This window comes from Roseivirga echinicomitans (assembly GCF_001592935.1).
Classification (GTDB): domain Bacteria; phylum Bacteroidota; class Bacteroidia; order Cytophagales; family Cyclobacteriaceae; genus Roseivirga; species Roseivirga echinicomitans.
This window is the reverse complement of the sequence record NZ_LRDB01000051.1, coordinates 57,672-115,342: the sequence shown is the minus strand read 5'-3', so window position 1 is coordinate 115,342 and position 57,671 is coordinate 57,672. Positions and strand designations below refer to the sequence as shown.

Genomic DNA, 57,671 nt, shown 5'->3' with positions numbered 1-57,671 from the left:
GATGAATTGGCCTTGGTACTCATTGGTGGCGTTCAGTATTATACTGGTCAGTTATTCGACATGAAAGCGATTACTGAAGCGGGGCAAAAAGTGGGGGCTAAAGTTGGCTTTGACTTGGCGCATGCCTTCGGGAATGTGCCTTTGCAATTGCACGACTGGAATGTAGATTTTGCTACATGGTGCTCTTACAAATACTTAAACTCTGGCCCAGGAAACGTTTCAGGAATTTTTGTTCACGAACGATACGCTAACGACAGTTCGCTCGACCGATTTGCGGGCTGGTGGGGTCACGATGAAAAAGAAAGATTTAAAATGAAGAAGGGTTTCCAGCCTATGCCCGGTGCAGACGGCTGGCAACTGAGCAATGTGAACGTGATTTCTACCGCGTCTCATTTGGCCGCCCTAGAATTGTTTGATGAAGTAGGCATTGAAAAACTGAGAAAGAAAAGCCTAAAACTCACGGGCTATCTTGAGTTTTTGATCAAAGACATTGGTGGTGATTCTGGTATTTTCGAAATCATCACGCCTTCAGATCCCGAGCAACGCGGATGTCAGCTCTCCATTTTCTTCCATAAAGATGGCCGAAGGCTTTTTGATGCACTGGCCGCTGCTGGAGTGATTGCAGATTGGCGCGAACCCAATGTTATTCGCATTGCGCCAGTTCCACTTTACAACCGTTTCGAAGACGTGTATCAGTTTGCTCATCTACTTAAGAAAAACCTCTAAATGATGTAATCATGGATAGCCAGAATCAAAAAGTATCAATTTTGGGAGCGGGCCTTGTTGGCTCATTACTTTCAATTTTCTTAGCGAAGAAAGGCTATTCTGTTACCATTTTTGAACGAAGGGGCGACATGCGCAAAGCGGGTGCCTTAGGCGGACGCTCTATCAACCTCGCCTTAAGCAGACGTGGATTGAAAGCTTTGGAGGCCGTTGGGCTCAAAGAAAAAGTACAGGAAAGCTGCATTCCGATGCCCGGCAGAATGATTCATGATTTGGAAGGAAATCTAAGCTTTCAACCTTACGGTAAAGAAGGTCAATTTATTAATTCAGTTTCAAGAGGTGGTTTGAATGAGTTATTGATGAGCGAAGCTGAAGCGCATGGCGTTGACATTCGTTTCGATCATAAGTGTGAAGAAGTAGATTTTGATACCGCCACCGCTTATTTTGAAAATGGCGAAAAGGTAAGTGCCGACTTTCTTTTTGGGGCAGACGGTGCATTTTCCGCTTTACGTTCGGCCATGCAAAAAACCGATAGGTTTAATTACGCGCAAGAATACATTTCGGCTGGTTACAAAGAACTGACCATGCCTCCCACCGCCAATGGCGATTTTGCTTTAGACCCCAACGCACTTCACATTTGGCCCAGAGGCGAATATATGCTCATTGCCTTGCCCAATTTAGACAAGAGTTTTACCTGTACCCTATTCTTCCCTTTTGAAGGAAAAATATCCTTTGAAGCGATTAAAACAGAAGAGGATGTTCAGCAATTCTTCGAAAGCAAATTCAAAGATGCGCTACCCTTTCTTCCTGAATTGAAAACCGAATTTTTCGAAAACCCTACTTCGAGCCTCATTACCGTGAGGTGCAAACCTTGGGTAAAAGGAAATACAGCTTTGATTGGTGATGCCGCCCATGCGCTAGTGCCATTTTATGGCCAAGGCATGAATGCGGGTTTTGAAGATTGCTTTGTTTTTAATGAATTGCTAGAGAAGCACGGAGCAATCAATCCTGCCCTACTGGCGGAATATGAGGCCTTGCGAATTCCTGATGGAAACGCCATTGCCGATTTGGCCCTCTATAACTTTATAGAAATGCGCGACAAAGTAGCCGACCCAATGTTTGTGCTGCAAAAGAAAATTGAAAAGCGGCTGAACGAACTTTTTCCAGAAAAATGGATACCGCTCTACACCATGGTTACCTTTAGCGATTTCCGCTATTCCGAAGCCCATGCGCTAGGCAAAAAACAACAGGCCATTATGGATCAGGTTTTAGCCCAACCAAATATTGAAGAGGTTTGGGAAGGGTTGGATTTTGAGGAGATTGTGGGGAGGTTGAAATAAGAACTCAATGCTCTCAACTCTCATGCCTTGCAATTGCATAGAGTTTTTGATCAATATGTTCTTTCATATTCTTTGGGAAAGTCCTTTCTACATTCCCAATACATTCAACGTAATGATCTTCAATGTATAGAATATAGATTTCATTCACATCAGCAAATGGTTCAGTAACACTCACTACTTCCCCTTCTTTTCCGAGCAAAAATTCATGACTAAAGTTGAAAGAAAATTGTCCATCTTCAACGTTATAGAAGTAGTCCTTTGGGCTCTCCAACTCTTGATTAAGATCTTTTAATATTCCGTTATCCATGCGCGTTGCTTGGTTTGTTATAAAGTTCTTGAATGTACTAGTTTTTTCATTGTACATCAAACCAGAATAGTAGCTGCTTTTAACAATTACAAAACTAAATTCCTCATCACTAATAACCACTAACTCCCTCTATACTCCCTCGGGGTTTTGCCTGTTACTTCTTTAAATTTTCGGTTAAAGTTGGAGAGGTTACTAAAGCCTGATTCGTAGCAGACTTGGGAAACCGTATTGTCTTTATTGAGCAGGAGTTTGCAGGCTTGTCCAATCCGGTAGTCGTTTAGAAAGTCAATATAGGTTTTGCGGGTATGTTGCTTGAAATAGCGACAGAAAGAGGCTTTGTTCATATTGGCTACTTCGGCCACTTCTTCTAAAGTAATGCGTCTGCCAAAGTTTTCTAGGGTGAAGCGGAAGATATCATCCAGTCGCCTTCCCTCTGCTTCTTTCACGGATTTTTGGGGCAACTCATTGAGGTACGCGATGCTCTCTTCGTTCCCAAACAAATGGAGCAGTTCAAAAAATGCATTCAACCGCTTTAATCCATTGCTTTTAAATACCTTTTCAAAAGCGTTTATCATTTGAGTCGAAAAATCATCCTTCACCCGAATGCCCCTTTCCGCATTCTGAATAAACTGGAGCAGTTCTCTGATTTCAGGAAACAGCTTTGAAGTTTCTCTCAAATGTTCGGCACGAAAAAAAATCGACTTCGACAAGGCTCGCATTTCCTCTTGATAGTACTTTTTGTCGCAGCGAAAAACGTGAGGAACATTGGAGCCCATTACAAAGATTTGTCCCGATTTAAAGCTCCCCAAATGATCGCCATGAATCAGCGTTCCTTCGCCAGAAATCACCCATGTAATTTGAATTTCAGAATGCTGATGCAGCATGTCATAGAAATACTTTTCGTCATCAATTTGTAAGTAAAGCGATGAAGCTTCAGTTTTAGGAATTTTAAAAGGAAGTACTTTCACCTGTATTATTTAAGCCTAAAAATAAACCTAAGTTAACCAAGTAGCAAATATCATATTAGTATTGGTGAATTTTCGCAAAGTTGTACAGCATGGACTCCACTACCTTAGCCAAAAAAAACAATACGATGAAAGTAGCATGGCAAGGCGTTTACCCAGCGGTAACCACAAAGTTTACAAATGACGATAAACTTGATTTAAAAATGTTTGAAACCAACATCCAAGCGCAATTGGCCGCTGGTGTTGACGGCATTATTTTAGGTGGCACTTTAGGTGAGTCTAGTGCACTATTGGAAGATGAGAAAGATACTTTAGTAAGCGCCACAGTTGACATGGTAGCAGGCAAAGTTCCAGTGATCATGAACATTGCGGAACAAACCACGAAAGCCGCCATTATTGCTGCGGAAAAAGCCAAAAAGAACGGAGCCAGTGGTTTAATGATGCTGCCTCCGATGCGCTACAAAGCGGATGATCACGAAACGGTTACTTATTATAAAGCGGTGGCGAACTCTACCGACTTGCCCATCATGGTGTATAACAACCCCATAGATTATAAAATCGAGGTGACTTTGGATATGTTCGAGCAACTGGCCGAGTGCGAAAACATCCAGTCGGTAAAAGAGTCTACCCGCGATATTTCAAACATCACCCGAATGATCAATCGTTTTGGCGATCGTTTCAAAATTCTTTCTGGCGTGGACACCCTCGCCTTAGAAAGTTTATTTATGGGCGCCAATGGCTGGGTAGCTGGTTTGGTTTGCGCTTTCCCAAAAGAAACTGTAGCCATTTACAGACTTCAGAAAGCTGGAAGACATGAAGAAGCTTTGAAAATCTACCGTTGGTTCTTGCCGCTATTGGAGCTTGATATTAATGCTAAGCTGGTTCAAAACATTAAACTGGCTGAAGTGGCCACTGGTATCGGTACCGAAAATGTTCGTGCACCTAGACTTGCGCTTTCAGGCGCAGAAAGAAATCACGTACTTCAGATTATCGAAACAGGAATTAAAAACCGTCCTGAATTGCCAGACTATTTGAATTTGTAAATTGAACCCAATCTCTCGCGCAGCAAAAAACACAACATGATTAAAGGAACAAACTTTATAGGATCAACCCCTTCGAAAGAAGGCACAGCACAACTCTTTGCAAACAACCCTGCCAATGGCGAGGCTTTCCCTGAATCGTTTTCGGTAGCGACAACCTCCGAGATTGATGACGCGGTAGCCAAGGCAACGCAGGCTTTTCAAGTTTACAAAAGCATAGCACCAGCAAAAAAAGCGGACTTCTTAGAGGCGATAGCGGATGAAATCATGGCTTTGGGCGATGCCTTGGTAGCGCGCGCTTGTGGAGAATCGGGTTTGCCTGAGGGTAGAATTCAAGGAGAAAGAGGTCGTACCTGTAATCAATTGAAAATGTTCGCCAATTTGGTGCGCGAAGGCTCATGGGTAAATGCCACCATCGATACCGCAATTCCAGACAGAGCGCCAGCGCCCAAACCTGATTTGCGCAAAATGGAAGTGGCCATTGGCCCTGTCGCCATTTTTGGTGCGAGTAATTTTCCATTGGCCTTTTCAACGGCTGGTGGCGATACCGCTTCTGCTTTGGCCGCTGGAAACCCAGTGATTGTAAAAGCACACGAATCACATTTAGGCACCAATGAAATGGTATCTCAGGCGATTCTGAAAGCAGCACAAAAAACGGGAATGCCTGAAGGCGTTTTCTCCATGGTAAATGGCGGAATTCCTGTGGGTCAGCATTTGGTAAAGCATCCGCAAATCAAGGCGGTAGGTTTTACGGGTTCGTTTAGAGGAGGAAAAGCCCTTTTCGATTTGGCCAACCAAAGAGACGAACCTATTCCAGTTTATGCTGAAATGGGAAGCATCAACCCAACATTTATATTCCCTAACAAACTAAAAGAAAGCCCAGCCGATTTAGGAAAAGCAGTAGCAGGCTCAGTCAGTATGGGTGTAGGTCAGTTTTGTACCAACCCAGGTTTATTGGTGGGAATTCAATCGCCAGAATTAGAAGCTTTTTCATCCGCACTTTCACAAGCATTGGCCGACACTGCGCCTTCTACAATGCTGAATAAAGGTATTGCTGAAAGCTATTATGCCAACAGAAAAGCGTTATTAGAAGAAAAAGGCGTAACCTTAAGCGGAAACGCTACATCCATGGGAGACAACCGTGGGCAAGGGTTAACTGCGACCGTTCCTGCTTCTGAGTTTCTAAAAAACACAAAACTTCACGAAGAGATTTTTGGGCCATTCACCTTATTGGTGGTCTGTGAAAATGGAAGCGAAATGAAGCAAGTAGCTCAATCACTCCAAGGGCAATTGACAGGCACTTTATTGGCCACTGAAAGCGACATGATTCAAAATACCGAGACAGTAGACGCACTCTCTCAAAAGGTGGGTAGAATCCTCTTTAACGGAATGCCAACGGGGGTCGAAGTTTGCCCTGCCATGCATCATGGAGGCCCATTCCCTGCCAGCACCAATGGGAAATATACTTCTGTAGGCACAGACGCCATTTACCGTTTCACCCGATCAATCTGCTATCAAAACTGGCCAGATCAAATGCTTCCTACGGAACTGAAAGCTGAGAATCCGATGGGGGTTTGGAGAAAGGTGAATGGTGAACTGAGTAAATAATTAAAGCATTAGAAATAGTCAAAGTAGTATCAAAAGCCAGAAAAAACACCAACCGTTAAAACATTGAATCCTTAACTCACTCACCAATTAATTCATTGTAACATGAACCCATTATTTCATTATTCCCTTCATTCCTTATTTCATTAAACTAAAATGAACAAGCGTTTTTTCTGCATCGATGCCCATACTTGCGGCAATCCAGTAAGACTGGTAGCTGGGGGGGGCCCTATTCTAGAAGGTGTCAATATGAGTGAAAAGCGACAGCATTTTCTCAGAGAATTCGACTGGATTCGAAAGGGCTTAATGTTCGAACCACGCGGGCACGATATGATGTCGGGAAGTATTCTTTATCCGCCATCGGATCCTGCAAACGACATAGGAGTATTGTTCATCGAAACCAGTGGTTGCTTGCCCATGTGCGGTCATGGCACTATTGGTACAGTGACGATTATGATTGAAGAGGGTTTGGTTCAACCTAAAATACCAGGGCAATTGAGATTAGAAACACCAGCGGGTTTGGTGAAAATTGAATATCAGCAAGAAGGGAAAAGAGTGACTTCGGTAAAGCTAACCAACGTGCCCGCTTATTTGGCAAAGGAGAATATCGAAGTTGAATGCCCTGATTTAGGAATACTTAAAGTAGATGTGGCCTATGGCGGAAATTATTATGCCATTGTCGACCCTCAGGAAAATTATAGAGACATGGCTGATTACACCGCCATGCAACTGATTGGTTGGAGTTTGAAGATTAGAGAACGCATCAATGCCGAGCATAGCTTCAGTCACCCTGAAAACGATACCATCGGTGGCTTAAGTCATGTGCTATGGACGGGAGCACCGCTTCAACCTAATTCTACGGCAAGAAATGCAGTATTTTATGGTGACAAGGCCATAGACCGATCTCCCTGTGGCACAGGCACTTCGGCACGCATGGCGCAATGGACCGCTAAAGGAAAACTTCAAAAAGGTGATCAATTCGTTCACGAAAGTATTATTGGCAGTCAGTTTACTGGAAAAGTCGAAGATGTAGTTAAATTAGGCGCGTATTCTGGCATCATACCAAGCATTGAAGGCTGGGCCAGAATTACAGGGTACAATACAATAATAATTGATGACGATGATCCATACGCCTATGGTTTTCAGGTGATTTAGACAATGGAAACGAAAAAAGTAATTGTGATTGGTGCTGGCATTGTAGGCCTAAGTACTGCCTATTTCCTTCGTAAACAAGGGGTGGAAGTGACCGTAATCGACAATACCGATGGCAGTAGTAACTGCTCAACAGGAAATGCTGGATACGTTGCGCCTAGCCACCTCATTCCGCTAGCTTCACCCGGCATTATCAGTCAAGGTATAAAATGGATGTTTAACCCTGAAAGTCCATTTTATATTAAGCCCCGTCTTAACCGCGACCTCATTAAATGGGGATTGCTGTTTAAAAAATCGGCTACAGCCATTAAATCGAAAGGTGCTGCTCAAGTGCTTTATGACCTTACTGTACAAAGCCAAAACCTCTATGAAAAAATCATGGGGGAAGAGGGTATTGAAGCTGGTTATAAAAAGTCTGGGCTTTTGATGATTTGCAAAACCGAAAGTGCCCTTCACCACGAAATTGAATTGGTTGAATTGGCCAAATCCTTTGGTTTAGAAGCCGAAGTTTTGAGTCGTACTGAAACCGAGACCATGGAACCAAGCGTGCAGTACAATATGGTCGGTTCGGTTTATTTTGGTTGCGATGCATGGATGACCCCCAACGTTTTCATGGGTGAATTCAAACAGAAGCTAGAGCAAATTGGGGTTAAGTTTCAGTACAATACACAGCTTGATAGAATTATTCACAAAGCAGGAAAGATCGATAAAATCATCACTTCGAATGGAGAATTATCTGCCGATGAATACGTGTTGTCCGCAGGTTCATGGTCTCCTACCCTAATGAAGCAACTAAAGGTGGATATTCCGTTACAGGCAGGAAAAGGATATAGTTTCACACTCCCAACACCCGTTGTCATGCCAAAACTCCCTTCAATTTTGACTGAAGGAAGAGTGGCGACCACTCCTATGATGCATGGACTTAGAATAGCGGGCACCATGGAAATTGCAGGCACAGGGTTGAATATTAATGAGCGAAGGGTTCAAGGTATTATTAAGTCCGTGAAAGAATTTATGCCCCAGTTTGAAGAGCAAGATTTCTCTCAAATTGAAACTTGGGCTGGTTTGCGTCCATGCACACCAGATGGCCTGCCCTACATTGGTCGGACAAAGAAATACAAAAACCTCCTTGTGGGAACTGGACACGCCATGCTCGGTTTTACTTTGGGGCCAATTACAGGGCATATGCTTTCGGAAGAGATCTTGGGTAGGAAACCATCAATTGTATCTCCTCTGCTAGATGTTGAGCGATTTGCTTAAAATACAAATCATTGTGGGCAATATCCCTTATTACAGAATTGCGTGGAAAAACGACACAAACCTAAGCCGCAAAGCGATATATAATTTGGAATTGTAAACAAAAGTGCACTTTTTCGCTTCGTAGTTATTTTTTACTAGAGTAGAGTACCCTCCCCTAACACGATTTAGTTACATTTCAATTTGGAAGTAAATTTAATTCTATGGGAAAAACCGTAGCAATCATAGGCGCTGGCGTAGCTGGTTTAGCCTGTTCCATTCGCTTAGCGGAGAAGGGACATATCGTATCTGTTTTTGAGGCAAACGCTCACCCTGGAGGAAAGCTAACTGAAATTCAATTGGGGAATTATCGCTTTGATGCTGGGCCTTCATTGTTCACATTACCAGAAGAAATTGAAGCACTTTTTGAGCTGCATGGCTTGGATACTAAAGCATACTTTGATTACAAAAAGCTTGATACTACCTGTAAATATTTCTACCCAGATGGTACCGAGATAAATGCTGTGGCGGACATTGAGACATTAAAAGAAGAGATCCATCAAAAAACTGGAGAGCCAAAGGAAAACATTGAGAAAGCACTTAATAAAAGTGCTTTGCTCTATACATCTCTCTCTCCTTTGTTTATGCATAAATCACTGCACAAATTAAGCACATGGGTAAGTAAGCATGCGTTCCGGTCCTATGGGAAGCTATCTAAATTCAATTTTAATAGCACCATGCATCAGGTAAATAAGGCAAGATTTAAAAGTGAAAAAGTGGTGCAGCTCTTTAATCGTTACGCCACTTATAATGGCTCAGACCCTTACCAAGCACCTGGCACAATGAACATCATTCCGCATTTGGAATTCGGGATAGGTGCTTATTTCCCAACTCAAGGAATGCATGACATCACCCAAAGCCTTTATGCTTTGGCAAAAAAAGTGGGAGTTAAATTCCTTTTCAATACACCGGTCAGTAAGATCACTTTACACAAGGGGCAAGCCAAAGGGGTGATTACCAAATTTGGGTTCCACAAAATGGATAGGGTAGTAAGCAATATGGATATTGTAAACACCTATGAAAAGCTATTGAAAGGCGAACGAAAGCCTACAAAACTCATTAAGCAGCCCAAGTCTAGCTCTGCGCTTATTTTTTATTGGGGAATCAAGAAGAACTTTAAACAACTCGATCTTCATAACATTTTCTTCTCAAATGATTATGAAAAAGAATTCCAACACATATTCAAAAAAGGAAGTGTTTACGAAGACCCTACAGTGTATGTAAATATCACTTCGACCCAAAAGCCAGATGATGCCCCAGAAGGCTGTCAAAATTGGTTCACCATGATTAATGTACCTAATAATCAAGGGCAAGATTGGGAAGAGATAATTAAAGAAGCTAGAAAGAATATCTTAGTCAAACTCTCTGAACAATTGGGTGAAGATATTGAGCCTTTGATTGAAGTTGAAGACATTTTAGACCCAATAAAAATTGAGGCCCGTACCTCATCTACGCAAGGCGCGCTCTATGGAAACAGCTCAAATAATAAGTATGCTGCATTTTTGAGGCATCCTAATTTTTCAAAACGGATTAAAGGATTGTATTTCTGCGGTGGAAGCGTTCACCCAGGCGGTGGAATCCCATTGTGCTTATTGTCCGCCAAAATTGTGGCCGATAACTTTGAGTAATTAACGTGCCGTAACCAAAGTAGAGTCCGACTGTTCTTCCAGGTTCTTTGCAAACAAGGTTTTGTATTGATCATACCTTTCCAAAATCTTCTTCACGTAATTCACTGGCTCATCTCCCCTACAATACCCAAACCTAACAACTGGGTCGGTATAGAATTTCTCGGTGGATTTAGCTATCAAGTATTCTGCAACATTATCATCCCAAACCTGAGGATCCTTTCCGTATTTCTTTGTCAGTTTTACGGCATCCATTACATGACCTTGGCCCACATTGTAGGAACCCAACACAAACTTTAGTCGTTCCTTGGGATCGATTACTTTATCCGCCCAGTAGTCTTCCAGCCATTCTAAAAACTCAGTCCCTGCCTCTATGCTTTCCTCAGGGTTAAAAGGATCTTGGACATTAAACTGCTCAATCGATATGTCTGTCAGTTGCAATAGCCCTTTTGCTCCCGCCCATGATTCCACTTCCGGATCAAACTTTGATTCTTGATAGGCCAAAGAAGCCAACATCACCCAGTCCACGGAAAGGTTTTCAGCAGCCGATTTAAACAAATCATCATAAGGCGAAATCATGGTTCCACCCACAGAACTAAAGTCACTTTGTGCCCTTAAGTTTTGCGTTTTTCTATACTTGAAGTAGCGATCATAAATCATATTGAAATCCGGAGTTGCCTTCACTTCATCCAGCCAATAGTTGATTGTATCTTTCAAAACTGGTGCATTTTTTCGCACTGCCCAAGCTATCTTCTGAGGAAAACTAATCGCAGTTTCCACATCCAAATCAGGATAATAAGTGGCATTAATCATTGCAATATCTTCATCGGCAATGGTGTATTTAATTTCACCTTCTGCTACTTTTTTGATCAGCGACTCCGTGTCCATTATGGCAACGTCCTCGAGGATAATTATATCTTCCCCAATTTCATCTGACAAGTTTTCGAGCCTTTCCGAAAAAGAAGAACCTTTTCGCGTATAAACTTCCTTTCCGCCTAAATCTAGAGGGTTTCTGATCATGCTTTCTTCAATGTCATGGAGTTTCATTTTTCTCCAACCTTTTGGTTTACGCTGTACCAATACCTGTCTTACCTCAGTATGGCTATCCGTAAAAGCTACACGTTCGGTTCGTTCTTTAGTCACAGTTAAGTGGTAGGCCATCACATCTGCTGCTCCGGTATTCAGCATAAAAAATGCTTCTTCAATATCCGATGTAAGCTTAATTTTGAGGGAAACGTTTAAATCAGAAGCCATTCGAGAAAGCAGGTCATACTCGTAACCCATAGGTTGGCCTCTGTAAATAAAATACCCCGTAGAACTATTATCAACTACCGCAGTAAGGGTGCCTCGCTCCTTAATTTCATCAAAACCAAGAATAACTGGCTCCGCACGTAATTCGGGCATAATAGTCTGACCACTGTTTGTGGTGGCGCTTTTTCGACACGATGTAAATAGAAGGAGCCCTGAAACCAAGGCCATAAAAATCACTAACGACTTTCTTTTTATCATATTCTCTCCTGATGGTGAGCAAGAACTTAAACCAGCCTTGGGGGCAAATCGTTCAAATTCAATTATATAAAGTACTCAAGAAAATCGTGCAATCAAAACTAACCGTGATTAAAACTACTTCACATTCCCTCCTGAAAGTCTTTTAAGCTCGATTTCAGACAGTTTAACGTTGTATTGTGAAGTGATTTTTCTGATTTCGGCTTGGACCAAATTAATTTGGGCTTCACGCAATTCAATGGCGGTTGAGTTACCCACTTTGAACCTTTCGAGCGCTATGTCATAGTTTTCTTTGGCCACTTCAAGGTTCAATTCTTCCAGTTGGTTGAGGCGGATGTTATTTTGATAATTCCCATACACCTTGCGGACATCAGATTCTAAAGACTGCGTGAGATCACGAATTTGAAGTTCCGTCATCTCTAGTTGAATTTGAGCATTTTGCTCCCTTCGCTTTAAATCAAAGCCATTGAAAATATTAAAAGAGAGTCCTGCACCATAGTTAAAACCTGTCGAAAGGTTACTTAAAACCGCTCCAGCATCAGAGTTTCTGTCATTGTAAGTATAACCGAAGTTTAAGCTCACCCGAGGAAATTTTTCAGCATTTAATTCCTTCATTTGAAGGTAATTTATATCCCTGTTTCGTTGTGCTCTCACCACGGTAGGGCTATTCAAGTTGGCGTCAGCAAGTACTTCATCCAAGGCTATTGAACTATCGAAAGAAAAGCCAGAAGTTATTTCGTACTCATTTTCTAAGTCTTGACCCAAAAGTCGGTTCAACTCCAGTTTTACATTGTGGATTAGCTCTTCTTGGATTAAGAAACTGGATGAATCAGAGTTGTAATCCACTTGCGCTTGAAGGTATACCAATTTAGAAGCTTTACCCACTTCGTATCGGGTATAAGCCAGCTCCAAGCGCTGTTTACTCAAATCTAGGGCATCTTGAAAAACACGCGCTCTTTCTTGCTCTAGCACCACTCTGTAATATGCATTTGAAATAAGCGCTATGTTATTTTCTATCTGAATTTGAAGATCATCCTCACCCAATTGGGCTTGTGCCTTCAGTCGGTCTCGGGTATGAAACATCCCTAAACCATCAAAAACTGTCCAGTTTAAAGTTGGAGAAATATTCAAGTTATTGGTCTTGGCATCCTTAATCTCTCTCGTCTCATTACTATTGGCCAACTGTTGCGTAACGTCATTATTACTGTAAGATTTATTCGCAGTAACGCCAAAAGTGGGCAACAATGCACCATAACTCATGTCTGAATTATTGGCACTCGTTTCTGCCGATTTTTTTGAAATCTTAATCGACAAGTTATGTTCAAGGCCCAACTGAACCGCCTCAGTAATGGTTAGAGGTTCTTGTGCACTAACTTTTACTAAAGCGAAAAAGAAGAGTACTAAAGCTATTTTCATTTTCATAATCAGGCAGTCGTTCTAGAAAGTCTACTTTTTTTACTGGAGAAATAGGTATAGACAGCGGGAATCACAAAAAGGGTCAGTATCGTAGAGAATATCAATCCGCCAATAATGGCCACTCCCATGGAAACCCTACTTTCAGCTCCTGCACCAAGTGCTAATGCTATTGGCAAAATTCCTAAAATGGTAGAAAGAGATGTCATAAGGATTGGTCGGAAACGTGATTTAGCGGCATCCAAAACAGCATCGCGAACGCTTAATCCATCGGCCTTCCTTTGGTTGGCAAATTCCACAATTAAAATTCCGTTTTTAGACACCAAGCCTACCAACATAATGATACCAATTTGACTAAAGATGTTTAGTGACTCTTCGTATCTCCAGATGACCAGCAATGCACCTGCTAAAGCCAATGGCACTGTAAACATGATAATCAGCGGATCTACAAAGCTTTCAAACTGAGCGGATAATACGAGATAGATCAAAATCAAAGCAAAGCCAAAAGCAAAGTAAAGACTGTCGGCACTGTCTCTAAACTCGCGTGAAGTTCCAGCTAAATCGGTAGTAAATGATTCATCTAAAACCTCTTTAGCAATCGCATCCATGGCATCAATTCCTTGGCCCGTAGTTACCTTTGGCGCCAAACTGGCCGAAACAGTAGCTGCAGCAAACCTATTGAATCGATACAGCTGCGGTGGCGAACTATTTTCCTCTAGGCTCACAAGGTTGTCCATCTGAATTAACCTTCCGTCAGACGACCGCACATACAGCGCTTTTAAGTCCAATGGATCGTTTCGGTTATCCCGATCTACCTGACCTATAATTTGATATTGCTTTCCATCTAAAATGAAGAACCCGAATCTTTGACCAGCCAAACCTAATTGTAAGGTCTGGGCAACATCTCTTACCGAAATACCCAATGTTCTTGCCTTCTCTCTATCAATTTCAATCGTGATTTCTGGCTTGGTGAATTTCAAGTTCAAATTAACAAATGTAAACTCGGGAGAGTCTTGCGCTTTAGCCATAAACTCAGGAAGCACCTCTTTTAATTTCTCTAAGTTTGGTGCTTGAATTACGTATTGTACTGGGAAGCCACTGCTCCTTCTACCGCCAATAGTTGCTGGTTGTGAAAGTGAAGTTCTGGCTTCAGTGTACTGTCCCAAAATTGGGGTGAAGTCATCCATAATTTGTTGTTGGCTCCTTTCTCGTTCCGAAGGGTCCTTCAACATTATGGTAATCCTAGCTGAGTTCATAGAGCTGTTTCCAAAGCCAGGCGAGGTAATCGTTATCAGGGCTTCCTTCTCTGGAATATGCTTATCCACAGCACTGATAATGCTGTCAACATATTGATCCATGTATTCGAAAGTAGCTCCTTCTGGCCCTGTTGCATTCGCACTTAATGAGCTTCTGTCTTCTAATGGTGCTATTTCTTCTGGAATTCTATTTCCTGACAAAAAGAAAACGATCATCCCTGCAGAAAGCAAAATGATTACAAATGCCATCCACCTGATGTTCATAAAGGCATCCAGAGCGTTGTTATAACCTCGGTTAAGGCTGACAAAGAAGGGCTCTGTTTTACGATAGAACCAGTTCTTTTTCTCGGTTTTTCTCAAAAGCTTGGCACTCATCATTGGGGTAAGCGTGAGTGCAACAAAAGAAGAAATTACAACGGCACCAGCCACCACAAGTCCAAATTCTCTAAAGAGTCGTCCGGTAAGCCCTTGAAGGAAAATCACGGGCATAAACACAGCCACCAAAGCCACTGTAGTAGAGATTACAGCAAAGAAAATTTCATTCGTCCCTTTAATGCCTGCCTCCTCAGGCTCCATTCCACCTTCAATTTTGGAATAGATATTTTCCAGCACTACGATGGTATCATCTACCACCAAGCCAATAGCCAGCACGATTCCTAAAAGGGTAAGCACATTAATAGAGAAGCCAAAAATGTACATCACGAAAAACGCTCCTATCAATGAAATCGGGATGGTCATTACAGGAATAAGGGTCGTTCTCCAGTCACGTAAAAAGAGGAAGATAATAACCACTACCAGTGCAAAAGCGACAATAATAGTTTGCTGTACTTCATTAATCGATTCGCGGATGTATTCAGTATTGTCAAAGCCCATTCCAAGCTCAATATCCGCTGGAAGGTCCTTTTTGATCAATTCAATTCTTTCGTAAAAATTATCGGCTATCTCGATACTATTCGATCCTGGCTGGGTTACTACGGCAATCCCAACCATCGGCACACCATTTCTCTTTAGAATGGTTCTATCATTTTCAGGAGCAAGTTCAGCCCTACCAATATCTCTAAAGCGGACAATAGTTCCTCCGTCTTCTTTTACAATCAGGTTGTTGAATTCCTCAGGAGAATTAATTCTTCCTATCGTTCGCACTGCAATTTCAGTACTTGTTCCTTCCACAGCACCCGATGGTAATTCTACATTGTCTCGGCTTACAGCGTTTTGAACATCTAATGGGGTAAGCTGATAAGCAGCTAATTTATCAGGGTCCATCCATAGACGCATTGAATATCGTTTTGAACCCCAAACCTGAACTGAGCTAATGCCTTGAATGGTTTGTACTCGTTCTTTGAATATATTTTCGGCCAATAGCGTAAGATCAAGGAGGTTTCTCTCTTTACTCGCAATGGTTAAAAAGATAATCGGACTGGCATCGGCATCGGCTTTACGTACCGTTGGAGGCTCTACATCAGGAGGTAAACGTCTTACTACACCGGCCACTTTATCGCGCACATCATTGGTTGCCGCCTCCAAATCAACTCCCAAATCGAATTCCGCAGAAATGGAGCTCCCTCCATCACGACTTGTTGAAGTCAGTGTTTTGATACCTGCAATACTGTTAAGCGCTTCCTCAATCGGTTCGGTAATCTGAGCTTCGATAATCTGCGCGTTGGCACCAGAATAACTTGTAGAAACGGAAATCACAGGAGGATCTACACTTGGAAATTCACGTACTCCCAAGTAGCTAAAACCAATGACTCCAAAAATCACAATGATGATATTCATCACCATGGCAAGCACTGGCCGCTTGATACTGATGGTTGATAAACTAGACATACTTTATCGTGTTAAAGATGAAATAGAAATAGCAGACCCTTGTCTTATCTCCAATAGCCCAGAGGTAATTACCGTGTCTTGTGGGCTAAGCCCCTCCAAAATTTGAACAGAACTTTCGGTTCTTAACCCAATCCTTACAGGTACAGCTTGCGCTTTCCCTCCGTGAGCTACGAATAACATGTGTCCGTTGAGTTCAGGAATTACTGAAATGGCGGGCACCATCAATGCATCGTTTACCGATGACATGATCAATTCAATTTTAGCAAACTGACCCGGTAAAAGCTTTCCTTCTTCATTACTAGAAATGGCCCTCATTCTTAAGGTTCTAGTGTTTTGATCAATTTGAGGTTCAAAAGCATAAACTGTCCCTTTGAAAATTTCTGTTGAAGTTTCTGTTTCAAATTGAATAACATCGCCAACGCTCACAATTGATGCATATTTACCTGGAATGGCAAAGTCAATTTTCACAGGATCGATACTGTAAAAGTTAGTGATGATCGTACTGTTTGTGATGTAAGCGCCTTCACTAATTTCTCTCAATCCTAAAATCCCATCAAAAGGCGCGATGATGGAAGTTTTAGCCAATTGTGCTTCGACCACTTTAATGTCGGCCTCAATGGTATTCAGCGTAGTGAAGGAAATATCATACTCTTCTTGACTGATGGCTTCTTTATTCAACAAGAGTTTTTGTCGGTTTTCGCTACCAACTGCCAATTTCTTACTGAATCGTAACTTTTCTAGTTGCGCCTGAAGCTCATCGTCTTTAAGGCTTACCAACAATGTTCCTTTCTTTACCTTTTGACCTTCCTTAAAATGAACTTTGGTGACTAAGCCAGAAACTTCACTTTTAAGCTGAATAGATTCGTTGGGCAAAATTGAGCCAGTAACCTTAATCTTATTTTCTAAAAGCTTTGGCGTAACTACTACACCACTAACTGGAAGAGCAGATTTTGCCCTTGAAGCATTTTGAGCCGAGGCTTCAGCATTTGAGTTGCTACCAGTAAATTCATCAATTCGGGGATAAACTGCCCATGCTGCCACCGCCAAAATGATTATCAAGACTACAATTATTCTTGATGTTTTGCTCATTGTAATAAATAGTTAGGATAAGGAATGTGTTCTTATAAACTCGATTGAAAGCTTATTAAATTCTTCGGGTTGCTCAACGTTGCACACATGACCGCAGTTATCCAATATATTTAACCACGCATTTTTATGATGTGAAACTAACTTGTGCACTTGTGGAAGGAACATATAGTCTTCATCTCCCATTAAATAGAGGGTTGGGGCTGTTGTTTCCTTCTCGTTAAAATATTTTAATAATGGGTTGATATTATTTGTCAGCTTGAACCATTTCATAAATTCATGCTGACAAACTCTTTTGGCCTGCCCAATAAACAAGTCTCGTGATTCCGCATTGCGTTTTCGTGGCATAATGATCCAAGCAAACAGTTTATAAAGCCACATAAATGGCACAAACCTCTTCAATGCATTGCCCACACTCACCAAAAACTTAGACCTTACATTCAAGCGAGTCACTGCGCCACCTAAAATAAGGGTTTTAACACGTTCGGGAGCTATTTCACAAAGTGTCCTAATAATTATCGTTCCTAGTGATATGCCCACAAAGTGAGCACTTTTGATCTTCAGGTGATCCAATACTTCAAGAATATCCTTACTGATATTTTCAAAACTATGATCATTTGAGAAATACCTTTGGAATGCCTCTTGAGATTTTCCATGTCCCCTCAGGTCTATTAAAAGCACATTGAATTCACTTTTGAAGCTTTTTATCTGTCGAAACCAAATGGAAGAACTCCCCCCGGCACCATGGATAAAAGCTACCCATTCATCAGATTGATTATTTCGATATGTTTTATAATAAAGCAAGGCCACGGAATTAGAGACAAAACTAACCCAAAGGTTTAATTTTTGTTCAACCGTTTGAAAAACTTAAAGGTCCAAACATAAAAAGAGTTGCTTCAAAAGAAACTTTGGTGGGGTTACTTTTATCAACCAGTTAATGAAATAACACCCATAATTAAGAATTCTACACTAAACACTACAGTTTTACTAAGCTTTTGGGCTCCGATTTTACTAAACAAAAAGCCATCTCAGGTTACCCCGAGATGGCCTCTTTTTGTATTAATAGAAACTTACTCTTAGAAGTTTATTCTCAAAGTAGCGTTCCATGTTGTACCGAAACCAAACCATACTGAGTTTGCATAGTCGACTCCTTTCCATGCTGGTGAAGTTTCATCAGCTCTGTGAATGTTAGTGTTTGACTCAGATATGTATAGTGTGTTGAATAAGTTGTTAACGTTCACTCTGAAAGAAGAAGAGTTACCGAACAAATCAAATCTCACAGTACTACCCAAATCAACTAATCCGTAAGAAGGTAGCTTAAGCGCTCCTTGATTGTTTGGCTGTAAGAAGTCCGTATTATTGATTGAGTAATCAGCATAAAGACCATCAACATAACGGTATGCCAAATCAAAATTCAATTTTCCAACTTTGTATTCAGCTTCAAAGTAAGAAGTAAACTGAGCAGCATCACCAACCTTCGCATCTTTTACATAAAGTGTAGCGCTACCAACTGACTGATTTTGATCATTGAATACCGTAGCTTCAAAATCTTTCACATATTTCCAGTCTCCTGCCGACACCATACCTTTGAATTTCAATTGGCTGCTATATCTGTACTCTGCTTCAAGTTCAAGACCCATATGACGAACGTCAACATCTTTGAACTGAGCAGTTCCTTCAATAGCACCAGGAAGTGTTACACCCTGAGAAATGAATCTATTACCCCAGTTAGTAGAATAAGCATTAACATTAACCTTTAAGTTATTATTTACATAGCCATAGCCCAATTCAATTGAGGTAATCTCCTCATTTTGAAGATCAGTGTTTACATTATTGCTAAAGTTAGGGAATACAGCATCAAACAATGGTTGTCTTGAGATGTATCCAGCATTGAAGAACACATTTGATCTTTCGTCAATATTGTAGTTCGCTCCACCTTTAACGTATCCACCACCGATGTTTTTCTTTTCAGAAATTGGGTTTGATGGTTGGTCAAAGAAATCCTCTCTTTTAAATGATTGATTAGAGTATCCTGCCTGTAGCACAGCCGTAATAGAAGACTTATTGTTATATTCAATCAAACCATTAAAACCTTGCCATCCCACTATACCAGTGTTGAAGTAATCAATTTTTTCTCTTTCCAAACCAGTGTTTCTGAATGGAGAAGCACTAATAGTTACATTTTGAATTTGACCAGCAGAATTACTGTTTCCAGTTGAGAAATATCCATCAAGTCCCATTAGGTTTTCCAAAGCTCTGTAATGAAAACCAGTGTAACTTCTTAAATCAACACCTAAAGAATATCTCCACTTGTCTTTTGTAATGTCTAAAGTAGAAATACCACCTACCCAGTTGTGTGAGTTCATTGAAGCTCTTCTAACTAGTACAGCTCTATTTACTCCATCATTTCTAAAACCATTAGAACCAATTAACTGGCCTTGGAAACCAGAAATTGAACCAGTATATGGATCTGTTGTTCCTCTGTTTACAGCAACTACATTATCAAAATCGATAGACCCATCAGGGTTTCTAGAAGCAGCACCATTTTGTCTGTTAAGCAAATGCTCTGTTAGGTCGATGTTAAAAGGGTATAAGTCAATATCAGAATTACGGAAATTATTTCCACGTGGTCCAGTTCCTCCACCTCTACCGGCAGAACCATAAAGTGATGTGGCTAGTTTTACGTCAGTAGAAATATCCCAATCCCAGTTAAAAGTTGCTAGTGGTTTGTTGTAGAAGTTTCTTCTCATGTTAAACTCTTCTCCACCTAATTCACCAGCATCAGTATTCCATTTTCTGTCAACACCAGACTCTCCAAAATTGATGTAGTCACGAATAGATACCCAGCTACTTCTTTGGTGGTGCCACTGACCCGCGCCTAAAACTGAAAGGTTAAGGGCATGGCTTGATCCTTCTGGAGCATAACCAACTGCCGCAAAGTAATTGTATCCTTCACCAGATGTCCCATTAACATAGCCATTTCCAGACCATCTGCTCAATAAGAATGAACTTGCCCATCCTTTATCATTTTTACCAGTATTGTAAGACATTGATGTCTTTACATAACCATCGTTACCAATCCCTTGAGCAAGAGTTCCTCCTTCATCAAGTTCAGCAGCTTTAGTGAAGATCGAAACAGTTCCTCCAACAGATGGAACAGCTAATCTTGAAGCACCAAGACCTCTTTGTATTTGGATACCCGATGCAACGTCAGTCATTCCTTGCCAGTTACTCCAATATACCCAACCATTCTCCATGTCATTAACAGGTTGCCCGTTAATCAAAAATGAGGTATTGCTTTGTGAAAAACCTCTTAGTGACAATCTTGAATCGCCATATCCTCCACCTTCTTTTGTTGTGTAAACACCAGGTGTTCTATTCATAATTTCAGGAAACTCCATATTACCCACCTTCAATGTAATTTCAGAAGGAGCAATTGTAGAAATAGCAACAGGTGTTTCTCTTTCCCTTGCAACGTCAATCACGTTAGAAGTAATAACAATTTCACCTAATAGATTGGCTTTTGGAACAAGTGCTACCACCATTCCATTTTTGGCCTCGATTTCCATGGTCTCAAAACCAATAAATGACACCTGTAAGATTTGTCCTTCATTAGCACCTTGTACATTAAAAGAGCCATCAAAGCCAGAAATAACTCCTGTCTGAGTCCCCTTTATTACGATTGTAGCGCCCTGTAATGGGTCTTTTGATTCCGCGTCAATAACCTTTCCAGTTATCTGAGCGAATGCTGCTTGAGATGCCAGTATAAGCACCACACTTAGTAAAAATTGTCTCATAAACGAAATTTTAAATATAGATTAGATTAGATATTAGAAATCGAACTTGTTTTTCAAGGCAAAAGTAACATATTAGAAACGCTGAGGCTTTTTAACAAATGTTAACGTTTCGCTATGAATGACAACCATGCTTAACGTAAACTTAATATTCATTTTTAGATTCTACCTTTAAGCAGTTTCGCCAAACAAAATAAGGATAAAAGCCTTTACACCAACCATTTATTCTAAATATAACACTAAAGTCCTTTTTTGAATGAATCAGAATTTTGAACTCACTTTATCGTTTTGTGATACAAAGTTAAATGTTAAAAAATGTAAAGTAAATTTTCCGTCCATAATTGTTTACAACCATTCAAAAAATCTCAGAACTCGGTGTGTAGAATGTAAAAAATAATAGTCTATTTTTTGTTACACAATCCGATCGCTATATTCGATTAAAATGACACTACAAAGTGAACTATGAAGGTTTTTGCCCCCCTATTTTTTCTACTCAGTCTACTAAGTCCCTCTTTTTCTGCCTTAGCGCAAAAAGATTTAAGTTATTATTTACCAACGAATGTAATTTATGATCAAAACATCCCGACCCCTAAATCAGTAATAGGGCACGAAGTAGGCGAATGGCATGTAACTCATGATAAACTGGTCTTGTACATGAGGGTACTCGCTGCTGCCTCGGACCGAGTTAGCATTGAAGACATTGGCATCACACATGAAGGCCGCACGCAGGTAATGCTTACCATAACACACCCTAACAATCAAGCAGGAATAGAAAAAATAAGAACTGACCATGTGTGGCTCACCTATCCTAATGAGTCGGATAAGTTTGATATTAAGAAAATGCCTGCTGTTGTTTCAATGGGCTTTAGCATCCACGGAAACGAATCTTCCGGCTCAAATGCTGCCTTGCTTGTTGCTTATTATATGGCGGCCGCTCAAGGACCAGAAATAGAAACAGCCCTCAGAAATACAGTAATTCTACTGGACCCTTCACTTAACCCTGATGGCCTAAACCGCTTTTCAAATTGGGCCAACATCCATAAATCAAAAAATATTAACCCAGACCCGAACGACAGAGAATACAGTGAGGTTTGGCCTGGTGCAAGGACTAACCATTATTGGTTCGACCTCAACCGTGACTGGCTCCCAGTTCAGCAACCAGAATCACAAAACCGAGTGGCTAAATACCACCTTTGGAAGCCAAACGTATTCACTGACCATCATGAAATGGGCACTAACGCTACTTTCTTTTTCCAGCCAGGTGTTCCTGCCAGAACACATCCGCTTACGCCAAAAGAGAACCAAGAATTGACAGAAAAAATTGGCCAATTCCATGCAGAAGCACTGGATAATATCGGCTCGCTCTACTTCACCAAAGAAGGATACGATGATTTCTACTACGGAAAGGGCTCCACCTTTCCCGACATTAATGGCGGTGTAGGTATTTTGTTCGAGCAAGGGAGTTCAAGAGGTCATGCTCAGGAAAGTGACAATGGAATTTTGGAATTCCCTTTCACCATAAAAAACCAATTTACTGCTGCACTTTCTACATGGAAAGCCTCTGTTGATATGCGCGAAGAGTTACTAGAGTACCAAAGAGACTTCTATAAGCGTGTATTGAGAGATGCGGATAACGATGATGTTAAAGCTTACATTTTCAAAGCAGAAAAAGACCCCGCTAGGTCATATCATTTGGCCGACATCTTAGATCAGCAAGAAGTTGATTTTTATCGCCCATCTAGAAAGCTGAAGTTTAACAATGAAGAATACACCCCAGAGAACAGTTACATCATTCCTTTAAAGCAGCGGAATTACAAGCTCATCAAAGGTATGTTTGAGAAGAGAACCTCTTTCGAAGACAGCCTTTTCTATGATATTTCTGGATGGTCCTACCCACTTGCCTTCGACCTGGAGTACAGCGAGCTGAGTAGTCGAGATTATGGAAGAAACCAATTGGGTGACAAAGTAATGAAACCTGAATTCCCTAAAGGGAGTGTGATTGGCGGACAAAGTGCTTATGCCTATGTTTTTGAGTGGAATGGCTATTATGCTCCTAGGGCAGCCAATCGTTTGCTCGAAAAAGGAATTAGAATTAAAGTAGCTACTAGCCCCTTTGGCAATGGCGAAAAAGTAAAATTCGATTACGGAGCCATCATGGTGCCTGTGAGCAATCAGAGCCTTTCTGAGCGCGAAATTTATTTAGAAATGCAGACCATTGCCAATACAGATGGCATCAACGTCCATGCTTTGCAGTCAGGACTTACGGATGGTGTTTCGTTGGGCAGTAATTCCTTTATCAATGTCGACAAACCAGAAATTGCGCTCGTTGTAGAATCTGGAAGCAGTGCCGATGCTGGTGAAGTGTGGCATTTATTAGACACCAGAATGGACATGCGAGTCACCAAGTTACCGGGTGATAGGCTCGGTTCTTCTGTTATTAGCCGTTACAACACTATCGTGATTACAGGCGGGGTTGACCTATCTGAATCAGGAATGGAAAACCTTAAACAATGGATCAGAAATGGAGGCACGCTGATCGCTAGTAACAGTAGCGCCACGGCTTGGGCGGCCAGAAATAAACTGACGCAACTCAAGTTTGTAGATGTTGAACAATACACCGGAGAAAAAATCACTTACGATCAAATCTCCAACTTCCAACGTGGTCAATCGATCCCTGGAGGCGTTTACATGAGCGAACTCGAATTATCACACCCAATGGCCTACGGTTATTACAACAAGGAGCTTCCTACCATGAGGAGAGGAAATTTAATGATCGAAGCTTCCGAAGACAAGTTTTCAAACCCAGGCAAGTATACCGAAGAACCTCTGCTGAGCGGATGGATTAACAAGCCGAACCTCGAAGCCTTAAAAGGCACTTCTACCATTAGAGTAAGTGCTTTTGGGCGGGGAAGAATCGTTTCTTTGGTGGACGACCCCAATTTCAGGGCCTTCTGGCATGGCACCAACAAGCTGATGATGAATGCCATTTTCTTTGGCAGAATTGTAAACTCATCCGCAGCAAAGTAATTGATCAAATCATAGAAGATGAATAAGGTGGCTCGAACAAAGCCACCTTATTCACATTTTAAGCCGATCGTTTTAGAAAAAGTATTATTTTTGTTGAAATATTAAGCGTTGAATCAGAGACTTTTTCTTCTTGATAAAAACTACATCCTCAAACAAGTTCAGGCAGACCTGAAACTTAAGCTTCAAGCAGAGTTAATTGAGGAAGTCAAGAAAGGCTACTTCAACCTTTTTAATCCACTCGGCTTAATTGATGAGCTCTCCGAAAAAGTAGCCGCTTTCAGCCCTACCCATTTATCTTTCTTTGATGAACTTTATAACACCATGGCTGGCATTTACCGCTATCAGGTGGAAGGCAATCAATTGGAGCTTTTATTTGACGGAAGAAGCCATTACGAAAAATACACAGCCGATTGGAAAGAAGGTTTTCATGCTTATGTACTGGAACTTTGCCAGAAGAAAAGCTTTATTCTAGCAGGCCTCGAACTCACTGTTTTTCATTCCCCCGACAAAAGGCTAGAACTGGCCCAAAACAGAATGAAGGTCTGTACTTTTGAGCATTTTGGCCTGAAGATTTACAAATACAAAGGCATTCAGAAATACATCAGCAAAAGCGCGTAAAGGCTTATTGCTTTATTTCGCTAATCTAAATCACCTCTATTTCCACATTACTGCAGCCAGTGGAGGAAAATCATCTATTCCTCAGTTAGTCGCTTGGTTCATTATCACATTTGTGCGTAGATTGAAATTGGTCAAAACAAAAAGTCATGAACAAGGTCAAAACGCAAATCCCCTATTTCACCCTCTTGATCTTAATGGTGTGCTGTCTAGGTTGTGGTAGTAAGACAGAAGTAACAGAAACCGAATCCGTTCCTACAGGCGGATTTCAATCCTTTCAAATAGATCTTAAAGGAGATAAAAAGCCATTTGTCGATCTAATCCAATCCATTGAAATTACTCGGCTGGAAGAGACGGAAGAATCGCTATTAGGCTATGTAGGACAAGTTGAGTTTCATGAGGATAGGATGATAATTCCTGATAATAAAGGGACTTTTTACATTTACTCAAAAACAGGTGAGTTTTTAAATAAATTTAATCATAAAGGTGAGGGCCCAGAGGAGTACTCAGGATTGACTGATATTTGGCTTGAGAACGGTTTAATCGGTATTCATAACTCTGGCAAATCCATTAATCGATATGATTTAGAAGGTAATTTTATTAGTAGAGAACGCTTGGACGAACGCGCTGCGCATGTGCACCCATACAAATCAGGCTATGCACTAGATAAGAATACTAGATATACTCAGGATTCGCTTATGTTTTCCCTCGTGACTTTGGATGACCAGATGAAACTCGATAAAACTTTTTTACCATTTGATAAGTCCCCTGTTTCTCAAGTTGCTTTTAGTCCTAGTACACTCTCTACATTGGGTAATGATTTGTTATATCTACGCATGATGAGTGATACAGTCTATCGAGTAACCGCTGATTCAGCAGTTCCTTTTATCCATTATGATTTTCAGGAGGATTGGTACTTCCAGCCAGGTATTGAGGAGGTGACAGGTAGTGTTTATGAAGCGGCATCGCGAAAAGAGCAAGTTTGGTTTATGTATAGCCACATAGGTCAGAACTATATTTACTTGTATACCACCTTAGGCCCCAGAAAAAATTATGCCTTCTTTATTGATAGAGAAACCAAGCAAAGTGTAAGCATTGAATCCAAAACTTCTACGGGTGAGCGTTTGGATTTGTCTCCGATCCGCTGGAATGGAGATCAATTTCTAATTTCTTTAAGATCGAGCCATCTTACCGACCTTTTAGACCAGTTGGATCAAGAACAATCTTCCTTTACCGAAGGTACTACACTAGAAGAAATTGAGTCCTCCGAAAATCCAGTGTTAGTTTCGGTTAAGTTTAAATAGCAAAAATGAGCAATCGAAGAATTTAAACGAGAGATAGAACTGTTTATTCAAAGTATTAATAAGGAAATCGGCAATAATTAGCGAAAGCAAAACACTGCATATGAGATCAGACTTACCCAACCCCTCTTATTATTTACACGCTATAAGGAAGTTTTTATCTCTTACAGGAGATATATACACCACAAACGTGGTGCATACATGACGTTAGATATAATAGAAAAATGGACTCAGCAGTACACGAAGCACTTCAATATGACAACAATCTCAAAGAGTTGAAAGGCTATTTTGATAGAAGTCCATTTACAGAAATAACTTTTGATAATTCCTCCAAACTAACCGTCATGATGGATAGTGGTTACACACATAATATTACTACGAAGTTTTGGCGAATCCTTCAATCATTAGGTGATGTAAAAGCGGACAAAAGCCACATTCAAAAAAGCTCTTACAATCTTGAGGTATTTACTAATCAGTGTTTGGGTTGTACTGATATGATTGCGACTTGGACGAATCACTTTTTACAGCTTGGTTTAAAAGGTTCAAACCTATCAATTCATAAATCAAATTTCATCGATAAAGTTAAACAAAGTCTCGAAACAGATGGATTCAATGCTGAACTTGACAAGTGGTATGAATGGACACTCAAAAATTTATATCCTTACAGAAATATAATTCACCATATGGGGGAATTAAGTGGAGCTGTACAGCTAAACAATAAGTACAAAGTAATAGATAACTTAGTGCCAAGTGAAGGCAAATGGGACTTTGAGCAAATACGAAATGACCTTAGGGAATACCCATCGCATACAGCTTGGAAAATTGTCACTAATAAAGATGACCTCCCAAATTTTATTACTGGTCACAAAGGAGATACTCACAAGTACACTCCAATCTCAGAGTTTTGTGAAGATTGGAAAGATAAGGTCTTTGAAATAATAACTTTATTTGTAAAGCTGGTAAATACTAAAAGAAGCAGTAAAAAAGTATTACAACAACCTCAATAGCTCTCAATGCCCACTACCGTAACTGGTGCTTGCCTGTGGCGAGTACCTATTTTGCAATGTACTTGAAGTACATCAATTAGAAAAGAACAGAAAATCCGGCTTTCGTAACCTCGTTGTTTTTTTGAGATAGAGAGCTATAAGATCAGCCCGCACTGAAAGTGCGAACTAGTAAGCGAAAAAGCGCACAAACACTTACCGCTTTATTTCAAAGCCCTCAAACCCACTCGCTTCAATACTTTCTACAAGTACCTTTTCAACACTGGCGTTGGAGGGACCATGATGGCACCAGTTCACCAAAGCATTTAAGTTTTCTTCAGAACCCTCGGCTATAATTAAAACAGATCCGTCTGGTTCATTCTTACACCAACCTTTGATGCCAAGCCGCTTTGCTTGCTCTTGGGTTGAAACTCGAAAATAGACGCCTTGCACTTTACCTATTACCTTAATTCTTTTGGCTTGCATAGTATTCTTCCATAATGGAAACTGCGGAGGAAACGCCTAATCTATCGGCTCCGGCATTGATGAGGGCTTGAGCGTCCGCCAAGATTTTAATGCCTCCAGAAGCTTTTAAGCCTACGTTCGAAGGCAAACTTTTACGCATCAGTTCTATGTGTTCTACTTTGGCGCCTGCGCCAGAAAAACCCGTAGAGGTTTTTACAAAGTCGGTTCCCGCATCGGCACAAAGTTTAGAGGCCAACACAATTTCTTCATTGGTCAAGTAAGCCGTTTCAATGATTACCTTCATTAGGCAATCGGCTTCATGAATGATTTTAGCGCATTTGGCCAGTTCTATTTTCGTCCAAGGCAAACCCGTTTTAAAGGCTGAAATATTCATGACGATATCCAATTCATTGGCACCGTTTTCAATGGCTTTTTCAATTTCGGTTACTTTGGCTTCTGTCATTTGGTACCCCAAAGGAAAACCAATCACTGTCACCAACTGAATATCGGCAGTACCAATTTCACGAGCTACTTTTTTCACCCAAAACGGAGGAACACAAACCCCAAACAACTGATGCGCTTTAGCCTCAGCCACCAAACGATCAATGTCGTTTGCGGTAATGGTCGGCTTAAGGTTGGTGTGCTCTAGGTAATGATTAATGTCCATCTACAAAATCTTGGAGGTATGCGTAATCAGGCATCAGTTTACCATTCTGGCAAATGGTCGCCCTTCCAATAATTTGATCTTTGTCGTCACCCACAAGGTTGGGCAAAATATGCCTAAGAAATTCCTTCCCGAAATCTTCAGAAGCATTTCTAGGCAATTCGCAAGGCAAATTATCCACCGCCATCACTGTAATGTTCCCCTCATCGGCAAAAGCAGGCTCTTCCTTGTTATCGCTTGGGTTATAGTCATAAACGGGGTCGGCAATCGTACTTGGTCGAATGGTAGAAGGAATTGAACCTTCAATATCACAAGTGATGTCTGCAATTACACGAATCATAAATTCACTTCTGTTGGCATCTTCCTTGGTAAAAAGCGTAGGGGCTTTGGGGTCCCAAAAGGCACCAGCAATCAGCACATCGGCCTTTCTAGCATATTGGCCAAAGCTCGACTCGTAATTCGCTGGATTCTGATAAAACTCATCTCTGCTAAAAGAGCCGCCATCAATGCGCTGGTTATAATCTCTGGTATTGAGTTGGGTATATACAGGCTCGTTGAAATATTCTGATAGAAACTCAACTGGACTCACCTTTCTGATTTTCATTCCGAAAAGCACTTCCATGGCACCTTTTGAAACTCGACCTCCACCAGTCAATATAATTTTTATGGCAGGGAGTTTCACCTTGGCATACTCCTTCTGCATGTCTTCCAAGTCGAAGCACTCATTAGCAGGGCGCAGGTGAAAAAGGTTATATCGTTTTCCGTAAGTCAGAATTCCATTATAGGCACCAACAATTCCCGCATAGCGACCAAAAGCGATTAACCTTTGATGTTGCAGGTTGGTAAGACACTCCCAGTCAATCAGTCTGATTTGTTTTTCAAGAATGGTTTGAAGCAAGCCTCGGTTGTACTCTTGCTTTTTCATGGTATGCGAGAAAAAGAAATGGGTTTTCCCATCGGCCAGCATTTCAACAGGCACTTCCTTTACACCTAAAATAACATCGCAATCAGATACATCGTCCACCATAATGGCTCCCGCTTGTTGATATTCCGAATCTTCGAAACAACGAATATCGCTTCGCTGACAATGTACAGTCACATTATCATAAGTATTCAATAGCGTTTCAACTTGAGTTGGGGTAACCGGTACGCGCCTGTCTACTGGCACTTTACCTTCTTTTATGATTCCGATTTTCAATTCTTGCATGTTCAAAGTTAATGATAAGTTGAAAGCTTCGAAACAAGTAGCGACCGACTTATTTCAGAACAAATAACTTTAGCCAAAGGCCTTATTTAATGTCTAGAATCGAGATTTCGATTCTGCGGTTTTTGGGAGAAATTCCCGCTTCAATGGGTTTGCTTTCCCCGTAACCCTTATAGACAAAAGCCTCCTTCAGCAAACCCTTTTTAATAAAGTAGTTAAGCACTGATTTTGCCCTTTCGGTTGATAAATTCATATTGTATCCTTCCTCTCCTGAGGTGTCGGTATGGCCGCCAATTTCTACTATGATTTCAGGGTTATCCCTGATGAAATCAACTACGATATCCAGCTCCTTGGTGGCCTTCGTACTGAGTTCAGCGCTGTTCAGTTCGAACAAAATGTCATTTAAAATTACCTTCTCGCCTTTTTTCATAGGTCGAAGATAGATTGCGGCTTCATTTCCGCTTTTCCATAGCACATCCACTTCTTCTTTATACAGCAGATAACCTCTCTTTTTCACATACAGATTGGCATCTTCTACTTGCGGTAAAACCAAGTTAAAACGACCACTTTCAAAATCGGAATAGGTACGTGATCGAATGGAATCTTTGGCGATATCGGCCACATAGATTTCAGAGAAAAGTGGTGTGCTATCTGCCGAACTGAGCACTATTCCTCGTTTGTAATCCACCAACTGCTTCGGGATTAAATCGTTTGGCAGTTTAAACCGGTACAAGCTCGAAGTACCATCGAAAAGGTTGTCGCTGTAATAGGCCCAACCGTCAATGCTGATGGTATAGCCCACCTGATTTCTGTGATTATTGATGGGATAACCCAAGTTCCTTGGTTCAGACCATTCGCCCTGACCGACCTGTTCTGTTCCGTATAAATCATAACCGCCAAAACCCAATCTGCCACGTGAAGCAAAAAACAAATTGACACCATTGAGGTGAATATAAGGAGAGCAATCATCGAAGCGCGTGTTGATGCTTGGCCCCAAGTTCACGGCTTCCATCCATTTCCCATTCTGTTTGGTCGACTTCCAAATGTCTTGTCCGCCTTCGCCATTGGGTCGGGCGCTGACAAAGTAGAGTTCACGCCCATCTTGAGAAAGCGAGGGTTGCGACTCCCAATGAAGTGTATTCACTGTCTTTCCTAAATTTCTGGGCTTCGACCAGTCATTTCCTTCTCTATAACTGATGTACAAATCACAACTACCAAGGCCATCTGGCGCATTGCAAGCGGTGTACACCAAAGTGTTTCCGTCAGCCGAAATGGAAGCAGTTCCTTCGTTTCTTTCTGAATTAATTTTCTTAGAAATCTCCAGCGGTTGGCTCCATGCATCGCCCTCCTTCTGGCTAAAGAAAAGGTTTTCATCACCCCTGCCGTAATTATCGCGCACTGTATATACCAAAAGACCAGCAGCCGTAATGGAAGGGAAGTATTGTTGTGGGCGATTATTAATAGGAGCCGGAAGCTTTTCAAAATCGATATTTCGTGGATTGGTACTCCCTTGAATGGCATAATCAATAGAGGAAGTGACGATTTCAAAAAGTGCATCATCTAAGCCCTCCACTCTGCCCTCAATCTGATCTTTCAGGCCTTTGGCTTGTTCATATTTCCCTTCAGAAAACAAGGCATAAGCGGCATCGGCCAGCATTCTATTTTTGAATTGTTGATCAACGCCCTGTACAAATTCATCGTAAAGTTTAAGCGCTTTTTCAAGCTCTCCCCTCTTGATCAAGACCTGATGCGTAAGCAAGACGGCTTCATCAAAACTATTATCGCGCTTTAAGGCTTCGAGCAAAAGGTTGTATGACTTATAGTAATTGCCAACGTGATCAAGCGATTGCGCCTCTTTATACAGCTCAATGGCTTTTTTATTTCGGGTATGAAGTTTATCCTCTTCTTGGCCGTTGGCCAGAAGAACACAAAACAGAAGGGATATGATAATGAAAAACCTCAAATAGCTAAACTACGGTATATTCATAAACTTATGAGTCTGTAAAGATATTTTCCACTTGGGGTTATTTTTTACGTACTCAATAATTTCGGGCAGCATTTTCTCCGACTGATCCCATTCTGGCTGCATGTACAATAAACAATCCTTGTTCATTTTCGCAGCGTGGCCTTCCGCCCACTTAAAGTCGCTTTTATTGTAAATAATGACTTTGAGCTCATCGGCTTCCGCATAAAACTCTTCTTTTGGGGCTTTAAATTTCTTGGGAGAAAAACACAACCAATCCCAATTGCCAGAAAGCGGATGCGCACCAGAAGTTTCAATATTCGTTTGAAAACCTGCCGCATGCAATTGATTCGTCAGGTCAGTCATATCATACATCAAAGGCTCTCCGCCCGTCACCACGGCCAAACGACCTGGGTGAGCCGAAGCTTTAGCAACGATTTCCTCCACCGATTCTTTTGGCCATTGGCTGGCGTCCCAAGAATCTTTCACATCGCACCAAACGCAACCAACATCGCAGCCGCCCAATCGAATAAAATATGCTGAATTTCCGGAGAAATGACCTTCTCCCTGAATGGTATAAAAAGCTTCCATTATAGGAAGCTGTATGATTTCCTTTGTTTTTGACATTCCAATTTTTTAAAGCAGGAGTTGAAACTGCAAGGCCTGATTGACGGATCCTGATCCCGAACACTCGGGACAGGATGACTTCGAGGCGGTTAAACTAATTTTTGAGAAGTAAGGTATGTGTTCCAAAGTAATGACGCGATAGTCATTGGTCCAACGCCACCGGGCACTGGTGTAATGAACTCACACTTTGGTGCTACTTCATCAAACTTTACATCCCCTTTCAACTTAAAGCCCGACTTGGTTTGATCAGATGGAACTCTATGAATTCCAACATCGATTACGGTTGCTCCTTCTTTTACCATATCAGCAGAAACAAAGCCTTCCTTACCAATGGCAACGATCAGAATATCGGCTTGTTTTGTTATTTCAGCCAAGTTTTTGGTTCGGCTGTGGCAAAGGGTTACCGTAGCATTTCCTGGGTTGCCATTTCTAGACATCAATACACTGATAGGCGTTCCCACCGTATTGCTTCGGCCAATTACCACACAATGTTTTCCTGAAGTCTCAATGCCGTTGCGTTCTAGCAAAAGCATCATTCCTTTTGGTGTAGCAGGTAGAAGTGTTGGTATACCCAAAAGCATTTTACCCAAGTTCACTGGGTGGAATCCGTCCACATCTTTATTTGGAAGAATGGCCTCCACTACTTTTTGCTCATCAATTTGTTTTGGAAGCGGCACTTGAACGATAAAGCCATCAATTTCAGGATCATCATTCAATTTTTGAACAGTAGCCAGAACCTCAGCTTCAGAAGTCTCTTCAGACAGATGAATCAAAGTAGAGCCAAAGCCGATTTGCTCGCAGGCTTTTACTTTGGCGTTTACGTAAGTTTGGCTTGCACCATCATTACCCACCAAAACAGCAGCCAAATGAGGGACTTTACCTCCTTCAGCCTTTATCTGTGCTACTTTTTCTTTCAACTCATCTTTTATGGATTGAGCCGTCCCTTTTCCATCCAATAATTGCATCTGGTAAATGGTTTTTTGTGCTCAGTGCACGGTTTACTTCTTCAAATAATTAATGTAGCCTTGTATAAGCTTCTTACAACTTGTGATTTGAGTTATCAATGTATCCAAATCTTGTTGAACAATATAATTTTGATCTAGTGCCAGAAATAATTGCGTTTCTATCTCATATAATGAGCCACGAGAAATATACATATATTGAATTCGCTCGGTTGTATGTTGTCTTCCAATCCCTTCGGCAATATTAGAGGAACTGATATTGCTGCTCTTCTTATTTGCGAAGTCAGTGCATACTTTTCTTCATCAGGAAATAGCCTAGACAAATCATAGATAACAGAAACAAGCTTTCGAGCTTCTTTCCAAACATCCAAATCATAATATTGTCTGTTCTCATTCCCCATAACTTAGCACCGAGCACTATCAACTAACAACTAAGCACTACTAATCTAACTTAAGCACCGCCATAAAGGCTTCTTGTGGAATTTCCACATTACCTACCTGGCGCATTCTTTTCTTACCTTTTTTCTGTTTCTCCAAGAGCTTACGCTTTCTGGAAATATCACCACCATAACATTTCGCCAATACGTTTTTACGCAAAGCTTTCACCGATTCTCTTGCAATAATCTTGGTACCAATGGAGGCCTGAATAGCAATTTCAAACATTTGGCGTGGAATCAACTCCTGCAATTTCTCACAGAGTCTTTTTCCCCAATCATAGGCTTTGTCTTTATGTACAATGGCCGAAAGTGCATCTACTTTTTCTCCGTTGAGCATAATATCCAACTTCACCATAGTAGACTGGCGGAAACCAATCAACTCATAATCAAGCGATGCATAACCGCGGGAAATCGTCTTGAGCTTATCGAAGAAATCGAAAACGATTTCAGCCAAAGGCATTTCAAAACTCAATTCAACCCTATCGCTGGTGAGGTATACCTGATTTTTAATCAAGCCCCTTTTGTCCATACATAAACTGATGATTCCACCCACATATTCAGACTTAGAAATGATTTGAGCACGAATAAATGGCTCTTCCAAATGAGAAATGGAAGATGCATCAGGCATTTCAGATGGTGCATTAATTTTAAGAATCGATCCATCCGTTCTTACTGCGTGAAACTGAACTGAAGGAACGGTAGTGATTACCGTCATGTCAAATTCACGTTCCAATCTTTCCTGAATAATCTCTAAATGTAGCATTCCCAAGAAACCACAACGGAAACCAAAGCCCAAAGCGGCAGAAGTTTCAGGTTCCCAAACCAAGGAAGCATCATTCAATTGAAGCTTTTCCATGGAAGCCCTCAATTCTTCGAATTCAGAAGTTTCTACAGGATAAATACCCGCGAAAACCATTGGCTTCACATCTTCAAAGCCTTTAATAATTTTGGTGGTTGGTCGATCTGGATGAGTGATGGTATCACCCACTTTCACTTCCTTGGCCACTTTAATGCCTGAAATGAGGTAACCCACATTTCCTGCGCTAATTTCTTTTTCTGGCTGTTGTTTTAGCTTCAACACACCAATTTCATCGGCATTATAGATCTTATCCGTATTCACGAACTTAATCTTATCTCCCTTTTTGATTGTACCGTCAAAAACACGGAAAATTACTTCGATCCCTCTAAAAGAGTTGAACACTGAATCGAAGATCATCGCTCTCAAAGGCTCATTCGGGTCGCCTTTTGGGGCTGGAATTTTCTCAACAATGGCTGTTAAAATATCTTCGATACCCAAACCTTCTTTCCCACTTGCTCTGATGACGTCTTCGGGATCGCAGCCGATAAGCTCTACCACCTGATCCGTCATTTCTTCAGGCATGGCGCCCGGTAAATCTATTTTATTGAGCACTGGAATAATCTCCAGGTCGTGATTCAAAGCCAAATAAAGGTTAGAAATGGTTTGCGCCTCCACACCCTGAGAAGCATCGACAATAAGCAAAGCGCCTTCGCAGGCAGCAATTGATCGAGATACTTCATATGAAAAATCCACGTGTCCGGGGGTGTCGATAAGGTTGAGGGTATATTCCTCGCCCTTATGCATATATTTCATTTGGATTGCGTGACTCTTGATAGTAATACCACGTTCACGTTCCAAGTCCATGTTGTCCAACAACTGATTCTGCATGTCGCGATCGCCAACCGTTCCAGTGAACTGAAGTAGACGATCGGCCAAAGTACTCTTACCGTGGTCGATGTGTGCGATAATACAGAAATTCCTGATTCTCTCCATAGTTTTTAAAAGAAGTGCAAAAATAGAAAATTATGATGCATTTGCTTTGTGGGGATAACCATTAATTTTGCACTATGTTATTGGCAGACAAGAAAAAGAGACAGAACCTATCGGAATACATCGTTTACATGTACCAAACCGAAATGTTGGTTCGAAATTTTGAGTTCGATATTCAAAAGATTGAGAACCATGTGGTAAAGAATATTCCCGAAGAAAGCTTAAATGCGGAAGGAAAAGCGGAATTGACCGAGTGGTACAAAGTCATAATTGCTCAAATGAAGGAAGAAGAACTAGAGCGCGAAGGCCACCTGAGTTTTGTTCAGGAGGAAGTAAAACGCCTTTCCGACCTTAGTTTACAGCTCCAGGTAAATGACGAAAACTATCGTGCAATTTTCAATCGTGCCCGCCCTGCTATTCGTGCTTCTATTGTTGAGTCCAATGGCTTAATTAACGACCCCATTCAAGCTTGCCTTAATGGTATTTTGGGTCTACTGATTGCCAGAATGAACGGAAAAGAAATTCTAGACGACACACTTGAGCAGCTTGATCATTTTGGGAATGTACTTTCTTATCTATCGATAAAAGTTAAGGGTTAGGAGTTATTGGTTAAGGGGTGATTAGTTAAGAGGTAAAGAGTTATTGGGAAAGAGGAAATCAGTTAATCGGGGAATCAGGGGTCAGGAGTTTGAATGATTCCCAGCCTGTACCAGTTTTCTTAACTTTTGTTCTTCAATATTTGTGGAAATATAGAACTCGAATTTTATAAGGAAAGTTACTTATAACCCCTAACTAATTTCCTGATTCCCTGATCAACTATTTTACTGACCCACTGATCACTCCTCCCTAACAACTACCCACCCTGGGTAAGGAAGAAATCAGCGCTTACAAAGTGAAAAAGCCAAATCATTAAAATTATTAACTTTATCCTGCTTAATCTGCTTAGATGTCATACTTACTCAGGATTTTGTTTTTTTTGTTTGTACTGGTGCCTATCGCCAATGCCCAAGTGATTGAAAAAACTCACCTGACCACTGACAGATCTATTTATGCTCCTGAAGATACTGTTTGGTTTAAGGCTTATGTTTTTGATGCTTCCAATATGCCTTCTGACCAAAGCATTTCACTTAAGCTCTTTATGCTTTCTACTGCTGGCGAAAAAATAATTGACAGATCAATCCCTGTTTTTGATGGTACTTCTTCAGGATTTTTTGTCGCTCCAAAGCTAGAAGGTAAATACAATATTTTGGCCATCAGCGGAAAAATGATTGGCAGTCCAAACGACCAGATTTTCTCCAAAGAGATTTTAGTTCGTGAGGCACTGGTAGACGAATTTGAGCTCAGGGCTTATCAAAATATTATTCCACAGAAAAGAGGCGAAGCATTTTCCTTTGATGTTTACACTACTTCTGGAGAAAAACGCTTACCCAAAACCAACTTTACCTATGAACTATGGTCAGATAAAGAACGGGTAGAACGAGGCAGAGAAAAAACTGATGAAAATGGCAAATCAAGTGTTTCGATTAAGAATTTTGATTGGGGGAAAGAGCTTTACCTGCATATAAAAAGTAATGAAGGCAGTGGTGATCGGGATATTCAGTACACCTTACCCATTGAGGCAGAGCAACCTAAAGTAGACTTGCAATTCTTTCCCGAAGGGGGAGAAATGATTCTAGGCCAAGACAATAAGGTAGCCTTTAAAGCAAGTACTTCTGATGGCTCAGCCTTTAGTTTCAAAGGGCTTTTGCTCGATGGCGAAGGTAGATTTATGGATTCCATTGCTTCTTTTTATCAGGGCATGGGCAGTTTTACTATTACCCCCAGCCTTCAAGATTATGCAGTAAAAGTGATTGGGTTGCCTGATACGCTATATACTTTACCCATGCCTAAACCTGAAGGAATTGCTATATCACTTTCCAGAAAGGAAGGCATTGGTCATATGCTTAAAATTCTTCCCTCTCCGGCTATGGTGGGTTCCTCAGTCAGTGTTGAACTAAGCCAGTTTGACAATGTATCTGCGAGTAAAAAGGTAGTGCTTTTGGCAAGGCAGTTTTTCGAACTACCAACCGAGTCCCTTTCTCCGGGGCTAGCGAGGGTTACCATTTATTCTGACCAAGGTGAGCCATTGGCAGAGAGACTGGTATTTACTGGTAGCAGAGTAGATTTGAACTTTAAGGTAGAAACTGACCAACAAGATTATTCTGCAAGGGAAAAGGTGAAGGCAACAATTGTGGCAAGCGACAAGGACGGAACGCCAGTTAAGGCCAGTTTCTCTATTGCTGTTATCGACAAGGACCGAACGTTTGGTACAATGGATGGACAGCCTAACTTGATGGCCAATATCTTGTTGACTTCTGAACTTCGGGGAACCGTGCCCACGCCTAACTTTTACTTTACCGATGACCCTAGGGCCGAAAAAGCGCTAGACCTTGTGACACTCACCCACGGATGGAGAAGATTTGTGCCCACTATTTTGAATGACCCCGAAGGAATAAGTGGCACGGTGCTCAATAATAATAGCAAGAGAAAAATGGCTATAGGCAAGCCAATGTCGATTATTGCATTCAAGGGTTACACTCCACTAAAAATAGCTACAAATGAAGAAGGCCTTTTCCAAGTACCCTCTCTCTACTTGAAAAATAAGGGAGATTCTTTTTTGATTACCGCACCCACAGAAGGCCCGAAGGATAGATTCAGCGTTATGTTAGACGAATCAGCCTCGAAGACTGCTATGACGCTATTTAAAAATACAGCAGATAAATTTGCCTGGCAGCACCCATATGGAAATATTGAGCTTTTTCTTAAAGAGTATAAGCTTCCAAAAGACAGGTTCAACAGCATACTTATGCTCAACTCTGTAGTAGTTATTGGCAACAGGCAACAAGACTCTGAATGTGAGCTCAGAGACTATCATTTTCAAGAACCCTGGGTCACTAAAATGGCTGATGAAATTGATATGACCACGGGCGAAATATCGGGATGGATAATGCAGGTAAGTGATAAAGTAAAAGGGTATGGAGATGTTATGTTTCAAGGGAAGCGTTCTTATACAACTCTGGGTGAGGATGCACTGTTATCAACATTTAAGCCTTTAGGTGTTTTTTCTCCGTTTAGAGTATTTTTAAATTGTTATGAGATTCCATATATCAAAAAGGCAAGACCAAGCCCAATGGATCTTCAAATCAAAAAAACATTTGAGACTATAGATTTTTCCAATCTCGAGTCCATATCGGTTAGAGAAAGCCACCCAAGAGGTGACATGCCCATCGTCAGGATCAATACCAAAGACGATAAAATTATTTATAAGCCTGTTTTTAGAAAACACAGATTTCTAACGCTCTACACTAATTACGATCGAGAGTTTTACTCTCCTATTTATGATACCCCAGAAAAAACGAAAAGCCCAGTGCCCGACTTGCGCGAAACTATTTTTTGGCAAGCTTCTGTACAAACAGACGAAGAAGGAAAGGTAACTATAGAATTCTACAATGCCGACAGGCCAAATAGCATGCAAATCAGTATAGAGGGAGTCGATGTATATGGTAGAGTTGGTGCAGGTAATTTCATCTACAAAGTGAAAGAAGATAGGTAATGGGTGTCGATTAGTTAAGGGTTATTGGTTAAGAGGGGGATCAGGGATCAGTTAAGGCTGAGTTTTTTCCAGCAATTTGAGTTCCCAACTTCACTATTCTTTTTCCTGTTTCCTGATTTACTGACCTACTGATCACTCCTCCCTAATAACCAATACACTAATAACTACTTCCCGAAGGGAGAGTCGGGTTCTTTCGCGAAAACATTGAATACGATTTTGTCCATTCGGCCGGGCATCCATTTATTAAGGAAGACGGCTAATTTACCTTGGCTGGTAAATACAATGTCGCGCTTTCTTTTTTGAATGGCCTTGATAATGCCTTGGGCTACTTCTTCTGGGCTCATCATCTTTCCTTCATCACGTGGCGATTCTCCTTGGGAAGTACCGTCTGCGGTTAGTGCGGCATTTCTGATATTCGTTCCAGTAAAGCCAGGGCAAGCCACGAGTACATGAACACCTCTGTGCATTACTTCCGTACGCAATGACTCCATAAAGCCATTCATCGCGTATTTTGAAGCAGTGTAAGCCGTTCGTGCTGGTGTACCTCGGTAACCATTGATTGACGAAACGCCAACAATGGAGCCTTTCGTTTTTAGAATTTCGGGAAGACAGTATTTGGTGGCGTAAAGGGTTCCGTAAAAGTTAATGTCCATCACTTTTTTAAACACATCCATTTCGATTTCTTCAAAAAGCGCTCGCATAGAAATACCCGCATTATTGATCAGGATATCAATTTTACCAAAGGTTCTTACGGTTTCCTTAACGAGAATTTCATTGTCCTTTTCTTTGGCTACATCCAGTTGCAGACAAAGATTTCGGGTGTTCATGCCATCCAGAATTTCAGCCACTTCATTGAGGCGCGCTTCATTCCTACCCGTAATGACAATATGCGCTCCCAGTTTAGCAAACTCTAAGGCCAATGCTTTTCCTATACCCGAAGAAGCTCCTGTGATGATGACAACTTTGTTTTTCATGAATCGAAAGTTAAAAAATACCGATCAATTATACCGTCATTAATTGGCCAGCTTTGCCTTGTATTTATTGAAATTATCAATCGCTACAAAGTAATCTGGATCTTCCACCACATTGACATCGCAAATTTCTTCGGCACGTTTGATCAGCGCTAAGCAATCTTTACTTAAGTGACGCAAGTGGATGGTTTTTCCTTCTTTCTGATACCTTTCTGCTAGTTTATTAATGGCCTCAATTGCAGATTGGTCCACAATTCTTGATTCAGCAAAATCAATTACGACTTCATTCGGGTCTTCTTTGATATCGAATTTACTATTGAAAAGGCTGATAGAGCCAAAGAACAATGGTCCGTAAATTTCATAGTGCTTAATGCCATGCTCATCCGTTGTTTTTCTAGCACGAATACGCAGTGCATTTTGCCATGCAAACACCAATGCTGAGATGATTACCCCAGCAAATACGGCAATGGCCAAATCGAAAATTACGGTAAGCACTGTCACCAATAGAATTACGATGACATCGGCCTTTGGCACTTTGTTCCATACCTTAAAAGTAGACCAAGCAAATGTGCCAATGACCACCATAAACATTACGCCTACCAATGCTGCGATAGGCACCATTTCAATGTATTCGGAAGCAAAAAGGATAAAGCCTAACAAAGCCAATGCGGCTACAACACCTGAAAGACGACCTCTGCCGCCAGATTTTACATTGATAATACTTTGACCGATCATGGCGCAACCGCCCATTCCACCAAAGAATCCATTGACTAAGTTGCCCAAACCTTGAGCTACCGATTCACGGTTTCCGCTTCCACGGGTTTCAGTCAGTTCATCCAAAAGGTTAAGCGTCATCAAGGACTCAATCAAACCAATAGCAGCTAAGATGATCGCGTAGGGTAAAATAAACGCTAGCGTGTCCCAGTTTAGGTCGATTACCGGCACATTAAAAGAAGGAAGTCCAGCTTTAATACCATCGCCTCCACCAGCTTGAATAAAGCTTTTCACCGTTTCTGTTTCTACTCCTCCAAAAATCACAATCAGTGAAACCACCACAATGGCCACTAGTGCCCCTGGAATATTTTTATTGATTTTGGGAAGGAATACCATGATGGCCATGGTCAATAGCGTCAGGCCAAGCATAATAAGTAAAGAAGAACCTGTAAGCCATTCTCCACCAATTTTGAACATGCCCAATTGCGACATGAAAATCACAATTGCCAAGCCGTTTACGAAACCCATCATTACCGAATGAGGTACCATTCTGATGAACTTGCCCAGCTTTAGAAAGCCAGCAGACATTTGAATAATGCCCGTCAGGATCAAAGTAGCGAACAAGAATTGAAGACCTTGCCCATCTCCCATAAGTTCACCTTCTGCTACCAAAGAAACCATCACTACGGCCAAAGCACCAGTAGCGCCTGAAATCATTCCGGGTCTTCCGCCAAAAATGGAGGTGATAAGCCCCATCATAAAGGCGCCATAAAGCCCAACTATTGGGGAAATTCCGGCTACAAAAGAAAATGCAACTGCTTCTGGCACAAGGGCCAAAGCCACTGTTAAGCCTGAAAAAATATCGCTTTTGGCGCTGACTCTGTTTTTATCAACAATTGAGAAGGTCTCTCTAAAATTCATAATCGTTTTTCTAATAGGGCTGCAAAGGTAGCGCATTTCGTTAAGACAGAAAGACTTGCTTATAAATTGTTCATGCAACAGAAATTATGGATTGATAATATTAGAGGTGAGAATGATCGTTAAACCAATCAAAATTTAGGCAGAGTAAGCAGAGTTTCACAGAATGAAATTATCTTCGCGCATGGCAAAATTCAGGGGGAAAAGAAAAGTACTAGAACAAGTTAGAATCGAAGGCATTGCGGCAGAAGGAAAGTGCATTGCCCGTGTAAACGATGAAGTGCTTTTTGTAGAAGGCGTTGCGCCCGGTGATGTGGTAGATGTACTCGTGACCAGAAAGAAAAAGAACTTTATGGAAGGTAAGCCCCTTACTTTTCATGAATATTCAAAAGATAGAGTAGAACCTTTCTGCAAGCACTTTGGCGTTTGTGGTGGCTGCAAATGGCAGCACATTCCGTATGACATTCAACTAAAATACAAGCACCAGCAGGTGATTGATAATTTAGAGCGCATTGGTAAAATTCCTTTGCCTGAAATCAGTCCCATTTTAGGCTCTTCAAAAATCAAGTATTATCGAAACAAGCTGGAGTACACCTTTTCGAACTGGAAATGGCTTACAAAAGAAGAAATTGCTACTGGAGAAGATGCAGACCGAAGAGCTTTGGGCTTCCACGTTCCGGGCAGTTTTGATAAAATATTGGACATTGAAACTTGTTATCACCAGCCTGATCCTTCTAATGAAATTCGACTTTTGGTAAGAAAATATTGCCTTGAAAACGACTTGCCTTTCTTCGATTTAAAAAGAAGAACTGGAAACCTCAGAAACCTGATCATCAGAAATTCATCGTTAGATCAGTGGATGGTCATCGTTCAGTTTGCCATGGAGCATGAAAAGAACATGGGACTGATGGAGCACATCAAAACCGCCTTCCCACATATTCATTCCCTACAATATGTAATCAATGACAAGGGCAACGAAACTTTCCATGATTTGGAAGTAATGCTTTATTATGGTGAAGCACACATTACCGAAGCCATGGAAGATGTAAGATTTAGGGTTGGACCAAAATCGTTTTACCAAACCAACGCCTCTCAGGCTTATGAGCTCTACAAAATCGCGAGAGACTATGCTGATTTAAAAGGTGACGAAGTTGTCTATGATTTATACACCGGCACGGGCACCATTGCCAACTTTATAGCGAAGGATGCGAAAAAAGTGATTGGTTTAGAATATGTGGAAGCGGCCATTGAAGACGCCAAATTGAACTCAGAAATCAATGGTGTAACGAACACCGAGTTCTACGCAGGCGACATGAGAGAATTACTAAATGACGACTTTATGTCCAATCATGACAGGCCTGATGTGATCATTACCGACCCTCCACGCGCTGGAATGCATGAAGATGTAATTGGAATGCTGCTTAAAATTGAAGCTGCAAAAATAGTCTATGTAAGCTGTAACCCCGCCACACAAGCGCGAGACCTGGCTTTACTCAATGCAAAATATAGCGTCAAAAAAGTGCAGCCAGTAGATATGTTTCCTCAGACGCATCATGTGGAGAATGTCATCTTGCTAGAATTGAAAAAATAAACATACACGCTTTTCTTAGCTGACCATGAAATCATTCCTAGCAGCATCCTTAATCCTAACTTATTTGAGAATGTAACTTTCACGGACTGACTTGATTCCAACACCTTAGTAGTAATCGTATGAGCATAAAACTCTAGGACAAAGTGAATAATTTTGACAACCATCAATAAGCTCAACTTTCGATAATAAGGCCTCGTCCATGGCCAATCTTTATGCTCAGTTTTTATGAAGTCATTGTCAAATGAATGAAACGATGATTTAGATACATGAAAGGCTCGCCTCATTAATCGAAAAGCCTTGTTGATTATAATAGTGATTTGATTCAATTATATGTGCACTTGGTAAATCAATTTTCATGCTCTTTGGTGGCCGCAATACTTTCGCATCGAAATAAAAATTATCAAAACATGAAAAAATCAATAACAAGTAAATTGACATTAAAATCAGCAATTATGGCACTCATTGCCGGTATCATTTTTTTCACCTCCTGCAGTAGCGATGATGCAGATGAACCAGTGGTATTCGTCATTGATGAGGGAGATGCTGCTGAATTCGTAGCTGTGGTTTTATCTGTAAACACCTATGGCTTTTCTGCAAATGCCATTCATGTCAGTGAAGTCGTAGCAGATAACATGACATGTGGAAGTCAATCACAAGACTCAGAAATCATTAAGAAAACTTCGTTGGATGGAACCGTAACTTACAATTACGCCTTTGATGAAAGCTATACCTACTCTTGTGATGTGCCTGGAGGGTCTGTGACTTACTCATTCCTAGCAGAACAACAACTATCCACTGCCAGTTCATACGTTGACTCGGACATATCCGGGATCTGGACGGTTTCTGATATTGACAATTCGGAACCTTCATACATGCTGAGTGGGATTTATAAGCAAAACTCAGACAGAGATTTAACGACCGATGAGTTGCCTTCTGCCTTCATTACAACTGACTTATATTTTACAGACCTGAAAATTGAAAAAGAAACAGGCTATTTGATCGGTGGTACCTCACAGTTTGAGTTAGCATGGAGGCAAATAGATTCTGACGGTCAGGTATTTCAAGGAACCATTAATTTCTCTGACCCAGAAGCCACCGAAGTGATATTTACGGATGGAGGAACTTATGTGCTTAACATGCTCACAGGAGAAATTACAAAAGCACAATAGAAGTTATTTTTATAACATGATACTAGACCAGTTGGATAAAATGCCTTCTGGTCTAGTGTCATTATTAAAACCAAAAACCCTGAAACATTCCATCTTGGAAAGGCATCAAAAAGAGGATTGTTATTCTGCTCCTTTTGGAGTTCTCACCGCTATAAATCAGTCCCCCAGCAAGTTCAATTGATCAATTAGCGAGAGGAATTCCTCTCGCTTGTTTTTACTCAATATGGCCACATGATTTTTTAGCTTAACCATATTACCATCAATACTGTCTATATGGTCAATATTGACAATATGAGAGCGATGGATTCTATAAAAATTGGTGGGGAGCAATTCTTCCAGTTTATGCATAGACTGTAGCGACATAATTTTACGGCCATCAGCGGTGATAATCTGCACATAGGGTCCATCACCATTAATCACTACTATTTCATTGAAAGCAACTTTAATGATCTTGTTATCTGCTTTGATAAATAGCTTATCAGTATGCTGAGGAGTAACAGAATTTGGAGCAAAATCGACCTCTGAATCTCTCAATGAGATAACCTTGGCAATGGCCTTATAAAATCGTTCAAAATCTATCGGCTTTAATAAGTAGTCAACAACATCGAGTTCATAGCTCTGCACCGCGTATTCCGAATACGCGGTGGTCAAAATCGTGGCTGGCTTGTTCGGTATAATCTTAAGAAAATCAAGGCCGGTAAGGTCTGGCATTTGAATGTCCAGAAACAATACATCAATCTTAGTCTTGTTAATATGATTGAGCGCCTGAAGTGCAGAACTACAGGTGGCAACCAACTCCAACTCTGGAACTTTGGCAACATATTCTGAAAGAATCTCTCGGGCTATATGCTCATCATCAACAATAAGGCATTTCAAACTCATAATGTCATCTTTAAATCCAGTTGATAAATGTGATCTTCGTTACTTATCTCAACATGATGATTCCCCGGATAATTAGCTTCTAAAAGTTTCAGGGAATTTGTTAGTCCAATTCCCTTGTGACTTGATAGGGTTTTCTCTATTTCTTCCTTGATTGTATTTTCTGTCCGAAAATTAAGCTCATTACCTTCTACTTCCAGGCTTATTTTTATCCATCCCTGAGGATTGGTTTCCAGGTCGGAATGCTTAAAGCAGTTTTCAATAAAATTGATAAGAATCATAGGTGCGATTGTGTGGTTGGACATGACACCAGCATGGTAGAAATCCACATTCTTGGCATCTTCGTGTTTAAGCAACTGTATGCTCAAATAGTGTTCAATCAGATTTCTCTCCTTCGATAGAGGGACTCTTTGCTGATCGCAATCATAAAGCAAATAACGTAGGAGCTTGGAGAGTTTAGAAATCATTTCAGCAGCACGCTCATCTTTTAAATAGGCAAGCCCATAAATGTTATTCAATGTGTTAAACAAGAAATGGGGGCTTATTTGACTTTTCAACAATTTCAGCTCAGCTTCAACTCTTTGTGCCTTATGCTCAATTTTTTGAACAGCATTGAGATAATAAACACGGGCCACCCGTAGACTGGCCATATAAATTATTCCTAACAACTCGGTCAATACCCATAGGGCTATCCTGACAGATTTAGGAGCATACCTTTCTCTTATCTGGCTTAATCCCAACACCTCTGCCATAATGGTATGAGCATAAATTCCGATAATGAACAGAAGTATGTTGATGCCAATGAGTATGCTTAGCCTCTGATTAATTTTCCCTTCTCGAGCCAGATATTCCGGAAAGACTTTATATCCAAAAAACCAAATCACCAGAGTCCCTAAGAACAGGTAAGTAACTAAAAAGTAGATGGTGTCTGCCCAGCCCCTCTGATAGAGCAATACCAAACTGATGGCAGCATTAACCCCAAACCACAGGATGTATGGACCAAATTTGAGAAACCGTTCCGTCTTCGACAATGCCTTACTCATAGGCACAATATTAAACTCCGTTTCCATAGGGTCATTATCAAATGAATGAAACGATGATTTGGATGAACGAAAGACTCGTTTTACTAATTGAAAGGCCTTATTAGACATAATCGACATTTGGTTCATTTATGCTTATCCTTCGTGAATCTTTTTTCATGCTGGCTTAATGCCGAAATAATTTCGCATTGAATTCAAAATTATACAAGCATGAAAAACATAAAACACTTATTCACAATCGCACTATGTTTCATTTCAACGCTCCTCTTAGCTCAAGATAAGCAGGATGAAATAATAGCAGTCTGGGATACTGGTGAAGCGAAAGTCGAAATCTACAAGGTAGATGAAAGATACATAGGAAATCCCATTAACCCAGAGGGAAAAAGGAATACGGAAATCGAGGTTCTCAATTTGACTTATGAGGACGGTAAATGGGTTGGTAAAATCTATTCTAAAAAGAGAGGAAGACTCCTGGATGTAGAGTGCCAATTGAAAGAAGATAAACTACTTCTTGAGGTTACCGCCCGGTTTGTATCCGCAGAACTCGAATGGGTCAAGGCCAAATAATCCAACCCTCCAAACAATCTAAGCCATGAAGTTTACCATAAGCTTTGCCATGCTCGTCTGCTTGGCTCAATTACAGGCACAACAAATAAAAATCGGCATTATATCAGATTTTGAGCAATCCCCTAAGCTGAACGCAATAATAGATCAGGTGATGTTTGAGATCGATCAGACCACCGGTCCATCCCGAAAAGTTAGTTTGAAAGACACCTCCTTTGGAATAGGTAGTATTGAATCTGCTCAAAGGGCATATACTCAATTCGAAGGTCAGATTGATCTTGTTGTTGCTATAGGAAGTATTTCTACCAAAGGTCTGGCATCCATCAGTGATCTCTCAATTCCCGTGGTAGCCTTAGGAATTATCGATCCCAAACTGCAGGATATCCCTTATGTAAATGGAACATCGGGAAAACCGAATTTCACTTATATCTGGCAGACACGGAAGCTGGAAGAAGAGTTAGAAGCTTTTCATAAAATCCATGATTTCAACAGCGTATTGGTATTTGTGGATGAAAAGGCTGCATCAACAATTAATGGGCAAAAGGCCAGAAACTTTATTGATTCTCTTTCCAAAAAGTTCAATACAGAACTGTCCATAGTTCCAGTGGGAGCTAATGTGGAAGAGGTAGTTAATCAATTGCCTCCCCAAACAGACGCGGCATATTTTACTGTTCTTCTTAGCCAGACAGAGTCACAGGCCCAGTTGATGATTGATCAACTCAATGAACGAAAAATCCCGACTTTCTCTGGCAACGCCAGACTGATGGACTATGGTGTGCTTGGATCAATGGCCAATGAAAACGACTTACAGCAGGTAATCCGAAAACTGGCCATTATGAGCGATGAAATTGCAGCGGGAGCTGACCTTTCATCCATACCGGTTACTCTGAACACTAAAGATAATCTGTATGTCAATGTAGCAACCGCCCAAAAAATCAGACTCCCTATTCCATTTGAAGTGCTCTTTACAGCCAGGCTTATAGGGGGCAATGACCGAACCGTCAAAACCTATTCATTCGAAGAAGTTGCCGAAAAAGCCCTCAATGCAAACCTGAATATAAAAATCAGTTATCAAGATGTAGAATTGAGCAAAGCACAGGTTAAGTCTGTCAAGGCAAATCTGCTACCTTCTGTTGAGTCTAGTCTTGTCGCCTCACAGATTAACGAGGAAAGAGCTAATGCTGCGTTTAATAATCCAGAACAAGCTTTAACTGCTAAGCTCACCTTTAACCAGTTACTCTACTCAGAGCGAGCCATTGCCGCTCTCAAAATTGCAGAGTATGCACAAAAAGCCCAAGAGTATAAGACCGAAGCTGAAGTATTGAAGGTATTGTTCGATACCTATAAGGCCTATTTGAATGTATTGTCAGCAAAGACAAACGTGCTGATACAAAAGCAGAATCTGTCAAATACCCGAAAAAATAAGGAGCTGGCAGAGATTCGTGTAAACCTGGGTACATCCAATAATACCGATATCTACCGATGGGAATCAGAATTGGCAATAGCCAACCAGTCAGTAATCGATGCCCAAACAAAAATGCTGACCGCTAAACTTCAATTGAATACACTCCTAGCAAATTCCCTTGAGTCAGATTTCGAAATAGAAGATCTGTCATTAGAAGGTGATTTGTACAAAGCATTTAGCCAAAGTCCAATCACTGAAGTGGTAAAAACACCTGAGACCCTAAAGCTTGTGTCAGACTTTTTGGTGGCCGAAAGTCAGGTTCGAAATCCCAATGAGAAAGCCATTCTGGAAAGCATCAATGCGGCTGATCGCCAACTGACACAAAGCAAGCGAATGCTTTACACACCCACAATAGCACTTCAGGCACAGACCTCTCAGATAGTAGGAAGCAGTGGTGTAGGATCTTCAATAGATGCGGGCGCTATGGCACTAGGCATAACCGAATTACAGAAGAACTCCTGGTTTGCAGGGATTTCCCTGTCACTGCCAATTTTTAGCGGGTTTAGCAGAAAAGCGGCTATTCAGCAATCTAAGATTAATCTATATCAATTAGATCACTCTCAAACACTATTAGACCAGCAGTTGGAGCTGGGTGTTCGTGCAAGTGTACTCGACTTACTGAGTTCCAAAACGAACATTCGATACAGCAAATCCGCTTCAGAAAGTGCACAGAAAAACTTTGAACTAGTTCAGGAAAACTACAAGCAAGGTCAGGCTTCTATCACACAACTGATTGATGCACAGCAATCTGGGTTACAAGCGAGCTTGGCTTCAGCCTTTTCCATATACGAATACATACAAGCCCACCTCCAAATAGAATTCTATGTGGGCTCATTTATCATGTTGATGCCTTCCAATCAAGTTCTGGATTTTAATAACCGTCTTCAACAATACTTAAATAATTAGAAATGATGCAACGAATCAAATATTCATACCTGACTTTTCTTTCACTCATACTTCTCTTTGGATGTGGAAAATCAAGAAAGGAAGAAAAAGCAGAATTGGTCAAACCGATCAAATATGGAATAGTAGAGTCCTATGGAGGCTTAAGCACAAGGACTTTCAATGGAATTACCCAATCAGGGTCGGAAACGAATTTGAGTTTTCGTACCGGAGGGCTAATTGTTGAGTTAAATATAGTGGTGGGTCAACATATTAAAAAAGGCCAATTACTCGCACAGTTAGATCAAACGGATGACTTGTTGGCCTTAGAGCAAGTTCAGCTTGATTTAGAAAATGCCAAAGTGCAATTAGAAACTGCTTCATCCAGCTTCGAACGCATCAAGCAGCTCTATCAAACTAACAATGCTTCTTTAAGCGACTATGAGCGCGCCAAGAGCTCCTTATCCAATGCTCAAAGCTCTTATGAAATATCCTCAAAGAGACTGGACAAGCAGAAATCGCAACTGTCTTACAGTACTATTGCCGCCCCAATGTCTGGAATCATTTCGGCTGTAAATGTTGAAACAAATGAAGTTGTAAGTCCAGGTCAGTCTATTCTTGTGATGAACAGAGAGGATGCTGATGACCTAGAAGCACATGTAGGCGTACCCGAAAAATACATTAGCCAGGTTAAGCAAGGAAGCCTCACTAAGATTATGATACCTGCACTTTCAAAAGAATTTGAAGGCGTAATCACAGAGGTCGGTTATAACTCATCGGGCGGTACCTATCCGGTGGTCATTTCTTTAAGCAATCCTTCAGATGAAGTTCGTCCAGGGATGCCGATTGAGGTGGCTTTCACATTTGGCCATGAGCATCAGAAAAGTCAATTGATTGTTCCCGTCCAAGCGGTAAGCGAAGACGAAAACGGGCAATTCGTGTACATTCTTAACCCTGCACATGAGTTTCATGAAGCGCAAAAAACGAATGTTGAAATCGGCAGCCTCACTTCAGGAGGATTTATTGTAAGGTCTGGTTTGACAGAAGATCAACTTGTAGCAGTCGCTGGCCTGAGAACGCTTTATGATGGAATGAAAGTCAAACTTTTAACTCAGAACTGATGAACCTTACTGCTGTAGCGATCAAAAATAATCGCGTCACCTATTTGATTTTGGGCATTATCATCATCCTAGGGATTTCAGGATATGCTTCACTGCCCAGAGACAGTATGCCTCCTTTTACAGTACGGATGGCCAGAATTGTCACAGTTTTTCCCGGTGCAAGCCCAGAAAGAATGGAACTTTTAGTAACAGACCCACTTGAAAAAGTGGTGCAAGAAATTCCTGAAGTAGATTATGTAGAAAGTGAGTCGAGAACTGGTATCTCCATCGTCAAAATCGCACTTAAGGAAAACGTAGATGAATCGGAACTCAGACCAATTTGGGATCACTTAAGAAGGAAGATTGACAATGTCAATGTGCCCTCCGGGGTTACCAGAGGCCCCGATCTGAAGGATGAAGATTTAGGTGTTACTTATGGCATCGCACTCGGCTTGAAAAATGACGGGTATGAGCCTAAGGAATTGGAAAAGTATGCTGATCATCTACGAAATGAATTAATTCGATTGGATGATGCAGCCAAAGTAGAGCTTTCAGGGGTATTGGCTCGCAGAGTATTCATTGACTATAATGATGCCGCTTTGGCTAAAATAGGATTATCAGCCAATGAACTAAAGAATACCATATCCGGCACAAATATTATCATCCCTGCTGGCCAGATCAATATTGAGAATGAACGTGTCATTTTGGAACCATCAGGGAATTTTGAAACGATCGAGAACATTCAAAACATGCTGATTCCAGTCGGGAATGGTAGAGAAACAGTATTTCTGAAAGACATAGCCGAAGTCTACGAAGACTACATTTCACCAAGGGAAACAATAGTCAGGATGAATGGCCAGCAAGCAATAGGTCTACACATTTCATTGAAGGAAGGAGCTAATATTATCCAATTGGGAGAACAGGTAGACGAATTGCTGGGTAACTTTAATCAAGGCCTTCCTGTTGGAATATCCGCACAGCGAATTGCTTCTCAGGATAGCTCTGTGTCTACAAGTGTCAGCGATTTTGTCTCTAACCTTATTCAAAGTGTGGTCATTGTTTTGGGTGTAATGCTGATGTTTCTTGGGCTCAGAACGGGGATTGTTGTAGCCAGCCTGATTCCTACCGCTATTGTAATGTCCTTATTCTTGATGGGTGTTTTCGACATTGGCCTCAACCAGGTTTCACTTGCTGCCCTGATTATGGCCCTGGGAATGTTGGTAGATAATGCCATCGTAATGGCCGAATCTATGATGGTGAAAATGGAAAGAGGCAGCAAAGCCCTAGATGCTGCCATCTCTTCCAGCAAAGAATTGATGGTACCATTGTTAACTAGTTCTTTGACAACATCCGCTGCTTTTCTGTCATTTTTTGTGGCAGATTCGGTGATGGGTGAGATTATGGGGCCATTGTTTTCGGTAATCACTATTACCCTTCTCTCTTCATGGCTCATGGCACTGACTGTCGTGCCAATGCTAGCCATTGCCTTTATTAAAATCAAAAAGGGTAAGAAAAATCAAAAGCCAGATCTCTTTGAAAAGCTGAATGCTCATTATAGGCAAATCATTGTGTGGTCATTAAAAAAGCCCGTCTTGATTTTGTCGTCAATCTTTGGACTATTGATCCTTTCACTTTTCGGTATGGGTAAACTTGGTTTTGTATTCATGCCAGATAGTGACCGTAACCTTGTAACTGTTGACATTACTCTGCCTACCGGAACAAGCTTGGAAACGACCGATTCACAAGTTTCTTTAATAGAAAGCTTCATATTGGACAGCCTGCTTACCAATAACCAAAGAACTCATGGGGTACAGAACTGGTCTTCCTTCATTGGTGAAGGGCCTAAATCTTATGATTTGGGTTATCAACCCGACCAAAAACAGTCCAACTATGCGCACTTATTGGTCAATACCACATCAGGAGATGACAATCAGTTCGTTATTGATCAAATCAATCAATTCTCTTTTAACAACCTTCCAGATGCTAAAGTCACTGTAAAAAGACTTACCAGCGGAGGCGGGGCTGATGTTCCTATTCAAATCAGGATCAGTGGCCCTGATGCAGAAAAGTTAAACCGGATAGCTTCAAAAACTAAGGGCCAACTTCGAACCATTTCTGGAACCAGCAATATAGATGATGATTGGGGACCCAAAATCAAGAAGGTCTTTGTAGATATCAATCAATCAAAGTTGAGCTACAATCAATTGACCAATCAGGATGTCGCCTTATCATCGTACACTTCTCTGTCTGGCTTCACTGTAGGTGAATTCCGTGAAGAGGGTGACAACATTCCCATATCCATGAGATCAGAAGGCAGTCTTGAGTTAGCCTATGACGATCTCGAAGGAATGAGCATATACAGCCAGCGTACAGGTAGAACCGTGCCTATGGCGCAGGTGGCAGACATTAGTGTCGACTGGCAATTGGCCAAAATCATCAGGAGAAATCTTAACAGAACTGTTACGGTTGAATCTCAACTCCAGGCTGGTTATACGGCTGCTGAGATTACAAATCAAATATCAAATTGGCTGAATGAACAGGAGGCTACCTGGGGAAATGAATATCATTACGAACTAGGTGGAGAATCAGAAGCAAGCGGTAGTGCAATGAGTGCAGTTATGGCCAAACTTCCTGTTTCATTTTTCATCATTATTCTACTGCTGGTTATGCAGTTCAACTCTGTCAGGAAAAGTAGTATTGTATTGTTTGCCGTGCCCTTCGGGATTATTGGGGTCGTGGGCGGTTTGCTCATTACCGGTACCAATTTGAGTTTCACTGGATTCCTGGGTATCATTTCTTTAGCAGGCATTGTCATCAATAATGCAATAGTACTCATAGACCGTATACAGTTAGAGTTGGATGAGAATAAGAGAAATCCATACGATGCCATCTTAGCTGCCGCGCAGGAAAGGTTTCGGCCTATATTGCTCACCACTTTTACTACTTCTCTAGGTCTTATTCCTTTATGGCTTGGGGGCGGTGACATGTGGAAACCTCTGGCCATTGGTATCATCTTCGGGTTACTTTTTGCAACCATCATCACACTGGTCTTGGTTCCTATTCTTTATCGATTGCTCTACAAAGTACAGATGCCTGTTTGACGGTTTCGACACGCATTTTCAAAAACTATTTAAGAAAAAGTAAACATGATTTTAAATCCAATATCACAATTGAGCATTGTCTCGGGTTTGCTATTTATACTCAGTATGCCGGCAATGTCACAGGATCTCCAACTAGCGGGATTCGGTTACACAACATTTCCTGAAGCCGAAATAATGGATTCAAGACTAAGTCAGAAAATTCAGTTAAATGAATACAATTTCTTTCTGAACATGCCCAAAAGGCTCAAGAACAAGAAGACTGTTCTTATCAATGGGTTTCAATATGGATTAGTAACCCTTAATGGGGATAATGATCTTCATTTGGGATTAGATAGTCAAAACCTACATCTTATTGGCTATCGACTTACCGCAATACATCAGTTAGCTAATGATTGGAGCCTGTTGGCCTCACTAAATCCCACATTGGCCTCAACATTTAATACAGCACTTGAAGGAGAGGATTTCCTATTCAATGGTATTCTACAGTTTACGAAAAAGAAGTCCGAATACTTTTCTTACGGAGGGGGTATAGCATATTTATCAACCTTCGGAGAACCCGCATTTATTCCAACACTTCAGTTAACCCTTAAATCAAACAATAGTAAGTTTCAGGTATTCCTGCCACGTCAGATCACTTACAGTCGCTTTTACGGTAGAATTACCGCAGGGGTTCAGCTTTCAGCGAGTGGTTCTCGCTACAATGTCAATAACTCAAGTGCCGACTTCAACGATTTCGAATATGTAGATCAGCTGGCTTATTCACGGGTAATATTGGGACCTACCTTTAGCTACCTCGTGGGTAAACTCATACAACTGGAAGCCTCCGGAGGCATTACGTTTGGCCGAAAAGCGGAGCTTCAGGGTGATTTATATGAAGGTGCGAACTACGATGTCGCCAATGGGGCATTCTTCCGATTTGGAATTTCTATTGTACCACCCAAAAAGTAATCCACTTGCCCTTGTAATTCTAAACTTTACGAAACCAAAACCATGAAACATTTAATCATTATATGGATCGTTATGATTCCCAGCACCTTGTGCGGACAATCATTAAGTGACATATACAAAAAAGTAAGCCCGGGTGTGGTGATTATTGAAACAGAAGAAAAGATAGTAGCCCCGGACGGTCATACTAGTTACTTGGGTTCACAAGGATCAGGAGTCCTCATTTCTGATCAGGGTGAAATACTAACAGCCGCCCATGTGGTTAACAATGCAGAGAAAATTACAGTAACTTTTAAAGACGGACGGAGCTTTCCCGCAAATGTTGTTCGTCTTGCCATAGTCGCTGATGTAGCACTGATTAAACTTGTCTATTTCAGTAATGATTATCCAACCATTAAATTGGGCGATTCCGATAGTGTAGATGTTGGTGATGATGTATTTATAATAGGAGCACCTTTTGGGATAGAATACTCATTGTCCAAAGGGATCATTAGTCGAAAAAGTGTTGAGCAGTCCAAAATGGCAGGTTTCAGCTTTGCCGAGTTTTTTCAAACAGACGCTGCAATTAATCAAGGAAATTCAGGAGGGCCAATGTTCAATATGCAAGGAGAAGTCATCGGCATTGTCAGTCACATTGTAAGTGAGTCTGGTGGATTTGACGGAATTGGATTTGCAGCCACAATTAACAAAACCAAAGAGTTGGTAATTGACAGTGATAGAAAGTGGACAGGAATCAACGGAGTTCTTGTAGATCGTGAATTAGCTAAATTGCTCAATGTCCCTCAATCTGGTGGTTTGCTCATTGAAAGCGTAGTGGTATTATCTCCAGCATTTATGGCGGATCTGAGAGGTGGAGATGTCCCAGTTTATATTAATGGCAAGGAAATAAGTATTGGAGGAGATATTATTTTGGAGATTAACGATATACCAATTATCTCAGAAGAAAGTATAATAAGGCTTATGAAGTCCATCTATCGCACGGATAGTAAAGAAACAGATTCATTCAAACTCAAGATATTGAGATCAGGACAGATTAAGGAAGTCATGCTGAAATTTTCCGATGATTGATTACCTTCAAAGGAAGGCTTTTCTCACCTATTCCCTGTCTTTTCAATAAATAGGAAGCATTTCCCATTTTTTCCCTCTCCGAGATGAGAAAAAACTGAGAAGCTGAGATTCTTTTGTCCGATTCTTGTCTGAGCACAAACCACCAAGTTTAAAAACAACCTCCTACAACTCCTAATGAAGTATTTTTAGCCAAACAAACCCATCATGTGGAGAATGTGGTTTTGTTGGAGTTGAAATGAGGGCATTTCCCGGCTAACCAAACCTTGAGAAAGGATCAATCATCGTGTCTATATTTACTATATATCGACATGTTGGTTATATTGAATGTTCAAGGAAGTAGAAAACCATGAATGTCAGTTTGACCAATAAGCAAGAGAAATATATCGCCCCCCAAATTGAGGCGGGTGATTTCCAAAATGCGAGTGAACTTGTGTGTGATACCCTTCGCATGGAAATCGAGAAAGGTTGGAAAGCGCCTGTCAGTGGCCGTAGTGTTCAGGACATAATCAAATCCAAAACGGTAGAAGAAAGCAATAATGACAATTGATCGCTATACGCTTTCCAAACCTGCCAATCATATCAGGATTGTTCGCGTACTCCACGGAAGTAGGAACTTAGTCAAGTTTTTGAATGAATAGAATGAATAACATTTTCACTAAGTATTTCGGGCGCAAAAGTCGAAAACTACATTCTAAATTATTAGGGCAAATTCTTGTTGCTGCCAAGTCGCTTGAAAGCGCAGATGATAATGAACTAAAAAAAAGGTATGGTGAATTAAAGAGTAAATACTCGGACACTCCACAAAGAGATGAACTACTGATTGAACACCATTCGCTGGTGTCGGAAGTGATTCAACGCACCATGAAAATCCAACCTTTTAATAGCCAGATCTCAGCTGGAATTTATTTGAAGGATAGGAATATCGTTGAAATGAAAACAGGAGAAGGGAAAACTTTGGCGGCAGTATTTGCAGCCAGCTTTCATGCCTTAAGCAACAAAGGAGTCCACGTTCTTACCTTCAATGACTACCTATCTGAAAGGGATGCCCATTGGGTAAAACCCGTTTGCGATTTTTTAGGCCATTCTGTAGGCTTCATTACTGAGAAATCGGATCGAATGGATCGGAAAAAGGCCTACGAATGCGATATTACCTATGTAACGGCCAGAGAAGCGGGTTTCGATTTTCTTCGTGACAGTATGATCTACTCTGTCACAGATAGAGTGCATCGCGGATTTACTATGGCCATTATTGATGAGGCCGATTCCATTTTAATTGATGAAGCTAGAGTACCTCTTGTTATTTCTAAAAACAAGGTGGGCGAAGATGAAAATTTGAAGAAGGTTTCTGATATAATTCGTAATCTAAACCCCAAAGAGGATTTTGAATCAAGTCCTGACACCAATCAAATTCACCTTACAGATCGAGGGCTGCATTTGGTAGAAGAAGCGCTACAGATTGATAACCTTTATAATCAACGGTATATAAAGATGCTCAATTCAGTTAACCTATCTCTGCATGCTCATTTTTTACTACGAAGAGACCATGACTACATTCTTCGGAACAATAGAATAGAACAAGTGGATCAGTTTACAGGAAGAGTAGCCGATAGAAGACGATGGGCATATGGGCTTCAATCAGCATTGGAAGCAAAAGAGCAAATAGAAATAAACGTTGGCACCCAATTGCTAGGCTCCATTACACTAAAGCATTTCCTTGAGCAATACTCCCTTTTATCTGGTATGACAGGCACTGCCCTCACTTCAAAAAAGGAGTTTGAAGAGTTTTACAATCTTAACGTCATCGCTATCCCTACAGGGAAACCCATGATTCGTAAGGATCTACCCGACATACTCTATATGAACAAAGCACTAAAAAATGCTGCGATCATCGAAGAGGTTATAAATACCAATAAGACAGGACAGCCGGTATTGGTGGGAACAGGAAGCGTGGAAGAATCTGAACAAATCGCTGCGTTACTAAAGCGTGAAGGTCTTGATTTTAATCTATTGAACGCCAAAGTTGATAAGGAAGAAGCAAAGATTATTGGGCAGGCGGGGAAACTCAATCGCATTACTATTTCTACAGCCATAGCGGGCCGAGGAACGGATATTAAGTTGGGGGAGGGTAATCTCGAAGATCACAAACAGGTTAAATCACTTGGTGGTTTATCCGTGATAGGCACTTGCATTCATGAAAGTAAACGAATCGATGACCAATTGAGAGGGCGTGCTGGACGGCAAGGAGACCCAGGTAAATCTCGCTTTTTTATAAGCTTGGAAGATGAGTTATTGGTTAACGTTGGCCTATTAGATTTTTTACCAAATAGGATTACGGATAATTTGGGAGCGTCATTAAATCACCCTGTTATTCTTCAAGCAGTGAACCGACTCCAAAAGAAAGTTGAGGAGCAGAATCATAAGATTAGGAAAACACTCAACACCTACTCTGGCGTGATAGATGATCAGAGGAAAATCTTTCTGGAAAACCGGGAAGATATTTTAATTCATGGATACCACCCCGTTATTGAAATAGGCACTACCGCACAAAAATCTGATTTGGCCAGCGAGTTTTCTAATGAAGAAATTGCCAACTTCTTCAAAATAACCGCATTATTCACTATGGACGAAGCGTGGTCAATGCATTTACATTTGGCCAACCAGATTAAGGAGAGCATTCATCTTTCGAGCCTTGCTAGGTTA

The 57,671-nt window shown here is 41.0% G+C and carries 42 protein-coding genes and 1 pseudogene (2 of these 43 cut by a window edge); 23 read left to right on the top strand and 20 right to left on the bottom strand.

Translation table 11 applies throughout. The features are described from left to right. Together kynU and AWN68_RS17725 are read left to right on the top strand one after the other, a co-directional pair. Window positions 1–726, top strand: partial view of a kynureninase gene (gene kynU / locus AWN68_RS17730; protein WP_068418849.1) — the 3' portion only. Its footprint begins 543 nt before the window's first position; only the last 726 of its 1,269 coding nucleotides appear in the window; its start codon lies off the left edge, out of view; its stop codon occupies window positions 724–726. 11 nt (window positions 727–737) lie between these two features. After that, window positions 738–2,063 (top strand): FAD-dependent oxidoreductase, encoded by a 1,326-nt coding sequence (locus tag AWN68_RS17725; protein ID WP_068418846.1) that lies wholly within the window; start codon window positions 738–740, stop codon window positions 2,061–2,063. Window positions 2,064–2,076: 13 nt separating this feature from the next. Here AWN68_RS17725 and AWN68_RS17720 read toward each other — a convergent pair whose 3' ends face one another. Together AWN68_RS17720 and AWN68_RS17715 are read right to left on the bottom strand one after the other, a co-directional pair. Continuing rightward, on the bottom strand, window positions 2,077–2,370 hold the full coding sequence (locus AWN68_RS17720) for a hypothetical protein (RefSeq protein ID WP_157608612.1): 294 nt from the start codon (window positions 2,368–2,370) through the stop codon (window positions 2,077–2,079). A 119-nt stretch (window positions 2,371–2,489) separates the two neighbouring features. Then, a complete protein-coding gene (locus AWN68_RS17715; protein WP_068418840.1) occupies window positions 2,490–3,338 on the bottom strand; it encodes a helix-turn-helix domain-containing protein in 849 nt (282 codons plus the stop codon). Window positions 3,339–3,427: 89 nt separating this feature from the next. Between AWN68_RS17715 and AWN68_RS17710 the strand changes: the two genes are divergently transcribed. The 5 genes from AWN68_RS17710 (at window position 3,428) to crtD (ending at window position 10,056) form a co-directional block, all read left to right on the top strand. Beyond that, complete coding sequence (locus AWN68_RS17710) at window positions 3,428–4,378, top strand: dihydrodipicolinate synthase family protein (RefSeq protein ID WP_245658031.1); 951 nt, start codon at window positions 3,428–3,430, stop codon at window positions 4,376–4,378. Between the two features lie 36 nt (window positions 4,379–4,414). Next, on the top strand, window positions 4,415–5,983 hold the full coding sequence (locus AWN68_RS17705; protein ID WP_068418837.1) for an aldehyde dehydrogenase (NADP(+)): 1,569 nt from the start codon (window positions 4,415–4,417) through the stop codon (window positions 5,981–5,983). Between the two features lie 153 nt (window positions 5,984–6,136). Next, window positions 6,137–7,135, top strand: coding sequence for a 4-hydroxyproline epimerase (locus AWN68_RS17700; protein ID WP_068418835.1), 999 nt, complete (start codon window positions 6,137–6,139; stop codon window positions 7,133–7,135). Between the two features lie 3 nt (window positions 7,136–7,138). Then, window positions 7,139–8,392 (top strand): NAD(P)/FAD-dependent oxidoreductase, encoded by a 1,254-nt coding sequence (locus AWN68_RS17695; RefSeq protein ID WP_068418832.1) that lies wholly within the window; start codon window positions 7,139–7,141, stop codon window positions 8,390–8,392. Between the two features lie 200 nt (window positions 8,393–8,592). Then, window positions 8,593–10,056, top strand: coding sequence for a 1-hydroxycarotenoid 3,4-desaturase CrtD (crtD, locus tag AWN68_RS17690; RefSeq protein ID WP_068418829.1), 1,464 nt, complete (start codon window positions 8,593–8,595; stop codon window positions 10,054–10,056). Here crtD and AWN68_RS17685 read toward each other — a convergent pair whose 3' ends face one another. From AWN68_RS17685 to AWN68_RS17660, 6 genes are all read right to left on the bottom strand, one after another. Further along, entirely contained in the window at window positions 10,057–11,457 is a 1,401-nt protein-coding gene (locus tag AWN68_RS17685; RefSeq protein WP_245658030.1) for an MltF family protein, read from the bottom strand. 219 nt (window positions 11,458–11,676) lie between these two features. Continuing rightward, window positions 11,677–12,981, bottom strand: a complete 1,305-nt coding sequence (locus tag AWN68_RS17680; protein ID WP_068418824.1) for a TolC family protein — start codon at window positions 12,979–12,981, stop codon at window positions 11,677–11,679. Window positions 12,982–12,983: 2 nt separating this feature from the next. Further along, window positions 12,984–16,055, bottom strand: a complete 3,072-nt coding sequence (locus AWN68_RS17675) for an efflux RND transporter permease subunit (RefSeq protein WP_068418821.1) — start codon at window positions 16,053–16,055, stop codon at window positions 12,984–12,986. A gap of 3 nt (window positions 16,056–16,058) precedes the next feature. Continuing rightward, window positions 16,059–17,144, bottom strand: a complete 1,086-nt coding sequence (locus tag AWN68_RS17670) for an efflux RND transporter periplasmic adaptor subunit (protein ID WP_068418818.1) — start codon at window positions 17,142–17,144, stop codon at window positions 16,059–16,061. 12 nt (window positions 17,145–17,156) lie between these two features. After that, the gene (locus AWN68_RS17665) at window positions 17,157–17,951 is read right to left on the bottom strand and encodes an alpha/beta fold hydrolase (RefSeq protein ID WP_317038928.1); all 795 of its coding nucleotides are present in this window, start codon (window positions 17,949–17,951) and stop codon (window positions 17,157–17,159) included. A gap of 266 nt (window positions 17,952–18,217) precedes the next feature. Further along, on the bottom strand, window positions 18,218–20,938 hold the full coding sequence (locus AWN68_RS17660) for a TonB-dependent receptor (RefSeq protein ID WP_068418816.1): 2,721 nt from the start codon (window positions 20,936–20,938) through the stop codon (window positions 18,218–18,220). Window positions 20,939–21,397: 459 nt separating this feature from the next. Between AWN68_RS17660 and AWN68_RS17655 the strand changes: the two genes are divergently transcribed. The 4 genes from AWN68_RS17655 (at window position 21,398) to AWN68_RS17640 (ending at window position 26,885) form a co-directional block, all read left to right on the top strand. Beyond that, window positions 21,398–23,962, top strand: a complete 2,565-nt coding sequence (locus tag AWN68_RS17655; RefSeq protein WP_068418813.1) for a M14 family metallopeptidase — start codon at window positions 21,398–21,400, stop codon at window positions 23,960–23,962. Between the two features lie 108 nt (window positions 23,963–24,070). Next, window positions 24,071–24,580 carry a hypothetical protein gene (locus AWN68_RS17650; protein WP_068418810.1) on the top strand — a complete coding sequence of 170 codons (510 nt, stop codon included), beginning with the start codon at window positions 24,071–24,073 and terminating at the stop codon, window positions 24,578–24,580. Window positions 24,581–24,726: 146 nt separating this feature from the next. Next, window positions 24,727–25,881, top strand: coding sequence for a 6-bladed beta-propeller (locus tag AWN68_RS17645; RefSeq protein ID WP_068418807.1), 1,155 nt, complete (start codon window positions 24,727–24,729; stop codon window positions 25,879–25,881). Window positions 25,882–26,102: 221 nt separating this feature from the next. Next, window positions 26,103–26,885: a hypothetical protein gene (locus AWN68_RS17640; RefSeq protein WP_068418804.1), complete on the top strand. Its 783-nt coding sequence runs from the start codon at window positions 26,103–26,105 to the stop codon at window positions 26,883–26,885. Between the two features lie 192 nt (window positions 26,886–27,077). Here AWN68_RS17640 and AWN68_RS17635 read toward each other — a convergent pair whose 3' ends face one another. From AWN68_RS17635 to lepA, 8 genes and pseudogenes are all read right to left on the bottom strand, one after another. Further along, window positions 27,078–27,347, bottom strand: coding sequence for an acylphosphatase (locus AWN68_RS17635; RefSeq protein WP_068418801.1), 270 nt, complete (start codon window positions 27,345–27,347; stop codon window positions 27,078–27,080). Further along, window positions 27,328–27,993: a deoxyribose-phosphate aldolase gene (deoC, locus tag AWN68_RS17630; protein ID WP_068418797.1), complete on the bottom strand. Its 666-nt coding sequence runs from the start codon at window positions 27,991–27,993 to the stop codon at window positions 27,328–27,330. The genes AWN68_RS17635 and deoC overlap by 20 nt, the downstream gene beginning before the upstream one ends. After that, on the bottom strand, window positions 27,983–29,197 hold the full coding sequence (locus AWN68_RS17625) for an NAD(P)-dependent oxidoreductase (RefSeq protein WP_068418794.1): 1,215 nt from the start codon (window positions 29,195–29,197) through the stop codon (window positions 27,983–27,985). The genes deoC and AWN68_RS17625 overlap by 11 nt, the downstream gene beginning before the upstream one ends. An 82-nt stretch (window positions 29,198–29,279) precedes the next feature. After that, complete coding sequence (locus AWN68_RS17620) at window positions 29,280–31,157, bottom strand: OmpA family protein (RefSeq protein WP_068418791.1); 1,878 nt, start codon at window positions 31,155–31,157, stop codon at window positions 29,280–29,282. A 9-nt stretch (window positions 31,158–31,166) separates the two neighbouring features. Then, a complete protein-coding gene (locus AWN68_RS17615; protein ID WP_068418788.1) occupies window positions 31,167–31,784 on the bottom strand; it encodes a 7-carboxy-7-deazaguanine synthase QueE in 618 nt (205 codons plus the stop codon). 89 nt (window positions 31,785–31,873) lie between these two features. Beyond that, window positions 31,874–32,749 carry a bifunctional methylenetetrahydrofolate dehydrogenase/methenyltetrahydrofolate cyclohydrolase FolD gene (gene folD, locus AWN68_RS17610; RefSeq protein WP_068418786.1) on the bottom strand — a complete coding sequence of 292 codons (876 nt, stop codon included), beginning with the start codon at window positions 32,747–32,749 and terminating at the stop codon, window positions 31,874–31,876. A gap of 33 nt (window positions 32,750–32,782) precedes the next feature. Next, a pseudogene (locus AWN68_RS17605) lies at window positions 32,783–33,147 on the bottom strand (four helix bundle protein). A gap of 40 nt (window positions 33,148–33,187) precedes the next feature. After that, window positions 33,188–34,975 (bottom strand): translation elongation factor 4, encoded by a 1,788-nt coding sequence (gene lepA, locus AWN68_RS17600; protein WP_068418783.1) that lies wholly within the window; start codon window positions 34,973–34,975, stop codon window positions 33,188–33,190. 74 nt (window positions 34,976–35,049) lie between these two features. Between lepA and AWN68_RS17595 the strand changes: the two genes are divergently transcribed. Both AWN68_RS17595 and AWN68_RS17590 read left to right on the top strand, forming a co-directional pair. Continuing rightward, window positions 35,050–35,571, top strand: a complete 522-nt coding sequence (locus tag AWN68_RS17595) for a DUF4924 family protein (protein ID WP_068418780.1) — start codon at window positions 35,050–35,052, stop codon at window positions 35,569–35,571. Between the two features lie 347 nt (window positions 35,572–35,918). Next, on the top strand, window positions 35,919–38,564 hold the full coding sequence (locus AWN68_RS17590) for a hypothetical protein (RefSeq protein WP_068418776.1): 2,646 nt from the start codon (window positions 35,919–35,921) through the stop codon (window positions 38,562–38,564). Window positions 38,565–38,728: 164 nt separating this feature from the next. On the opposite strand, the gene AWN68_RS17585 is transcribed toward AWN68_RS17590, so the two are convergent. Then, window positions 38,729–39,538, bottom strand: coding sequence for an SDR family oxidoreductase (locus AWN68_RS17585; protein WP_068418772.1), 810 nt, complete (start codon window positions 39,536–39,538; stop codon window positions 38,729–38,731). Between the two features lie 39 nt (window positions 39,539–39,577). Then, entirely contained in the window at window positions 39,578–41,170 is a 1,593-nt protein-coding gene (locus AWN68_RS17580; protein WP_068418769.1) for a SulP family inorganic anion transporter, read from the bottom strand. 181 nt (window positions 41,171–41,351) lie between these two features. Here AWN68_RS17580 and rlmD point away from each other — a divergent pair, with 181 nt between their 5' ends. Together rlmD and AWN68_RS17570 are read left to right on the top strand one after the other, a co-directional pair. Further along, window positions 41,352–42,758: a 23S rRNA (uracil(1939)-C(5))-methyltransferase RlmD gene (rlmD, locus tag AWN68_RS17575; RefSeq protein ID WP_068419135.1), complete on the top strand. Its 1,407-nt coding sequence runs from the start codon at window positions 41,352–41,354 to the stop codon at window positions 42,756–42,758. 407 nt (window positions 42,759–43,165) lie between these two features. Next, the gene (locus AWN68_RS17570; RefSeq protein ID WP_157716324.1) at window positions 43,166–43,927 is read left to right on the top strand and encodes a hypothetical protein; all 762 of its coding nucleotides are present in this window, start codon (window positions 43,166–43,168) and stop codon (window positions 43,925–43,927) included. 156 nt (window positions 43,928–44,083) lie between these two features. On the opposite strand, the gene AWN68_RS17565 is transcribed toward AWN68_RS17570, so the two are convergent. Then, entirely contained in the window at window positions 44,084–44,809 is a 726-nt protein-coding gene (locus AWN68_RS17565; protein ID WP_068418763.1) for a LytR/AlgR family response regulator transcription factor, read from the bottom strand. Continuing rightward, the gene (locus AWN68_RS17560; RefSeq protein ID WP_172796083.1) at window positions 44,806–45,957 is read right to left on the bottom strand and encodes a sensor histidine kinase; all 1,152 of its coding nucleotides are present in this window, start codon (window positions 45,955–45,957) and stop codon (window positions 44,806–44,808) included. Before AWN68_RS17560 ends, AWN68_RS17565 begins: the two co-directional genes overlap by 4 nt. A 99-nt stretch (window positions 45,958–46,056) precedes the next feature. On the opposite strand from AWN68_RS17560, the gene AWN68_RS17555 reads away from it, so the two are divergent. The 8 genes from AWN68_RS17555 to AWN68_RS17520 form a co-directional block, all read left to right on the top strand. Then, the gene (locus tag AWN68_RS17555; RefSeq protein ID WP_068418757.1) at window positions 46,057–46,413 is read left to right on the top strand and encodes a hypothetical protein; all 357 of its coding nucleotides are present in this window, start codon (window positions 46,057–46,059) and stop codon (window positions 46,411–46,413) included. 25 nt (window positions 46,414–46,438) lie between these two features. Beyond that, on the top strand, window positions 46,439–48,781 hold the full coding sequence (locus AWN68_RS17550) for a TolC family protein (protein WP_084362924.1): 2,343 nt from the start codon (window positions 46,439–46,441) through the stop codon (window positions 48,779–48,781). A gap of 2 nt (window positions 48,782–48,783) precedes the next feature. Then, window positions 48,784–49,878 (top strand): efflux RND transporter periplasmic adaptor subunit, encoded by a 1,095-nt coding sequence (locus tag AWN68_RS17545; protein ID WP_068418751.1) that lies wholly within the window; start codon window positions 48,784–48,786, stop codon window positions 49,876–49,878. Further along, complete coding sequence (locus tag AWN68_RS17540; protein ID WP_068418749.1) at window positions 49,878–52,958, top strand: efflux RND transporter permease subunit; 3,081 nt, start codon at window positions 49,878–49,880, stop codon at window positions 52,956–52,958. The genes AWN68_RS17545 and AWN68_RS17540 overlap by 1 nt, the downstream gene beginning before the upstream one ends. Window positions 52,959–53,072: 114 nt before the next feature. Next, window positions 53,073–53,906 carry a DUF6268 family outer membrane beta-barrel protein gene (locus AWN68_RS17535; protein WP_157716322.1) on the top strand — a complete coding sequence of 278 codons (834 nt, stop codon included), beginning with the start codon at window positions 53,073–53,075 and terminating at the stop codon, window positions 53,904–53,906. A 72-nt stretch (window positions 53,907–53,978) separates the two neighbouring features. Then, window positions 53,979–54,971 carry a S1C family serine protease gene (locus AWN68_RS17530; RefSeq protein ID WP_068418743.1) on the top strand — a complete coding sequence of 331 codons (993 nt, stop codon included), beginning with the start codon at window positions 53,979–53,981 and terminating at the stop codon, window positions 54,969–54,971. A gap of 346 nt (window positions 54,972–55,317) precedes the next feature. Beyond that, on the top strand, window positions 55,318–55,518 hold the full coding sequence (locus AWN68_RS17525; protein ID WP_068418740.1) for a ribbon-helix-helix domain-containing protein: 201 nt from the start codon (window positions 55,318–55,320) through the stop codon (window positions 55,516–55,518). Between the two features lie 92 nt (window positions 55,519–55,610). Next, on the top strand, window positions 55,611–57,671 hold the 5' portion of the coding sequence (locus AWN68_RS17520; RefSeq protein WP_068418737.1) for a preprotein translocase subunit SecA. It continues 303 nt past the right edge of the window; 2,061 of the gene's 2,364 nt are visible here — the first part of the coding sequence; it begins with the start codon at window positions 55,611–55,613; its stop codon lies off the right edge, out of view.

Excerpts from the sequence above, each read along its gene's own strand:
- AWN68_RS17725 (WP_068418846.1), top strand. The coding sequence starts at position 738 with ATGGATAGCCAGAATCAAAAAGTATCAATTTTGGGAGCGGGCCTTGTT.
- AWN68_RS17720 (WP_157608612.1), bottom strand. The coding sequence starts at position 2,370 with ATGGATAACGGAATATTAAAAGATCTTAATCAAGAGTTGGAGAGCCCA.
- AWN68_RS17710 (WP_245658031.1), top strand. The coding sequence starts at position 3,428 with ATGGACTCCACTACCTTAGCCAAAAAAAACAATACGATGAAAGTAGCA.
- AWN68_RS17705 (WP_068418837.1), top strand. The coding sequence starts at position 4,415 with ATGATTAAAGGAACAAACTTTATAGGATCAACCCCTTCGAAAGAAGGC.
- AWN68_RS17700 (WP_068418835.1), top strand. The coding sequence starts at position 6,137 with ATGAACAAGCGTTTTTTCTGCATCGATGCCCATACTTGCGGCAATCCA.
- AWN68_RS17695 (WP_068418832.1), top strand. The coding sequence starts at position 7,139 with ATGGAAACGAAAAAAGTAATTGTGATTGGTGCTGGCATTGTAGGCCTA.
- crtD (WP_068418829.1), top strand. The coding sequence starts at position 8,593 with ATGGGAAAAACCGTAGCAATCATAGGCGCTGGCGTAGCTGGTTTAGCC.
- AWN68_RS17685 (WP_245658030.1), bottom strand. The coding sequence starts at position 11,457 with ATGCCCGAATTACGTGCGGAGCCAGTTATTCTTGGTTTTGATGAAATT.
- AWN68_RS17680 (WP_068418824.1), bottom strand. The coding sequence starts at position 12,981 with ATGAAAATGAAAATAGCTTTAGTACTCTTCTTTTTCGCTTTAGTAAAA.
- AWN68_RS17675 (WP_068418821.1), bottom strand. The coding sequence starts at position 16,055 with ATGTCTAGTTTATCAACCATCAGTATCAAGCGGCCAGTGCTTGCCATG.
- AWN68_RS17670 (WP_068418818.1), bottom strand. The coding sequence starts at position 17,144 with ATGAGCAAAACATCAAGAATAATTGTAGTCTTGATAATCATTTTGGCG.
- AWN68_RS17660 (WP_068418816.1), bottom strand. The coding sequence starts at position 20,938 with ATGAGACAATTTTTACTAAGTGTGGTGCTTATACTGGCATCTCAAGCA.
- AWN68_RS17655 (WP_068418813.1), top strand. The coding sequence starts at position 21,398 with ATGAAGGTTTTTGCCCCCCTATTTTTTCTACTCAGTCTACTAAGTCCC.
- AWN68_RS17645 (WP_068418807.1), top strand. The coding sequence starts at position 24,727 with ATGAACAAGGTCAAAACGCAAATCCCCTATTTCACCCTCTTGATCTTA.
- AWN68_RS17640 (WP_068418804.1), top strand. The coding sequence starts at position 26,103 with ATGGACTCAGCAGTACACGAAGCACTTCAATATGACAACAATCTCAAA.
- AWN68_RS17635 (WP_068418801.1), bottom strand. The coding sequence starts at position 27,347 with ATGCAAGCCAAAAGAATTAAGGTAATAGGTAAAGTGCAAGGCGTCTAT.
- deoC (WP_068418797.1), bottom strand. The coding sequence starts at position 27,993 with ATGGACATTAATCATTACCTAGAGCACACCAACCTTAAGCCGACCATT.
- AWN68_RS17625 (WP_068418794.1), bottom strand. The coding sequence starts at position 29,197 with ATGCAAGAATTGAAAATCGGAATCATAAAAGAAGGTAAAGTGCCAGTA.
- AWN68_RS17615 (WP_068418788.1), bottom strand. The coding sequence starts at position 31,784 with ATGTCAAAAACAAAGGAAATCATACAGCTTCCTATAATGGAAGCTTTT.
- folD (WP_068418786.1), bottom strand. The coding sequence starts at position 32,749 with ATGCAATTATTGGATGGAAAAGGGACGGCTCAATCCATAAAAGATGAG.
- lepA (WP_068418783.1), bottom strand. The coding sequence starts at position 34,975 with ATGGAGAGAATCAGGAATTTCTGTATTATCGCACACATCGACCACGGT.
- AWN68_RS17595 (WP_068418780.1), top strand. The coding sequence starts at position 35,050 with ATGTTATTGGCAGACAAGAAAAAGAGACAGAACCTATCGGAATACATC.
- AWN68_RS17590 (WP_068418776.1), top strand. The coding sequence starts at position 35,919 with ATGTCATACTTACTCAGGATTTTGTTTTTTTTGTTTGTACTGGTGCCT.
- AWN68_RS17585 (WP_068418772.1), bottom strand. The coding sequence starts at position 39,538 with ATGAAAAACAAAGTTGTCATCATCACAGGAGCTTCTTCGGGTATAGGA.
- AWN68_RS17580 (WP_068418769.1), bottom strand. The coding sequence starts at position 41,170 with ATGAATTTTAGAGAGACCTTCTCAATTGTTGATAAAAACAGAGTCAGC.
- rlmD (WP_068419135.1), top strand. The coding sequence starts at position 41,352 with ATGGCAAAATTCAGGGGGAAAAGAAAAGTACTAGAACAAGTTAGAATC.
- AWN68_RS17570 (WP_157716324.1), top strand. The coding sequence starts at position 43,166 with ATGAAAAAATCAATAACAAGTAAATTGACATTAAAATCAGCAATTATG.
- AWN68_RS17565 (WP_068418763.1), bottom strand. The coding sequence starts at position 44,809 with ATGAGTTTGAAATGCCTTATTGTTGATGATGAGCATATAGCCCGAGAG.
- AWN68_RS17560 (WP_172796083.1), bottom strand. The coding sequence starts at position 45,957 with ATGTCTAATAAGGCCTTTCAATTAGTAAAACGAGTCTTTCGTTCATCC.
- AWN68_RS17555 (WP_068418757.1), top strand. The coding sequence starts at position 46,057 with ATGAAAAACATAAAACACTTATTCACAATCGCACTATGTTTCATTTCA.
- AWN68_RS17550 (WP_084362924.1), top strand. The coding sequence starts at position 46,439 with ATGAAGTTTACCATAAGCTTTGCCATGCTCGTCTGCTTGGCTCAATTA.
- AWN68_RS17545 (WP_068418751.1), top strand. The coding sequence starts at position 48,784 with ATGATGCAACGAATCAAATATTCATACCTGACTTTTCTTTCACTCATA.
- AWN68_RS17540 (WP_068418749.1), top strand. The coding sequence starts at position 49,878 with ATGAACCTTACTGCTGTAGCGATCAAAAATAATCGCGTCACCTATTTG.
- AWN68_RS17535 (WP_157716322.1), top strand. The coding sequence starts at position 53,073 with ATGTCACAGGATCTCCAACTAGCGGGATTCGGTTACACAACATTTCCT.
- AWN68_RS17530 (WP_068418743.1), top strand. The coding sequence starts at position 53,979 with ATGATTCCCAGCACCTTGTGCGGACAATCATTAAGTGACATATACAAA.
- AWN68_RS17525 (WP_068418740.1), top strand. The coding sequence starts at position 55,318 with ATGAATGTCAGTTTGACCAATAAGCAAGAGAAATATATCGCCCCCCAA.